Origin of the sequence: Mesorhizobium sp. LHD-90 (genome assembly GCF_030929505.1) — a bacterium.
Classification (GTDB): domain Bacteria; phylum Pseudomonadota; class Alphaproteobacteria; order Rhizobiales; family Rhizobiaceae; genus Kumtagia.
In genome coordinates, this window is sequence record NZ_JAVFVV010000015.1 from 1 (window position 1) to 55,405 (window position 55,405).

The 55,405-nt window shown below is 64.5% G+C and carries 54 protein-coding genes and 2 pseudogenes (1 of these 56 cut by a window edge); 24 read left to right on the plus strand and 32 right to left on the minus strand.

Features of this window, described 5'->3' with window-relative positions; all coding sequences use genetic code 11:
- Positions 1–169: 169 nt before the first annotated feature.
- The 3 genes from RB623_RS20375 to RB623_RS20385 all read right to left on the minus strand — a co-directional run bounded on the left by RB623_RS20375 (position 170) and on the right by RB623_RS20385 (position 2,430).
- The gene (locus tag RB623_RS20375; protein ID WP_308058789.1) at positions 170–565 is read right to left on the minus strand and encodes a hypothetical protein; all 396 of its coding nucleotides are present in this window, start codon (positions 563–565) and stop codon (positions 170–172) included.
- Positions 566–734: 169 nt separating this feature from the next.
- On the minus strand, positions 735–1,181 hold the full coding sequence (locus tag RB623_RS20380) for a YcgN family cysteine cluster protein (protein ID WP_308058790.1): 447 nt from the start codon (positions 1,179–1,181) through the stop codon (positions 735–737).
- 175 nt (positions 1,182–1,356) lie between these two features.
- On the minus strand, positions 1,357–2,430 hold the full coding sequence (locus RB623_RS20385) for a hypothetical protein (RefSeq protein ID WP_308058791.1): 1,074 nt from the start codon (positions 2,428–2,430) through the stop codon (positions 1,357–1,359).
- Between RB623_RS20385 and RB623_RS20390 the strand changes: the two genes are divergently transcribed.
- Positions 2,410–3,783 carry an OmpA family protein gene (locus tag RB623_RS20390; RefSeq protein WP_308058792.1) on the plus strand — a complete coding sequence of 458 codons (1,374 nt, stop codon included), beginning with the start codon at positions 2,410–2,412 and terminating at the stop codon, positions 3,781–3,783. The genes RB623_RS20385 and RB623_RS20390 overlap by 21 nt on opposite strands.
- Positions 3,784–3,843: 60 nt before the next feature.
- On the opposite strand, the gene RB623_RS20395 is transcribed toward RB623_RS20390, so the two are convergent.
- Positions 3,844–4,713, minus strand: coding sequence for an NAD(P)-dependent oxidoreductase (locus RB623_RS20395; RefSeq protein WP_308058793.1), 870 nt, complete (start codon positions 4,711–4,713; stop codon positions 3,844–3,846).
- Between the two features lie 130 nt (positions 4,714–4,843).
- On the opposite strand from RB623_RS20395, the gene RB623_RS20400 reads away from it, so the two are divergent.
- The 4 genes from RB623_RS20400 (at position 4,844) to RB623_RS20415 (ending at position 8,806) form a co-directional block, all read left to right on the plus strand.
- The gene (locus RB623_RS20400; protein ID WP_308058794.1) at positions 4,844–5,251 is read left to right on the plus strand and encodes a lysozyme inhibitor LprI family protein; all 408 of its coding nucleotides are present in this window, start codon (positions 4,844–4,846) and stop codon (positions 5,249–5,251) included.
- Positions 5,252–6,056: 805 nt separating this feature from the next.
- The gene (locus RB623_RS20405) at positions 6,057–6,803 is read left to right on the plus strand and encodes a DUF899 family protein (protein ID WP_308058795.1); all 747 of its coding nucleotides are present in this window, start codon (positions 6,057–6,059) and stop codon (positions 6,801–6,803) included.
- A 385-nt stretch (positions 6,804–7,188) separates the two neighbouring features.
- Positions 7,189–7,581, plus strand: coding sequence for a RidA family protein (locus RB623_RS20410; RefSeq protein ID WP_308058796.1), 393 nt, complete (start codon positions 7,189–7,191; stop codon positions 7,579–7,581).
- 193 nt (positions 7,582–7,774) lie between these two features.
- On the plus strand, positions 7,775–8,806 hold the full coding sequence (locus RB623_RS20415) for a hypothetical protein (RefSeq protein ID WP_308058797.1): 1,032 nt from the start codon (positions 7,775–7,777) through the stop codon (positions 8,804–8,806).
- Here RB623_RS20415 and RB623_RS20420 read toward each other — a convergent pair.
- The 3 genes from RB623_RS20420 to RB623_RS20430 all read right to left on the minus strand — a co-directional run bounded on the left by RB623_RS20420 (position 8,801) and on the right by RB623_RS20430 (position 9,851).
- Positions 8,801–9,001, minus strand: coding sequence for a hypothetical protein (locus RB623_RS20420; protein WP_308058798.1), 201 nt, complete (start codon positions 8,999–9,001; stop codon positions 8,801–8,803). The genes RB623_RS20415 and RB623_RS20420 overlap by 6 nt on opposite strands.
- Positions 9,002–9,076: 75 nt before the next feature.
- Positions 9,077–9,511, minus strand: a complete 435-nt coding sequence (locus RB623_RS20425) for a hypothetical protein (protein ID WP_308058799.1) — start codon at positions 9,509–9,511, stop codon at positions 9,077–9,079.
- 25 nt (positions 9,512–9,536) lie between these two features.
- Positions 9,537–9,851: a hypothetical protein gene (locus RB623_RS20430; RefSeq protein ID WP_308058800.1), complete on the minus strand. Its 315-nt coding sequence runs from the start codon at positions 9,849–9,851 to the stop codon at positions 9,537–9,539.
- A 157-nt stretch (positions 9,852–10,008) separates the two neighbouring features.
- Between RB623_RS20430 and RB623_RS20435 the strand changes: the two genes are divergently transcribed.
- Positions 10,009–10,467 carry a GFA family protein gene (locus RB623_RS20435; protein WP_308058801.1) on the plus strand — a complete coding sequence of 153 codons (459 nt, stop codon included), beginning with the start codon at positions 10,009–10,011 and terminating at the stop codon, positions 10,465–10,467.
- Between the two features lie 6 nt (positions 10,468–10,473).
- Here RB623_RS20435 and carB read toward each other — a convergent pair whose 3' ends face one another.
- Entirely contained in the window at positions 10,474–13,953 is a 3,480-nt protein-coding gene (gene carB, locus RB623_RS20440; protein ID WP_308058802.1) for a carbamoyl-phosphate synthase large subunit, read from the minus strand.
- Between the two features lie 243 nt (positions 13,954–14,196).
- Between carB and RB623_RS20445 the strand changes: the two genes are divergently transcribed.
- Together RB623_RS20445 and RB623_RS20450 are read left to right on the plus strand one after the other, a co-directional pair.
- Entirely contained in the window at positions 14,197–14,766 is a 570-nt protein-coding gene (locus tag RB623_RS20445) for a hypothetical protein (protein WP_308058803.1), read from the plus strand.
- 67 nt (positions 14,767–14,833) lie between these two features.
- Complete coding sequence (locus RB623_RS20450; RefSeq protein WP_308058804.1) at positions 14,834–15,745, plus strand: DUF1186 domain-containing protein; 912 nt, start codon at positions 14,834–14,836, stop codon at positions 15,743–15,745.
- Positions 15,746–15,751: 6 nt separating this feature from the next.
- Here the strand turns inward: RB623_RS20450 and RB623_RS20455 are convergent, their stop codons facing one another.
- From RB623_RS20455 to RB623_RS20465, 3 genes are all read right to left on the minus strand, one after another.
- Positions 15,752–16,486 (minus strand): SH3 domain-containing protein, encoded by a 735-nt coding sequence (locus RB623_RS20455; protein ID WP_308058805.1) that lies wholly within the window; start codon positions 16,484–16,486, stop codon positions 15,752–15,754.
- A gap of 160 nt (positions 16,487–16,646) precedes the next feature.
- Positions 16,647–17,264 carry a methyltransferase domain-containing protein gene (locus tag RB623_RS20460; protein ID WP_308058806.1) on the minus strand — a complete coding sequence of 206 codons (618 nt, stop codon included), beginning with the start codon at positions 17,262–17,264 and terminating at the stop codon, positions 16,647–16,649.
- Between the two features lie 165 nt (positions 17,265–17,429).
- Complete coding sequence (locus tag RB623_RS20465; RefSeq protein ID WP_374121721.1) at positions 17,430–18,446, minus strand: NADP-dependent oxidoreductase; 1,017 nt, start codon at positions 18,444–18,446, stop codon at positions 17,430–17,432.
- Between the two features lie 119 nt (positions 18,447–18,565).
- Here RB623_RS20465 and RB623_RS20470 point away from each other — a divergent pair, with 119 nt between their 5' ends.
- A complete protein-coding gene (locus tag RB623_RS20470) occupies positions 18,566–19,165 on the plus strand; it encodes a TetR/AcrR family transcriptional regulator (RefSeq protein WP_308058809.1) in 600 nt (199 codons plus the stop codon).
- Between the two features lie 66 nt (positions 19,166–19,231).
- Here the strand turns inward: RB623_RS20470 and RB623_RS20475 are convergent, their stop codons facing one another.
- From RB623_RS20475 to RB623_RS20485, 3 genes and pseudogenes are all read right to left on the minus strand, one after another.
- Positions 19,232–19,834, minus strand: a complete 603-nt coding sequence (locus RB623_RS20475; RefSeq protein ID WP_308058952.1) for a metallophosphoesterase — start codon at positions 19,832–19,834, stop codon at positions 19,232–19,234.
- Between the two features lie 16 nt (positions 19,835–19,850).
- A pseudogene (locus RB623_RS20480) lies at positions 19,851–19,922 on the minus strand (hypothetical protein); the annotation flags it as partial.
- On the minus strand, positions 19,919–20,311 hold the full coding sequence (locus RB623_RS20485; RefSeq protein WP_308058811.1) for a helix-turn-helix domain-containing protein: 393 nt from the start codon (positions 20,309–20,311) through the stop codon (positions 19,919–19,921). The pseudogene RB623_RS20480 and the gene RB623_RS20485, both read right to left, overlap by 4 nt.
- A 144-nt stretch (positions 20,312–20,455) precedes the next feature.
- Here RB623_RS20485 and RB623_RS20490 point away from each other — a divergent pair, with 144 nt between their 5' ends.
- From RB623_RS20490 to RB623_RS20500, 3 genes are all read left to right on the plus strand, one after another.
- A complete protein-coding gene (locus RB623_RS20490) occupies positions 20,456–21,625 on the plus strand; it encodes an MFS transporter (RefSeq protein WP_308058812.1) in 1,170 nt (389 codons plus the stop codon).
- A 359-nt stretch (positions 21,626–21,984) separates the two neighbouring features.
- Positions 21,985–24,618 (plus strand): EAL domain-containing protein, encoded by a 2,634-nt coding sequence (locus RB623_RS20495; RefSeq protein ID WP_308058814.1) that lies wholly within the window; start codon positions 21,985–21,987, stop codon positions 24,616–24,618.
- Between the two features lie 134 nt (positions 24,619–24,752).
- Positions 24,753–25,676: a neutral zinc metallopeptidase gene (locus tag RB623_RS20500; RefSeq protein WP_308058815.1), complete on the plus strand. Its 924-nt coding sequence runs from the start codon at positions 24,753–24,755 to the stop codon at positions 25,674–25,676.
- A 57-nt stretch (positions 25,677–25,733) separates the two neighbouring features.
- On the opposite strand, the gene carA is transcribed toward RB623_RS20500, so the two are convergent.
- The gene (carA, locus tag RB623_RS20505; RefSeq protein WP_308058816.1) at positions 25,734–26,939 is read right to left on the minus strand and encodes a glutamine-hydrolyzing carbamoyl-phosphate synthase small subunit; all 1,206 of its coding nucleotides are present in this window, start codon (positions 26,937–26,939) and stop codon (positions 25,734–25,736) included.
- A 272-nt stretch (positions 26,940–27,211) separates the two neighbouring features.
- Here carA and RB623_RS20510 point away from each other — a divergent pair, with 272 nt between their 5' ends.
- Positions 27,212–27,661 (plus strand): GatB/YqeY domain-containing protein, encoded by a 450-nt coding sequence (locus RB623_RS20510; protein WP_308058817.1) that lies wholly within the window; start codon positions 27,212–27,214, stop codon positions 27,659–27,661.
- A 517-nt stretch (positions 27,662–28,178) separates the two neighbouring features.
- Here RB623_RS20510 and RB623_RS20515 read toward each other — a convergent pair.
- Both RB623_RS20515 and RB623_RS20520 read right to left on the minus strand, forming a co-directional pair.
- Positions 28,179–28,883 carry a carbonic anhydrase family protein gene (locus RB623_RS20515; protein WP_308058818.1) on the minus strand — a complete coding sequence of 235 codons (705 nt, stop codon included), beginning with the start codon at positions 28,881–28,883 and terminating at the stop codon, positions 28,179–28,181.
- Positions 28,884–28,991: 108 nt separating this feature from the next.
- Entirely contained in the window at positions 28,992–30,656 is a 1,665-nt protein-coding gene (locus tag RB623_RS20520; protein ID WP_308058820.1) for a Na/Pi cotransporter family protein, read from the minus strand.
- Between the two features lie 260 nt (positions 30,657–30,916).
- Between RB623_RS20520 and RB623_RS20525 the strand changes: the two genes are divergently transcribed.
- The gene (locus RB623_RS20525) at positions 30,917–31,399 is read left to right on the plus strand and encodes an RcnB family protein (RefSeq protein WP_308058948.1); all 483 of its coding nucleotides are present in this window, start codon (positions 30,917–30,919) and stop codon (positions 31,397–31,399) included.
- Here the strand turns inward: RB623_RS20525 and RB623_RS20530 are convergent.
- The 3 genes from RB623_RS20530 to RB623_RS20540 all read right to left on the minus strand — a co-directional run bounded on the left by RB623_RS20530 (position 31,326) and on the right by RB623_RS20540 (position 36,254).
- Complete coding sequence (locus RB623_RS20530) at positions 31,326–32,510, minus strand: MFS transporter (RefSeq protein ID WP_308058821.1); 1,185 nt, start codon at positions 32,508–32,510, stop codon at positions 31,326–31,328. The genes RB623_RS20525 and RB623_RS20530 overlap by 74 nt on opposite strands.
- 213 nt (positions 32,511–32,723) lie before the next feature.
- Positions 32,724–34,304 (minus strand): peptide ABC transporter substrate-binding protein, encoded by a 1,581-nt coding sequence (locus RB623_RS20535; protein WP_308058822.1) that lies wholly within the window; start codon positions 34,302–34,304, stop codon positions 32,724–32,726.
- Between the two features lie 72 nt (positions 34,305–34,376).
- On the minus strand, positions 34,377–36,254 hold the full coding sequence (locus tag RB623_RS20540; RefSeq protein WP_308058823.1) for an adenylate/guanylate cyclase domain-containing protein: 1,878 nt from the start codon (positions 36,252–36,254) through the stop codon (positions 34,377–34,379).
- A 247-nt stretch (positions 36,255–36,501) separates the two neighbouring features.
- Between RB623_RS20540 and dnaG the strand changes: the two genes are divergently transcribed.
- Positions 36,502–38,433 carry a DNA primase gene (gene dnaG / locus RB623_RS20545; RefSeq protein WP_308058824.1) on the plus strand — a complete coding sequence of 644 codons (1,932 nt, stop codon included), beginning with the start codon at positions 36,502–36,504 and terminating at the stop codon, positions 38,431–38,433.
- A 49-nt stretch (positions 38,434–38,482) separates the two neighbouring features.
- On the opposite strand, the gene RB623_RS20550 is transcribed toward dnaG, so the two are convergent.
- Positions 38,483–39,571, minus strand: coding sequence for a citrate synthase/methylcitrate synthase (locus RB623_RS20550; RefSeq protein ID WP_308058825.1), 1,089 nt, complete (start codon positions 39,569–39,571; stop codon positions 38,483–38,485).
- 76 nt (positions 39,572–39,647) lie between these two features.
- On the opposite strand from RB623_RS20550, the gene RB623_RS20555 reads away from it, so the two are divergent.
- Entirely contained in the window at positions 39,648–40,862 is a 1,215-nt protein-coding gene (locus RB623_RS20555) for a citrate synthase family protein (protein WP_308058826.1), read from the plus strand.
- Between the two features lie 38 nt (positions 40,863–40,900).
- Here the strand turns inward: RB623_RS20555 and RB623_RS20560 are convergent, their stop codons facing one another.
- The 3 genes from RB623_RS20560 to RB623_RS20570 all read right to left on the minus strand — a co-directional run bounded on the left by RB623_RS20560 (position 40,901) and on the right by RB623_RS20570 (position 44,833).
- Complete coding sequence (locus RB623_RS20560) at positions 40,901–41,812, minus strand: hypothetical protein (protein WP_308058827.1); 912 nt, start codon at positions 41,810–41,812, stop codon at positions 40,901–40,903.
- Positions 41,813–42,141: 329 nt separating this feature from the next.
- A complete protein-coding gene (gene rpoD, locus RB623_RS20565; protein WP_308058828.1) occupies positions 42,142–44,178 on the minus strand; it encodes an RNA polymerase sigma factor RpoD in 2,037 nt (678 codons plus the stop codon).
- 247 nt (positions 44,179–44,425) lie between these two features.
- On the minus strand, positions 44,426–44,833 hold the full coding sequence (locus RB623_RS20570; RefSeq protein ID WP_308058829.1) for a hypothetical protein: 408 nt from the start codon (positions 44,831–44,833) through the stop codon (positions 44,426–44,428).
- Here RB623_RS20570 and RB623_RS20575 point away from each other — a divergent pair.
- The gene (locus tag RB623_RS20575) at positions 44,826–45,641 is read left to right on the plus strand and encodes a DUF1194 domain-containing protein (RefSeq protein WP_308058830.1); all 816 of its coding nucleotides are present in this window, start codon (positions 44,826–44,828) and stop codon (positions 45,639–45,641) included. The two genes, RB623_RS20570 and RB623_RS20575, sit on opposite strands and share 8 nt — an antisense overlap.
- A gap of 125 nt (positions 45,642–45,766) precedes the next feature.
- The gene (locus RB623_RS20580; protein WP_308058831.1) at positions 45,767–46,060 is read left to right on the plus strand and encodes a GYD domain-containing protein; all 294 of its coding nucleotides are present in this window, start codon (positions 45,767–45,769) and stop codon (positions 46,058–46,060) included.
- Between the two features lie 22 nt (positions 46,061–46,082).
- Here RB623_RS20580 and RB623_RS20585 read toward each other — a convergent pair whose 3' ends face one another.
- Entirely contained in the window at positions 46,083–46,550 is a 468-nt protein-coding gene (locus RB623_RS20585) for a DUF305 domain-containing protein (protein ID WP_308058832.1), read from the minus strand.
- A 146-nt stretch (positions 46,551–46,696) separates the two neighbouring features.
- Here RB623_RS20585 and RB623_RS20590 point away from each other — a divergent pair, with 146 nt between their 5' ends.
- Together RB623_RS20590 and RB623_RS20595 are read left to right on the plus strand one after the other, a co-directional pair.
- Positions 46,697–47,308 (plus strand): LysE family translocator, encoded by a 612-nt coding sequence (locus RB623_RS20590; protein WP_308058833.1) that lies wholly within the window; start codon positions 46,697–46,699, stop codon positions 47,306–47,308.
- A gap of 10 nt (positions 47,309–47,318) precedes the next feature.
- The gene (locus RB623_RS20595; RefSeq protein WP_308058834.1) at positions 47,319–47,957 is read left to right on the plus strand and encodes a Uma2 family endonuclease; all 639 of its coding nucleotides are present in this window, start codon (positions 47,319–47,321) and stop codon (positions 47,955–47,957) included.
- 30 nt (positions 47,958–47,987) lie between these two features.
- Here RB623_RS20595 and RB623_RS20600 read toward each other — a convergent pair whose 3' ends face one another.
- On the minus strand, positions 47,988–48,521 hold the full coding sequence (locus tag RB623_RS20600) for a hypothetical protein (protein ID WP_308058835.1): 534 nt from the start codon (positions 48,519–48,521) through the stop codon (positions 47,988–47,990).
- 99 nt (positions 48,522–48,620) lie between these two features.
- Here RB623_RS20600 and RB623_RS20605 point away from each other — a divergent pair.
- Positions 48,621–49,003 (plus strand): annotated as a pseudogene (locus RB623_RS20605) (secondary thiamine-phosphate synthase enzyme YjbQ).
- A gap of 79 nt (positions 49,004–49,082) precedes the next feature.
- Complete coding sequence (locus RB623_RS20610) at positions 49,083–49,376, plus strand: HlyU family transcriptional regulator (RefSeq protein ID WP_308058836.1); 294 nt, start codon at positions 49,083–49,085, stop codon at positions 49,374–49,376.
- Positions 49,377–49,422: 46 nt separating this feature from the next.
- Here RB623_RS20610 and RB623_RS20615 read toward each other — a convergent pair whose 3' ends face one another.
- Positions 49,423–50,025: a helix-turn-helix domain-containing protein gene (locus RB623_RS20615; protein WP_308058837.1), complete on the minus strand. Its 603-nt coding sequence runs from the start codon at positions 50,023–50,025 to the stop codon at positions 49,423–49,425.
- A gap of 69 nt (positions 50,026–50,094) precedes the next feature.
- Between RB623_RS20615 and RB623_RS20620 the strand changes: the two genes are divergently transcribed.
- Complete coding sequence (locus RB623_RS20620) at positions 50,095–50,520, plus strand: VOC family protein (RefSeq protein ID WP_308058838.1); 426 nt, start codon at positions 50,095–50,097, stop codon at positions 50,518–50,520.
- A 1,114-nt stretch (positions 50,521–51,634) separates the two neighbouring features.
- Here the strand turns inward: RB623_RS20620 and RB623_RS20625 are convergent.
- Entirely contained in the window at positions 51,635–52,513 is an 879-nt protein-coding gene (locus RB623_RS20625) for a lytic transglycosylase domain-containing protein (RefSeq protein WP_308058839.1), read from the minus strand.
- A 157-nt stretch (positions 52,514–52,670) separates the two neighbouring features.
- Positions 52,671–52,985, minus strand: coding sequence for a hypothetical protein (locus tag RB623_RS20630; RefSeq protein ID WP_308058840.1), 315 nt, complete (start codon positions 52,983–52,985; stop codon positions 52,671–52,673).
- A gap of 308 nt (positions 52,986–53,293) precedes the next feature.
- Between RB623_RS20630 and RB623_RS20635 the strand changes: the two genes are divergently transcribed.
- Positions 53,294–53,503 carry a cold-shock protein gene (locus RB623_RS20635; protein ID WP_308058841.1) on the plus strand — a complete coding sequence of 70 codons (210 nt, stop codon included), beginning with the start codon at positions 53,294–53,296 and terminating at the stop codon, positions 53,501–53,503.
- Between the two features lie 85 nt (positions 53,504–53,588).
- Here RB623_RS20635 and RB623_RS20640 read toward each other — a convergent pair whose 3' ends face one another.
- The 3 genes from RB623_RS20640 to RB623_RS20650 all read right to left on the minus strand — a co-directional run.
- A complete protein-coding gene (locus tag RB623_RS20640) occupies positions 53,589–54,200 on the minus strand; it encodes a glutathione S-transferase family protein (RefSeq protein ID WP_308058842.1) in 612 nt (203 codons plus the stop codon).
- Positions 54,201–54,321: 121 nt separating this feature from the next.
- On the minus strand, positions 54,322–55,146 hold the full coding sequence (locus RB623_RS20645) for an EAL domain-containing protein (protein WP_308058843.1): 825 nt from the start codon (positions 55,144–55,146) through the stop codon (positions 54,322–54,324).
- Positions 55,147–55,154: 8 nt separating this feature from the next.
- Positions 55,155–55,405 carry the final stretch of an EAL domain-containing protein gene (locus RB623_RS20650; RefSeq protein WP_308058844.1) on the minus strand. The gene runs 658 nt beyond the window's last position, so the window shows 251 of its 909 coding nt (coding positions 659–909); its start codon lies off the right edge, out of view; it ends in the stop codon at positions 55,155–55,157.

Genomic DNA, 55,405 nt, shown 5'->3' on the forward strand with positions numbered 1-55,405 from the left:
CGGCCACGCAACCGACCGGCACCCTCCAGCCAAAACATCCCGACGACGAAATCTCCAGCGTACTCAAACGCGTAAAACAAAACCCCGCCAAAAATGACGGGGTTTGTCAGCAGTCTGAGGCCCGGAAGGTTTCCCTCCCGGGCCTTTTTCGCAGCGCGGCCGGTCCGGGTCAGCGAATGACCGGGCAGCCCGGCACACGGGCGAAGGTCAACACGAAGCGCTCGCCGTAGCGGCGGCCGGCGACGTCGATGGTGCGGCGGCCGACGTCAATCACATGCGCCCGCCGAAGCCCGAGACGACGGGCCTTTTCGACTGCACGGTTCGGCGTGCATCCGCGCCGCTCCCAACGATCGCGCTCCCAGCGGCCGCGGTCCCAGCGGTCGCGATCCCAGCGCTGGCCGACATGGCGGGGGCCGTCCTCGCCAACATAGACACCGACACGCGTGTCATTCCTGCCGCCGAAATTGAGGTAGAGCCCGTCGGCCTGCGCGGTTGCGGCCATGCCGGTGAGCGCGGTCAGCCCGACGGCGGCCGAGAGCGCGGCGGTCCTGATCAGCTTGAACATTGTCTTCTCCTTGCGATTGTTCGATGCAACTCGCCGAAGCGATGGGCGAACAATCGCACGGGCAGGCTGAACCGAACCGGAACCGGCTGTTCAGCAGGCGTTCATGGAGGAGGCCATCGGTCCCTCGCGCAAGGGGCGCTCTTGGGCGGAAAACCGCAAAAGCGGCAGTTCAGGGTTCAGCCTCGACCATATGCTCGAAATAGTCGTCGTCCTCGGCAAGGTCGCTGTCGAAGGCAGTGATGCGGCCGCGAATCGAAACGCCGGCCTCGTGCACCGTCTCGCGGCTGCCGCTGACCAGGTGATGCCACCAATAGAGGTCGTGGCCCTCGGCGACCAGCCGGTAGGCGCAGGTCGAGGGAAGCCAGTCAATCGTGCGCACGGTCTGCGGGGTCAGGCGTACGCAATCCGGCACAAGCGCTTTGCGATTGTCGTAATCCTTGCAGCGGCAGGTGCCGGGATCGAGCAGACGGCAGGCGACGGTCGTCCAGTAGATTTCAGCGGTATCTTCGTCCTCGAGCTTGGACAGGCAGCACTTGCCGCAGCCGTCGCACAGCGATTCCCACTGCTCAGAGGTCATCGCCTCGAGCGTCAGCCGCTTCCAGAAAGGTCTCTCCATGCGGCGGCATTTGGGCCGCAACCGCACCGTCGTCAAGCGCCTGCCGCCGCGGCACATCGTTCAGCATGCGTTCATTCGGCGGCTGATACCCGCTTTCGCCCAAATTCCCTGCCAAGAATCTTCGGAACGATGATCGTCTGAAGGTGTTTCCGTGGCGGGGACGCCTGGAGGTTTGTTAATGAAGTTCTATTCCACCATGCTTGCCGGGACCGCACTGGCGCTTTGCATCGCCGGCACGGCGGTGGCCGCTCCGCAGTCCCTTTCCAGATCGGATTTGGGTCGGGGCGGGCCGGACGCGCTGATCCTCGCGCAAGCCGAGGACGAAGCCGGCGGCCAGCCCCAGGCGGAGGAAGAACAGCTCAAGCGCAAGAAGCGCGACGCGGAACGCGAGCGGCCCGATCGCGAAAAGGTCCGGTCTGCCGAGGAAAGAGTTCAGCGCAAGAAGCGCGACGCCGAAGAACCGGCACGCGCGGCCGACGAACCGTCGCAGGCTGAGGAACAGCCGCGCAAAAAGCGCCGCACCGAGGCCGCCGCAGGAGATGAACCGTCCCCGGGGGATCAGCAGCCCCGCAAAAAGCGCCGCGCCGAACAGGAGCAGCCAGCCCGCGCCCAGGCTCCGGCAGGGGATGAACCGTCCGAGGGCGAGGAACAGCCTCGCAAGAAACGACGCGCCGAACGAGAGCAGCCGGCCCGCGCCCAGGCTCCGGCAGGGGATGAACCGTCCGAGGGCGAGGAACAGCCTCGCAAGAAACGCAGGGCCGAGCGAGAGCAGCCGGCCCGCGCCCAGGCTCCCGCAGGGGATGACCCGTCCGAGGGCGAGGAACAGCCTCGCAAGAAACGACGCGCCGAACGAGAGCAGCCGGCCCGCGCCCAGGCTCCCGCAGGGGATGCCCCGTCCGAGGGTGAGGAACAGCCTCGCAAGAAACGACGCGCCGAGCGAGAGCAGCCTGCCCGCGCCCAGGCTCCCGCAGGGGATGCCCCGTCCGAGGGTGAGGAACAGCCTCGCAAGAAACGCAGGGCCGAGCGAGAGCAGCCGACCCGCGCCGAAACGTCTGCGCCGGACCAGCCAGCCGACGCAGAAGAGCAGCCACGCAAGAAGCGCACGGCCGAAGGCGACCGGACCGGCCGGGAAAAAGCCCGTTCCGCCGAAGAGCGGACCAGGGCAAGGCAGGATGAGCGCAAGAAGCGCGCCGCAGAGCAGGAAGAGCCTGGCCAGGCAGAGGCGCCCTTGACCGAAGAACCCGGGCAATCCGAGGAACAACCGCGCAAGAAACGCCGCACTGACCAGCCTGAACCGGATCAGGCCGAGGTCCCGACCACGGAAGAGCCCGCGAAGACCGAAGACCAGCCGCGCAAGCGACCCGACGAGCGCAGGCGACCAGCGGACGCCGAGCAGCCCGCCGAGGCCGAGGAGCCGGCTCGCGCCGAAGGCGAGAAGCCTCCGCGGGCATCCGAGGAGAATGCCCGGACCGACGAGCGGGATCGGCGCAAGAACCGCAAACCACGCGACGGCGGCAGGGCGCCGGTCCTCGACAGCGCGAAGGACGAGCCGGCGGCGGATGCCGACCGGCCTGCCGCACCTGCCGAAGCTGCGGCGGCGCCCCCCGCTGACGACCGCGCCGCGCAGGCCGAACGGATTGACCGCCGGAAGATTTCTCGGGCCGACAGCGAACGGGGCGAGCGGATCGATCGAGAGCGGGCGCGGGAGCGCCGCCGGGACCGCCCCGAAGGAGCGGACATAGTGCGCGAACTCGGCGACCGTGTCGTCATCCAGCTCGGCGACCAGATCATGGTCGAGGACAAGGATCGCGGCCGCCGCATCCGCCGCGAGGCGCGTGACGTCTATTACGAGGAGCTGCCACGCGGCCGCCAGCGCGAGATCGTCGAGCGGCGTGACGGCACGCGCATCGTAACCATCCGCGACCGCTATGGCGACGTCATCCGCCGCTCGCGCATCGAGCCGGACGGCAACGAGATCATCCTGGCCTATGTCGACGAGGATGTCTTCGAACGCGACGACTATGATGGACGCTGGTATGATCCCGGCAGGGACCTGCCGCCGCTTCGCCTGACCATCCCCGAAGAGGAGTACATCCTGGACGCCGAAGAGGCGGCCGACGTCGACACGTACTACACGTTCCTGGACCAGCCGCCGGTGGAAAAGATCCAGCGCTACTATTCGGTCGATGAAGTCAAGCGTTCGGCGCGTATCCGCGATACGGTCAGGCGTGTCGATCTCGACACCATCACCTTCGGTTTCGGTTCGGCCGAGATCGCCGAGGACGAGGTCGAAAAGCTGGATAGTGTCGCGCAGGCCATGGAGAAACTGCTGAAGCAGAATCCCGCCGAGACTTTTCTCATCGAGGGCCACACCGACGCGGTCGGCTCCGAAGTGGCCAATCTGGCGCTGTCGGACCGGCGTGCCGAGGCGGTGGCGCAGGCGCTGACCGACGTGTTCGAGATCCCACCGGAGAATCTGGAGGCGCAAGGGTACGGCGAGGAATATCTTAAGGTGAACACCGACCGGCCGGAGCGCGAGAACCGCCGCGTCTCCATCCGCCGCATCACCCCTCTGGTGGCGCCGGTGGCGTCGGCCGAGTAAGTCCCTGCCCGTCCCGCCATCCGGCCGGGCGGGCAGATCCTCCTGTGCCCGCCGAGCCGGTCATCCGAAGGTCCGCGCCACCTTTGTCGGCACACGCGCAAACACCTCGTCGGGCACGAAGAAGTCGCCCGCAAGCTGCCCCGCGGCACCCGGCGCATACTTCGAAAAATCGGTGACGCCCTCGGCGCGCAACACCTCCTCGTCGATGAAAAAATTGCCGGTCGTCTCGCGTGACGGCCGGTTGAAGATGGCGTAGGCCGCGTCGGCCACGATCTCCGGCGAGCGGCTGATCGCAGCGAGCTGCTCGCCGCCGAGCAGGTTGCGCACGGCGGCCGTGTCGATCGCCGTCAGCGGCCACAGCGAATTGACGGCGATGCCGGCCGGGGCGAACTCGGCCGCCATGCCCAGCGTGCACATCGACATGCCGAACTTCGCCATCGTGTAGGCGACGTGGCCCTTGAACCACTTCGCCTTCATGTCGAGCGGCGGCGCCAGGTTCAAAATGTGAGGATTTTTGACCAACTTCAGGTGCGGAATGCACATTTTGGAGACGAGGAAGGTGCCGCGCGTGTTGATCTGATGCATCAGGTCGAAACGCTTCATGTCGGTCTCCAGCGTGCCGGTGAGCTGGATGGCGCTGGCATTGTTGACGCAGATGTCGATGCCGCCGAATGTCTCCACGGTTTTTGCCACCGCCTCGGCGACCTGACCTTCGTCGCGGATATCGCACAGCACGGCAAGCGCCCTGCCCCCGGCGGCCTCGATCTCGGCGGCTGCCGTGTGGATCGTACCCGGCAGTTTCGGATGCGGCGTGTCGGTCTTGGCGGCGATGGTGACGTTGGCCCCGTCGCGCGCGGCGCGCAGCGCGATCGAAAGCCCGATGCCGCGCGACCCGCCGGAAATGAACAGCGTCTTGCCCTTCAGCGACATTTTTTCTCTCCTCCTCGCGCCGCGTCTGCGACCCCGTTGTGACGGCGAAAGCTGGCGGCGGCAAGAGGCGAAGGGGGTTGCGCTGGGGAAGCGGCTTGGCCAGAGTGGTCGCACAACCGGAGATTTTGCCATGCGCCTTGCCTTCGCCGCCCTCGCCGCGGCCTTGCTCCTCCCCGCCGGCCCGGTGCTGGCCGACGAATGCGCCGATCCGCAGGACCAGGCAAGCCTGAACATCTGCGCCGGCAAGAAATTCGAGGCGGCCGACCGCAAGCTCAACGAGGCCTACAAAAAGATCGAGGCGCGGCTGAAGGACAATCCCGAGTCGCGCAAAATGCTGGTGGCGGCCGAGCGCGCCTGGGTCGCCTTCCGCGACGCCGAATGCGCCTTCCAGGGCGGGCCGATCGACCAGGCCGGCACCATCCGCCCGCTGGTCGTCGCCGATTGCAGGACCGGGCTGACCGAGGCGCGGCTGAAGGATTTTCAGGGCTACCTCAATTGCGAGGAGGGCGACATGAGCTGCCCGGTGCCGGCGCAGTAACCCCTCCCCCTTGAGGGGAGGGTCCGGCCGAAGGCCGGGGGAGGGGTCATAGCGGGCGCGCTCCAACGCAAAGCAACGTTGGCGTTTGGCCGCAGCGACCCCTCCCGGCCGCTTCGCGGCCACCCTCCCCTCAAGGGGGAGGGGAAGTCGGCACACTTCCCCCTCACCACGCTGCGGAAATCCGCCCTGGCCATTGAGAAGTTCGGGAAGACGGGCGGCCGTTCGATCGCTCATCTAGTAAATAATCTGCGACCTTGCGGCCGCCCGTCCGGCGCGTGCTTTTGCCGTCCCGTTCCGCTACGATCAACCATCGCCTTACGGCTTTCACCTGCGATCAAGTTGCGTACTGGCAGACATACTCCAGGTTGTGTATGTGGGAACTCTTGGGACAGCCCCCGGCCTTCGCGGCCACGTTAGCCGCTCTCTCCGGGACGCCGGTTCCTCCCCGCAAACCACCGTCATGATCGGCGTCCCCGCGGGAGAAACTGCCGACGAGTATGCGCGTGGTTTTGGGGAGGGGGATGAAAGTTTTCCTCGACGGCGTTTTTTCGCTTCGGGCAGGAAAGCGGACCCAGCGAACACAAGGGCTTGGCCGGGTTGCCGCAAAAAAATATCGCCTTTTGAGACAAATCCCTTCCCCGTTTTTGCGCAGGAAATCCGGGGACGGTTTACGCAATTCCGGCCCCCGCACTGCCGTCACGGCAGGGCTTGAACCCGGAATTGCGTAAACCGTCCCCGGATCTCCTTGAACGAAACGCCGCGTTCGGCGTTGCCATGGGCACGGGGGACGAGAAAGGACGAGACGATGGGCACGACATTTCCCAACGAATCCGCCGACTACCGTTTTGCGCGCGACCGGCTGCTGGAGGCCGAGATCGGCCTGCGCCGCGCCATGGAGGCGGTCTCGCAGGCGCGCCGCCAGTTGCCGCCGGGCGGCAAGGTCTTGGAGGATTATGTGTTCGACGGGCTCGACACCGAGGGCCAGCCGGCAACGATCCGGTTCTCGGAACTGTTCGCGCCGGACAAAGACACGCTGATCGTCTACAACATGATGTTTCCCCGCCATGCCGGCGACGACCGCGCCGGCGCGAACGAGGGCGAGACGGCAGAATTGCCGCGCGACGAACAGCCCTGCCCGTCCTGCACCGCGCTGCTCGACCAGTTCGACGGCGCCGTCGCCCATCTTGAAGCCGCCGGCTTCAATTTCGCGGTGATCGCAAAGACCACGCCGGAGCGGCTGGCCGCCCTTGCGCGCGACCGCGGCTGGAAAAACATGCGGCTCGTCTCCGCCGCGCAGAACGGCTTCAACCGCGACTACCATGCCGAGAACGAGGACGGGCAGCAGGTGCCGATGGTCTCCGTGTTCCAGCGCGGGCCGGACGGCGTCCGCCATTTCTGGAGCTCCGAGATGATCCTGGTGCCCGCCGACCCCGGCCAGGACCCGCGCGCCGCCGGCACGCTGGAGCCGCTGTGGAACCTTATGGACCTGACGCCCGGCGGCCGCCCGGATTTTTATGAGCAGATGCAGTATGACGGGAAGGCAGCGGAGTAGACTGGCGCGAATAAGCCCACTCTTGCCGGGAGCCCCTCACTCGAAACGAGCCCCTCACTTGCGATTTCTAACACTTAGCTTCCGCTGACGGGCTGCGCCCTGCTCCAGCTAAGATGTTGAAATCGCTTTCTCTCCCGCAAGGGGGAGAGATAGAGGGCGCTCCGCCGTTTCCGCCGGTCTCCAACCTTGGCGATTGATGGCGAGATCGCGGCAGTTCCTATCTCCCCCCTTGCGGGGGAGAATGGATTTTCACGATCTTAGCGGAGCGCCGAGCCCGAGGGCGAGGAGGAAGCGACGCTAAGTCGTAGAAAATCCAAGAGAGGGGCTGACTTGATCATCAAATGCTCCCTTTCAATGCTAATCTCCCCCAGGGGAGAATCGCACCATGAAAAAAGAAATCGTCGAAGTGCCGGTGCTGTCGCAGATGATGCGCGAGTTGGGCATTCCCTGTTCGTCGGTGACCAAGGCCAACGGTTTTGTATTCGTGTCGGGCACCCCGCCGATCGACATGACGACCGGAAAGATCGTGCGCGGCGACATCGAGACCCAGACCGAGGCGTCGCTGAACGCCGTAAAACTCTGCCTGGAGGCGGCGGGCACAAGTTTCGACAATGTGGTGATGGTGCGCATCTACGCCGCCAATGCGGGGTTCTATCAAGCCATCAACCGCGTCTACATCCGGCATTTTCCCGACAATTTCCCCTCGCGCACATTCGTGCCGGTATCGGGCTGGTTCATGGAGTTCGATATCGAGATTGAAGTGCAGGCGGTAGGGTAAAGTGCGGTACACAACGCGCGGCCAGATCGAAATCATCGACACTGTGAGATGTAGGTGAACCAAGGCCCACATACGCAAGCTCGAACGCTGGGCATCGAAGCTTCTTGAATAAGCTGGATAGCGGAATCGGAAGATTGAAAAAACAACTCTTGCATCATAGGCTCTATCGATCTGAGTGGGGGAGACGGACGTCATGAAATTAGTACACAATTCTGCTTGCATGTTCACGGTGCTACTCCTAGCTTCGCCAGTGTGCGCGCAAGAAATGCAAAAATCTTGCAGCGAAGAACAGCAAGGAGTAATAGATTCAAAAAACGGAACGGAAAACTATTATAGTGGATCAATAAACTTTGAGTCAAAGGTTGTGGAATATAACGGAATTTCAAAAAAATATATATGGTGCATAGAAAACAATGTAAACAACTATTTGATAAATATCGAATGGGGAGATCAAGCAAATCCCAAAAAATACTTTGACGGCATCGTCCCTCCGGGAAAGATTAGACCTCGAATTCGGACTCACACCAGCGGCACGGATTCAGGCGACCGAACTTTGAAATTCAGAACCAACATGGATTCGTGGCATTCCTTGGACGTAGAAACAATATTTTATAAGAAGCTTGGATTTAGTCTAGATAAGGATATGACATACGTGCAACTTAACCGACCGGAACTTGCTCCCTATCTTAACTCCGAAGGCAATGTCGATATTGAGCGACTCGAAAGCGACAGAGAATATCTGTCCGGGTTCTTAAAGGCTGGAGGAGAAATTGTTTATGTGTCAGGAGGAGTTTTCGACCTGCCAGCTAACGAAAAGGTTGCTAGGCTTTTGAAGAACGGAGAATACGAAAAGTATAACCCGGAAGACTTTTTTGCGATAGACCTCAACGTCCTTTCACGCCTTGCAATGATAGAAGGAAATGAACAAGTTTCAACCTTCATGACAGCAGAGTATGCGTCCGACGATGACCTGAAAAAAGCAGCGTCAGCTTTCAGTTCAAATCCTCTAATCGTTGAGGTCAGCGCCGGCAGTCAAGTAAACAAATATCTCGACGTTCCTGTCGGCGGTTATTTTATGGAAGCGAAGGAAAAAACCTTCGTGCCATTTGCAACAAATACAAATGCAAAAGATATTGAGATACTTCCGGCATCGCTGTCTTTCAAGGATAAGGACGGAGGCTCCTTCGGGTCGCTTACTACAAATATTATAGTTCCGGACTCATGAGGGTTTCTGTTGATCAAATGCCGCAAAGGCTGTCGTTAAAGCACCTACGACTGCTCCAAATATAACTTTTCCTACTTCTGCGCCAAAGGTGAATAATCCTTCGTGTCCGGCATAGACACTAAAAAACAAAATGCCAACATCTATTAGCAGTACACCTAAAAGGCCGACTAACACTATTATTCGTGCCGTACTCATAGTCCACCGCCCAAACCCAGTACAGCTACTCCGCTAGCCCCTCTGGCCTTGCATCCGAGAAGGAGCAACCCAACCTCACTCCCACACCAGCTCCGCCGCAAACTCCGGATCGGCCTTCGCCTCGCCGGCCTTGGCGCAGGCGGCGCTGACGTCGTCGGCCATCGCCCCAAGTTCGCCACCGACCAGGATGCCGTAGATCACCAGCAGATGCTGGTCGTGGTAGTCTTTCTGCGCGTCGGTCATCTTTGCGGCGTCGACCGGCGCCAGCTTTTCGAACGCCTTGTCCATCTTTGCGGAGTCGAGCGTAAAACCTTCGCAGGCGGCGGCGATGGCCGCCTGGTAGGCGACCAGTTGCAGCGTGGTGGTCTGCTCCGGCGTCAGCGCGTTTTCCAGAAGGTCGACGGCGTGCAGGCGCACGAAGCTGGGCGCGTCGTCGTCGTCGGCCAGAGCGGGCTGGACGCAAAACAGCGCGGCGGCGAGGCCAAGGGCCGGAAGAAGCGAAAATCGCATGGAAGAAAATCCTCTGTCGGCCGGATCAGAATACGCGGTTGGTCCATTTCGCCGAGAAACGGCCGGCATTGTCGTAGCAGGCGACCTGGCGGGGATAGCAGATGATGCCTGCCGCCGGGGAAAACGGCGCAGCCGGCCGGTAGGCGGGCGGCGGCGGGACGTACTGGTCCTTGTAGTAATAATCGCGCGAGGCGGCGGACGCGGCAATGCCGCCGATCGCCAGCCCGGTGATGAGGGCGGCCGTGTCGCCGGAGTTCCATCTTTTTTTTGCGAGGCCGGGTGTTGCAGCCGTCGCGGCAAGCGCGCCCGCCAAGACCAGTTTTATCAACGTCCCGCGCATCGGCGCCCCCGCATGGTGTGAAGATTTTTGCGAGACTATGCCGAGCGCGCGGCGGCTGGCAAGACGTTACGTCAGGCTGTGCACACCGGCGATGCGGCAGCGCTTGCGCGCGTGCCGCGGATGCGGTTTTGTCTACGCGCAACAGGAGGCCGTGAAGATGGTACCCAAACTGCCGCTGAAGGGATCGTGCCGCTGCGGCCGGGTCGAGATCCGCGTGACGAAACCGCCGATCGCCACCGCCGCTTGCCATTGCCGCGGCTGCCAGAAGATGGCCTCGTCCGCCTATTCGCTGACCGCCATGGTGCCTGCGGACGGGTTCGAGGTGGTCAAGGGCGAGCCGGCGGTCGGCGGCATGCATGCGCCGGAGTTGCAACACTATTTCTGCGGCCACTGCATGACGTGGATGTTCACGCGGCCCGCCGGCATGGATTTTGTCAATGTGCGCCCGACCATGCTCGACGACACGTCCTGGTTCCGCCCGTTCCTGGAGACTTTTACCAGCACGAAACTGCCCTTTGCGCAGACCGGCGCGGCGAGGAGTTTTGCCGAGTTCCCCGCCATGGAGGAGATCGGCGGGCTGGTGGCGGACTATGCGGCCTGGGCGGCGGGAGATTGAGCGGCCTCAGAAATACGACTGCAGCGGCCTGACCTCGAGGCTGCCGGCCTTGAGCGCGGCGATGGCTTCCGCCACGGCGGTCATGCCGGAGAGCGTGGTGTAATACGGCACCTTCTGCATCAGCGTGGCGCGGCGCAGCGATTTGGAATCCGACACCGCCTTCTGGCCGTCGGTGGTGTTGAAGACGATCTGCACCTGGCGGTTGCGGATGGCGTCCTCGATATGCGGGCGGCCTTCCAGCACCTTGTTGATCTTCTGGGCCTCGACGCCGTTTTCCGACAGGAACCGGGCGGTGCCGGAGGTCGCCAGCACCTTGAAGCCGAGGCCGGCGAGGCGCTTCACCGCCGGCAGCATGCCCGCCTTGTCCTCGTCGCGCACCGACACGAACAGCGTGCCCGAGCGCGGCAGGTCGATATTCGCCCCGAGCTGGCTCTTGGCGAAGGCCATGGCGAAGTCGCGGTCGAGGCCCATGACCTCGCCGGTGGACTTCATCTCCGGCCCGAGCAGGATGTCGACGCCGGGGAAGCGGGCGAAGGGGAACACCGCTTCCTTGACCGCGACGTGGCCGGGGTTTCGGGCGTCGGGCTTTTCGCCGTAATGCGCGAAGGCCGCATCGAGGTTTTCGCCGGCCATGATGCGCGCCGCGATCTTGGCGACCGGCTTTCCGATGGTTTTCGCCACGAACGGCACCGTGCGGCTGGCGCGCGGGTTGACCTCCAGCACGAAGATGGTGCCGTCCTTGACCGCATACTGCACGTTCATCAGCCCGCCGACATTCAGCGCCCGGGCGAGAGCGGCGGTTTGCCGCTCCAGCTCGTCGACGAGCTCGGTGGACAGCGAGTAGACGGGCAGCGAGCAGGCGCTGTCGCCGGAATGGATGCCGGCCTCCTCGATATGCTCCATGATGCCGGAGACATAGGTGTTCTTGCCGTCACACAGGCAGTCGACGTCGACCTCGATGGCGCCCGACAGATAAGTGTCGAACAGCAGCGGGTTCTTGCCCAAAAGCGTGTTGATCTGGCCGGTCTTGTCGTTGGGGTATTTCTGCTTGATGTCCTCGGGCACCAGGCCGGGCACGGTGTCGAGCAGGTAGCTTTGCAGCATGCCCTCGTCATGGATGATCTGCATGGCGCGGCCGCCGAGCACATAAGAGGGGCGCACCACCAGCGGGAAGCCGAGCTCGCCCGCCACCGTGCGCGCCTGCTCGACCGAATAGGCGATGCCGTTCTTCGGCTGCGTAAGGTCAAGCTTACGCAAAAGTTTCTGGAAGCGGTCGCGGTCTTCCGCAAGGTCGATCATGTCCGGCGAGGTGCCGAGGATCGGGATGCCGGCCTTTTCCAGCGCGTCGGCGAGTTTCAGCGGCGTCTGGCCGCCGAACTGGACGATGACGCCGACCAGCTCGCCGGACGCCTGCTCGGCGCGCAGGATCTCGAGCACGTCCTCGGCCGTCAGCGGCTCGAAATACAGGCGGTCGGATGTGTCGTAGTCGGTCGACACCGTCTCCGGATTGCAGTTGACCATGATCGCTTCATAGCCGGCGTCCCGGAGCGCGAATGCGGCATGGCAGCAGCAATAGTCGAACTCGATGCCCTGGCCGATGCGGTTGGGGCCGCCGCCGAGGATGACGACTTTCTTCCGGTCGGAAACCTGCGCCTCGGAGCGCGTCTCGCCGGCGAAGGGGACCTCGTAGGTGGAATACATGTAGGGCGTCGGCGAGGCGAACTCGGCCGCGCAGGTGTCGATGCGCTTGTAGACCGGGTGCACGCCGAGTTTTTCGCGCAATTTGCCGACCTCGGCGATGTCGCGCTTCGCCAGCGAGGCGAGGCGAGCATCGGAAAAGCCCATGCCTTTCAGCATTCGCAGATTGTCGGCATCCTGTGGCAGACCGTGCTCGCGCACGCGCGCTTCCATCCGGATGATGCCGTCGATCTGCTCCAGGAACCACGGGTCGATGCGGCACATCTGATGGACTTCGTCCAGCGAAGCGCCCATGCGGATCGCTTGCGCCACCATGCGCAGCCGGTCGGGCGTCGGCGTGCCAAGCGCGGCACGGATGGCGTTTTTCGCCTCCGGCCCGTCGGTGCCGGGGATCTCGATCTCGTCGAGCCCGGTGAGGCCGGTTTCCAGCCCGCGCAACGCCTTCTGCAACGATTCCTGAAACGTGCGGCCGATCGCCATGACCTCGCCGACCGATTTCATGGCGGTGGTGAGAACCGGCGAGGCGCCGGGGAATTTCTCAAAGGCGAAGCGCGGGATTTTGGTCACGACATAGTCGATCGACGGCTCGAACGAGGCGGGCGTCGCGCCGCCGGTGATGTCGTTGTCCAGCTCGTCCAGCGTGTAGCCGACGGCGAGTTTTGCCGCGATCTTGGCGATCGGGAAGCCGGTCGCCTTGGAGGCCAGCGCCGACGACCGCGACACGCGCGGGTTCATCTCGATGACGACCAGCCGGCCGTCGGCCGGGTTGACGGCGAACTGCACGTTGGAGCCGCCGGTCTCCACCCCGATCTCGCGCAGCACCGCGATCGAGGCGTTGCGCATCATCTGGTATTCCTTGTCGGTCAGCGTCAGCGCCGGCGCGACAGTGATGGAATCGCCAGTATGCACGCCCATCGGGTCGATGTTTTCGATCGAGCAGACGATGATGCAATTGTCCGCGCGGTCGCGGACGACTTCCATCTCGTACTCCTTCCAGCCGAGCACGCTCTCCTCGATCAGCACCTCGGTAGTCGGCGAGGCGTCGAGGCCGGACTGAACGATGTCGAAAAACTCGGCACGGTTGTAGGCGATGCCGCCTCCCGTGCCGCCCATGGTGAAGGACGGGCGGATGATGGCCGGCAGACCGACATGGTCGAGCGCCTGGGCGGCCACCGCCATGCCGTGGCTGATATAGCGCTGCTTGCGGTCACCCTCGCCGAGGTTCCACTGGGTCTCCAGCGCATCGAGCGCGGCGTCGAGGTCTTCCGGATTCTCCGCTTTCAGCGCGGCGCGCTCGGCCTCGTGCGTCTTGCGGTCGGCGTCCTTGACGGCCGACGCATTGGCCAGCATGGACTTCGGTGTCTCCAGGCCGATCTTCGCCATCGCCTCGCGGAACAGAGAGCGGTCCTCCGCCTTGTCGATGGCGTGGGCATCGGCACCGATCATCTCGACGCCGTAACGCTCCAGCACGCCCATGCGGCGCAGCGACAGAGCCGTGTTGAGCGCCGTCTGGCCTCCCATCGTCGGCAGCAGCGCGTCCGGACGCTCCTTGGCGATGATTTTTGCCACCACTTCCGGCGTGATCGGCTCGATATAGGTGGCGTCTGCCAGTTCCGGATCGGTCATGATGGTGGCCGGATTGGAATTGACCAGGATGACGCGAAAACCTTCATCCTTCAGCGCCTTGCAGGCCTGGGTGCCGGAATAGTCGAATTCGCAGGCCTGGCCGATGACGATGGGGCCGGCCCCGATGATCAGGATCGACTTGATGTCGGTGCGTTTCGGCATGTGTCTCGGGTCCGTCCGGGCTGCGTGCGCGAAAAACCCGGCGGGCGGCTCCAGCCGGGCGGCAGCACGATTTTCATGTCAGGCTAGGCGGGCCTTATAGGCGAGAGTTTTTGCCGATGTAACCCCGAAAATGCGCGCGCGCGCCGGCCTTGCCGCGCGCCTCCACCTTTGCGATGATCGCCGCGGGAGGACGGAACGCCGATGCGGCGTGCGACAGCTTTCGCGATCGCGCTCGCCGCCGCGATGTCGGCGGGCAAGCCGGCTGATGCGTGGCTGCTCTATCCCGACCGCGAAGACCCGCAAAGATGGATCGTCGAGGTCGAAAAGCCCTATGGCGACGTCGTGCCGCTCCGCTTGCTGCCCTTGGCGATAGATCGCGCTGCCGGGCGGCCGGGCAGGCAGCCGCCCCTCACCTTTCGCTGGCGCTATGACCGCGAGGCCGAAGGCAGCGCCTTTTTCATTCTCGACGAGAGTGGACGCGGCAGTCTCCAGTTCGAGTTCCTCGCTCGCGAGCCGATCGACGGTCAAAGGCTCGGCGCGGCCGCTGTGCTGATGAAAGCCGACGGCGCGCCGTTGCAGACGGTTTTCGCGCTGTCCGACGCAATGGACGTTGCGAGCGGAGCGCAACGTCAGCGCATCCCCCTGATCGGTCGCTGGGCAGACGGAAGCCAAGAGGTCGATGCCATCGCGTTCTTCAGCATGCGCTATTACCCGCAGCAGGAGCTCGGCGAGGAGGAGGTCTGGGCGGCGATGCGCCGGGCGGTCGGGAATTTTGCGCACTGGCGAGGGACGGCGCAGCGGCGGTTGCCTTGAAATGACAGGGTGGTTGGCGTGTAGTCTCGAACATGCTGAATACCGATCTTGTTTCGTGGAGTCGCTCATGGATCTTGCAGACGTCATTCGTGATTTTGCCCACTCGGAGCGCGTGCCGGTTGCCGCCATTCGCGCCGCGACCGCAGCGCCGGAAAGTTTCGTCCCATACGCCATTGGCGTGCTGAACCGCATCGCGACTGCGCAGGCAACCGAGGACGAATGCCAGGCAGCTTCCGTGCTCGTCCACGTACTTGGCGAGATCGGCGACCGTCGCGCCTTCGAGCCGCTGATGAAACTGTTGGCCTTGTCCGATGACGACCTGGAGGCGCTGCTGGGCGACAGTGTGACTGAGTCGGTCGACCGCATCCTCATTCGCCTCGTCCGGAACGACGATGCCGCGCGCTTGCTGGAAGCGTTCGAAAACAAGGAGTTCGATGGTTTCGTTCGCGACTCGTTTCTGAGCACATGGGCTTTCCTGGTGCTGACCGACCAAATTCCTCGAAACGACGCACGAGCCTATCTCCAGTCTTTCCCAACGCGCTCGGGATTGGAGATCGGCGACTATGGATGGGTCACCTGGGTCGACACCGTCTCGGTACTCGGCCTTGAAGAATTGTCGGCTCAAGTCGAGAAGGTATTCGACGATGGCAATATCCCTGACGAATTGATCGGGGGACCCGCGATCTCGCTGGACGACTATCGGAGTCAACTGAAAAACGCGCTGACCGACGAGGACGCATGGAAGCGACTGCGAAAATTCCAGCCGCTTGACGACGCTGTCAAGGAACTCTCCGGCTGGTACGGTTATTCGGAACGCTATATTCGCGAAAGGCGCAAACTTGACCACAAGACAGAAAGGCTGGCGCCCCGAATACCATCCTCATTCGTCAGCGCCGTGAATGAATTTCGCGATATCGGCCGCAACGACCCCTGCCCGTGTGGAAGCGGCAAGAAGTTCAAAAAATGCTGTTTGCAGTAAGGGCTCCTACCCCCCGAACGGCAGCGCATCCGGTATCTCGAACCGTTCGGCCTTGCCGATGCGGATCATGTTGAGGTCGGCCTCGCGGGTATAGGTGAGCGGGTCAGTTGAATCGGAGTTGTCGGCGCGGCCGTTGGTGAACAGGATGACGCGCTCGCCGCCGTCCGGCCAGGTGACGGTGATCGTGGCCTCACCGTCCACGCCGCGCTTCACGGCGGCCGAACAATGGGTCATCGGCTGGCCGTAATAGCGGGCGCAGGGGATGTCGCCGATCGCGTCGAAGCCGGCAGGCGGAGTTGCGGCTTGCGTGCCGGCGTCCGGTGGCGTGGCAGCGGCTGCCGTGCCGCCGGCCGGTGGCTCGGGCAAGCCCTCGATGGCCTCGCCGTAGAGATAGCGAGCGGCGACCCAACCCCTCACTTTTGCGTCTTCGAAGGATTCGACGTCACACCAGTTGGCGCCGTTGTTTTCCTTGCAGCCATGGTTGCGCAGCAGCGCGCCGTTGGGCAGGCGGCCGACCAGCTTGCCCCCGGCCGAGGGCGTCGCGCGCACATTCAGGAGATCGTTATAGGCGACGCCTTCCACAACGAAGGCCTCGGCGTTGGGGTCGAAGGGCGGCAGCGCAACTGGCGCCGGCGGAGCGACAGGTTCGGTCTCGTCGGTGGATTCGGTCTGGGCGAACGAAACGCCCGCCGACAGCAGCAGCAAAAGACCGGCGAGGGCCGAAAGAAGTCCGGAGCGCATGGCAGTCCCGTTGCGAAGCGGCGACAGGTTTGGCCATGACACCAATTTAAGTCAACTCTTCGGCACTGCCGCGTGAACATCGCGCCACGGTGTGCCGACGACACGGCCGATCGTCGGGCCGGCCGCGCCATGCACCCTCAAGTGAAAGGAAGCGCCCACTTCAAGCCGCTTGGCGTTCGAAAATCGCGGCGGCGGCATCGTCCATGCGGCTGATCCGGTAGACGGTGGCCGGGGGGATGTTGCGCAACGCCCAGCCGGTGCGCGTTGCCTGCAGCCCGTTCCTGCCGAGGATGGCGGGCGGAACCGGGCAGCGCGGCCCATAGGTGAACTGATAGAGTGCGCCGCCGGGTTTCAGCACGGCGAATACTCCGGCGAGGATTGCCTCGACCTTGTCCAGCGGCATGGAGAGCAGCGGCAGCCCGCTCACCGCCACGCCAACCGAGCCCGGCTCAAACAGGCCGGCTTGCGCCAGCCGGGCGGCATCGAGCGAAATCACGCGCGCCTGCGGAAAGCGCAGCGCGAGCAGTTTTGCGAATTCCGACCCGAACTCGATCAAGGTGAGGTCGCTCTCCGGCACGCCGCGCGCCAGCAGGGCGCGGGTGAACACGCCGGTGCCCGGACCGAGTTCCAGCACCGGCCCGTCCCGCGGTGAAATCTCCTGGGTGATCAGCCGCGCCAGCACCGGCCCCGATGGCGCTACGGCGGCAACGCGCATCGGCGCCGAAACCCAGGAACGGAAGAAGCGGACAAAGTCGGATTGAACGCAATTGCCGGTCATGAAATCCCTCAAATCGAAGCCCCCCGGCTTGACGCTGCGGAACGAGCCTCGAATCCGTGGCCGGATTAGGGCGAAAAAACACGCCCCGACGAAGAAATCGGAGCGTGACATTAATGCTGGTTCGGGATTTCGGCTTTGTGACAGCCCGGGGCGAGAGTTGGCGGCTCAGCCGTCGGTGAGCTTGACCAGCATCTTGCCGGTGTTGTCGCCGGAAAACAGGCCGATGAACGCTTTTGGAGCGTTTTCGAGGCCCTCGACCACGGTGTCGCGCGACTTGATCCGACCCTCGGCGAGCCAGCCCAGCATTTCATGCGTGAACGACGGCGTCAGATCGGGATGGTCGAGGATGATATAGCCCTGCATCCTGATGCGCTTGCCGATCAGCGCGGCCAGGTTGCGTGGGCCGGGTGGCGGAACTTCGTCATTGTACTGCGCGATCATCCCGCCGATGGCGAAGCGGGCGAATTTGTTGGCGACCGCCAGCGCGGCGTCGAGATGGTCGCCGCCGACATTGTCGAAATAGACGTCGATGCCTTGCGGCGCTGCCTCGGCCAGAGCCCTGGTGAGGTCGCCGGCGGTGCGGTAGTTGATGACGGCGTCGGCGCCGAGCTCGTCTCGCACCCATCGCGCCTTGTCCTCAGTACCGACCGAGCCGATGACGCGCGCGCCCTTGATCTTGGCGATCTGCACCGCCATCGAGCCGACGGCGCCGGCGGCGGCCGAGACGAACACCGTATCGCCTTCTCTCAGCCCGGCGATGTGGGTTAGCCCGGCATGAGCCGTCTGTCCGGGCACGCCGAGCGGGCCAAGCCAGGCCTGGAGCGGCGCGGCGGGATCGATTTTTGCCACCGTGGCGGCGTCTATCACCGCACGGTCGCGCCAGCCGGAAAAATGGGTGACCATGTCGCCAGGCTTGAAACCTGGCGCGGCGGATTGCTCGACCACGCCTACTGCAGCGCCCTCGAGCGGCTGGCCCACCTGGAACGGCGCGATATAGCTGGGGCGGTCGACCATGCGGCCGCGCATATAGGGATCGACCGACATCCACAGCGAGCGGACGAGAAGCTGGCCGTCGGCGGGAGCGGACAAGCGGCGCTCTACCAGTTCGAAATTCTCCGGTCCCGGCAGGCCGGCCGGACGACTCTTCAGATGGATTTCGCGGGCTGCAATGGTCACGGAAATCTCCTATATAGGAACTTAAGGACAGTAACTTACGATAAGTAAGTTACTATTGGTAATATGCAGCGCGACGGATGATGTCAAGCCGAAGGCTGGACGAGGTGTGGGCCACGCAGGCTGGGATGACTGGAGCAGCGACCAAAAAACTGCCGAGGGCGGAGCGGCGCGAGCAACTGCTCGAGACCGCGCAGGCGATCATGAGCGAGCAAGGTACCGACGCGCTTACGCTCGGCCATCTTGCCGAACGCGCCGGCGTCAGCAAGCCGATCGCCTACGAGCATTTCGGCACCCGCGCCGGGCTGCTGATCGCGATCTGCAGCGCCTATGACAAACGGCAGATGCAGGCGCAGCGCGAGGCGCTTGCCGCGGGCGGCGAGACGTTGGAGGACGTCGCCTCGATCTTTGCCTCGTCCTATGTGAGCTGCGTGCTTGATATGGGCCCGGCGATGGGAGCCGCCTTCGCCGCGCTCTCGGCCACCGAAGAAACGGCCGATTTCAGGCAATCGCTGCGGCGCGGCTATGTCGATCGCTACCGGGAAGGTTTTGGACGCTTCGTGAAACTGCCGCCGAACGATGCGGCCGTGCTGCTCGGTTGTCTCGGCGCGGCCGAGGCGCTGGCGCAGGACGCCGCGGCGGGCCGGATCGCCCGCGAAGATGCGGTGGAGGCGCTGGCTGGCATGTTCACGGCAACGTTGAAGCGTTATCCGGCCACGACCCGGTGATTTTCAGACCAGAAGAGCCGGACGCGCAGATGGGCCCGAACAACTAAGACGGGCTCGGTGACCGGATCAAGCCGACCCCGCAATAAAACCGGTGCGCAGGCCTTCCTCCCATTCGACGCGGCCGGCTTCGGCGGCGCGGCGGGACGCCGCTTCATGGTCGTAGCCGACGGCGATCGCCTGGAAAGAAAAACTCTCGCCGTCTGCATCGACGATGCCGTAGCGGGCGTGCGGCGAGCCCTGCTCGGAACGATGCGCCGGCTCGGTAGGGTCATAATAAGCCGGGCAGCCGACGCTGCCCGGATTGAAGACGATCGGGCCACCGGGCAGTTCGACCAGTTCGGGGCGATGGCTGTGGCCGGCAAGCAGCAGCCGGACAGCGGGATCGAGATTTTTCAGCCGCCGCGCGATGGTCGCCACAGGCGCACGCACGAGGCCTCCATCGACGATGTTTTCGGTCAGGTATTTTTCGTCATGATCCGGCCGGGCGTGGAAGGCGAGGATCGAGGGAGCCGGCCTCACTTGCATTGGCAAGGCAGCGAGCCAGTCGCGTTGCGCCGGCGACAGCCGGTCGTGGGCGAAACGGTCGGACGGCCCCATCCGGTCGAGCGGATCGAGCGGCACACGGCGGACCGGAAACGCAATCGCCGAGATTGACGGTGAGGTCGGCACCACCGCGCCGGGCAAGATCCGCGAGCACCGACTCGAGAGCGAGCAGATTGCCGTGGATGTCGGCGATGACCGCGATCCGCATCTTCATCCCACCGGTCCCGGCGAGGCCGCGCCCTCGCGTTCCAGTTGGCGCAGTTCCGCCCTGGCGGCCTCGTGCATGTCGAAGGCAATGCCGGTCGCGCTGGCCAGGATCGAATCGAGCAGGCCGGGGAAGCGCTGGTCGAGGTCGGCGCGGCGCAGCGAGATCAGCCGGTTGGTGCCGCGCACCTCCGTCCGCGTGATGCCGGCTTCCCGCAGCTTGGCGAGGTGGTAGCTGACATTGGTCTTGGAGCCGAGGTCGAGGAAGCGGCTGCAGTTGATCTCAAAACCCTCGTTGCGGGCGAGGTAGCCGACGATCGACAGGCGCGTCTGGTCGCCGAGCACGGAAAGCACGGTCGCCAGTTCGATCTGTTCGGTCGATGGATGAAAGAGCGACATTGCCGGCAGAATTCCCATGGGTATCCGACGCCGCCGGTCTCCTGACACGTGCTGGCGGGAGACTTGCGCGACGACTGCCCGGCACATTGACATAGCCGCCAACCGGGTTCAATAGTTCAACGATTGTTGAACCAAGGGTTTCCCATGGACAGACGTCTTCTCTGGCTGGCCGTCGGCGCCTTCGCCACGAGCACGGTTGCCTTCGTCTTCGCCGGCCTGCTGCCGCTGATCTCGGCGTCGGCGGGCATTTCGGTCTCGGACGCCGGGCATCTCGTCACCACCTATTCGCTGGCCTATGCTATCGGCACGCCGATCCTGTCGACACTGGCAGGCGCCGCCGACCGCCGGCGGGTGATCGCGCTGGCGCTGCTGATCTTCATGACCGGCAACGCACTGGCCGCCGCAAGCGATTCCTTCGCCACGCTGCTCGGCGCCCAGGTGATCATGGGCATGTCGGCCGGTCTGTTCGCCGCAACCGCGCAGGCAACGGCGGTCGCCTTGGCCGGACCGGAGCACCGCGCCAGGGCGGTTGCCACGGTGCTGGGCGGCACCACTTTCGCCGTCGCGCTCGGCGCGCCGCTCGCCTCGCTGGTCGGCAACCTCGCGGGCTGGCGCTCCGCCTATCTGGTCGTTGCCGCGCTTGCCCTGATCTGCCTCCTCGTCTTGTGGACGCAACTGCCGCGCGGCATTCCCGGCTTGAAACTGTCGCTGTCGGAACGCTTCGCCGCGATCAGCCGCCCCGGCATCCTGCCGTCGCTTCTGGTGACGCTGCTCTACCTGACCGGCGGCTTCATCATCGTCGCCTATATGGCGCCCCTGGCGCTGAGCGCCGGCCTGTCCGTCGCTGTGCTGCCGGCCATGCTGCTCGCCTTCGGCATCGGCGCGGTCGCCGGCAACTATGCCAGTGGCGTGCTCGCCGACCGACTGGGGCCCTCGCGCATGATCGTCATGGCATTGCTGGCTTCGGCGGCGATCTGCGCGGCGATCTCGGCGATCCTCGAATTCCTGCCGTCTTCCGTTGCCGGCCCGTTGCTGATCGGCATCATGCTTCCCTGGGGATTCATCGGCTGGACCTTCCCGCCGGCGCAGGCGAGCCGGCTGGTCGGCCATGCGCCGGAACTCGCCAATCTCACTTTGCCCCTGAACGTCTCGGCCATGTATTTCGGCATCGCTGCGGGCAGCTTCATCGGCGGCCGTTTGCTGGAAGTCGCGCCTGCGTCGGAACTCGGCATCGCCGCGGCGCCCTTCCCGCTCGTCGCGCTGGCCGTGACGCTGCTGACCTGCCGCCGCCGCGCCGGAGTTCCAGCCGTCTGATACTGCAGGCCGCGGCAACGCCGCAAAGACCCTGCCGGATTCCGAGAAGTACACACCGGGCGGACCAAAAGCTTGCCTTTCGGTCTGCCGCGGCGGGAATACATACGGCAAGGTCAGTAAAGGGCCAGCGCCCTAGCAGAGAAGTCCGTAACAGACTGGCCGAACCGGCGTTTTTCGCACAACCATCTGCAACTTACGTAGAATTTCCACTGCTACCGTGAAGTTCGGCTAGGCCCCGCCGGTCTCATTTTGCCGGACAAGGAAAGTCCTGCTTAAGCTTTGGGTGTCATCTTGCCTGGCGTGCCAGTTGCCAAGAGTGACCTGCCTTGAGGAGATTGAGCCTCGCCCGGGCCCGGCGGATGTTGTTCTCGCCGAGCACCTTGCCGGCCGCGGTCGCGGCCGGGGTCATTGCCTTGCTCGGCATTTTCGCCGACCATCAGAACATCATCCTCCACCAGCAGGCGGCACGCGCCGAGGTTCTCGCCAAAATCAACGTCATCCGCGCCAAGCTTGAGGGCGGAATCAACGGCAACGTGCAACTGGCGCGAGGCCTCGCCGCCATGATCGAGGCGGAGCCCGATCTCGGTGAACAGCGCTTTCAGCAACTGGCAAACCGCCTCTTCTCGGCGGACAACCAGCTCCGCAACGTCGCCGTTGCGCCCAACTTCGTCGTGACGATGGTCTACCCCCTTGAGGCCAACAAAGCGGCGATCGGGCTCGACTATCTGAAGAACGAGCGGCAGGCGGCCTCCGCATTGCGTGCCCGCGATACCGGCGAAATGGTCCTGACCGGGCCTGTCGACCTCGTGCAGGGCGGCAAGGGACTGATCGGCCGCTTTCCCGTGTTCACCGGCGACGACGCCAACCGCAAATTCTGGGGACTGGTGTCCGTCGTGGTCGATGTCGACCGCCTCTATCGCGACAGCGGCCTTCTGGCGGACAAGGAAATAGAGATCGCGCTGGTCGGCCAGGACTCGCCGGAGGAGAAGAGCGTGCAGTTCTTCGGGCCGCCCGGGCTCCTTGCCGAGCAGCCCGTCACGGTCGCCGTGTCGTTGCCTTCCGGAGCCTCCTGGCAGATCGCGGCCGTCCCGGCGGAAGGCTGGAACGTCACGCCGGACAACGCCTGGTGGCTGCGGGCCCTGATCGCCGCCGCGATTGCGCTGGTGGCCATACCAATTGCCTTCGCGGCACGTTTCTACGCCGACAGACAGAAGAACTATCTCGCGCTGCATCGCCGCGAAGCCCAACTGAGAAAACTGTCGCAGCGGCTCGAACTGGCGCTCGATGCCTCCCGTATCGGCGTGTGGGAGCATGACCTCGGCACCGACGAAGTCATCTGGGACGACCGCCTCTACGAAATCTACGGCGCTCAGCGAAAGCAGAAGCGACGAACCTATCAGGATTGGGTCGGCGCCATCCACCCTGACGACCTGGAGATGGCCGAGAACGACTTCAACACCGCGGTAGAGGAGAACCGCCCCTATTCTTCGAAGTATCGCATCATTCGGCCCGACGGGCAGATCCGTCACATCCGGACCCATGCAACGATCTTCCGCGACCCGGATGACACGCCGAAGATGATCGGCGCCGAATGGGACGTGACCGCCGACGTGGCGCTCAACAAGGACCTCGAGAGGGCAAAGATCCTGGCAGAGATCAGAGCCACGGAACTCGAGACGGTAAAGGCCCGCATCGAGCACAATGCACTGCACGACTCCCTCACCGGGCTGCCGAACCGCCGTTATCTGGACGAGGAATTGACGAGGCTCGCCGCCCCGAACCGGCACGACGACAAAGACATCGCCCTGCTGCATATCGATCTCGACCGCTTCAAGCAGATCAACGACACGCTGGGCCACGCCGCCGGCGACGCGATGCTGGTGCATGCGGCCCAGGTGCTCAGGCAGAATGTGCGCAAGGGCGATTTCGTCGCGCGCATCGGCGGCGACGAATTCGTGGTCGTCTGCCTGGTGCAGCCCGGCCAGAATCACATCGAGGATATCGCCCAGCGCATTATCCGCTACATGCGGCGTCCCGTTGCCTACGAGGGTCACCAGTGCCGTATCGGGGTGAGCATCGGCATTGCCACCGAGACCAGGGACAAGGCGGATCCGGCGCAAATGCTGGTCAATGCCGACATCGCCCTCTATCGGGCAAAGAGCCGAGGCCGCAACCGCTACGAGTTCTTCACCACCGCCCTGCAGGCCGAGATCATACGAAACAAGCACCTTGCCGACGAGATTCTCGGCGGGCTGGAACGCAACGAGTTCGTCGCCTACTACCAGCCGCAGTTCCACGCCGACACGCTGGAAATCGCCGGAGTCGAGGCGCTGGTCCGCTGGGCGCATCCGACCGAAGGGCTGCTTACGCCCGACGCCTTCCTCAAGACCGCCGACGAACTCAACGTCGTCTCCACCATCGACCGGATCGTGCTCGAGCAGACGCTCGCCAATTTCGAGCGGTGGAACCGGACGAGCCTGCTGGTGCCGCGCGTCTCGGTCAACGTCTCTGCCCGCCGGCTACGCGACGAGGAACTGATCCAAAGCCTGAGGCGCCTCGACATCCGCCCCGGCATCCTGTCCTTCGAACTGCTGGAGTCGATCTTCCTCGACGACACCGACGAGATCGTCGCCTGGAACGTCGACCGCATCAAGGAATTCGGCATCGACATCGAGATCGACGATTTCGGCACCGGCTACGCCTCGATCGTCAGTCTGCTCAAGTTGCAGCCGCGCAGGCTCAAGATCGACCGGCAGCTCATCCTGCCCATCGTCAAGTCCGTCAGGCAGCGGCAACTGGTCGAATCGATCATCGAGATCGGCAAGACGCTGGGCATCGACGTCGTCGCCGAGGGCGTCGAGACGATGGAGCATGCCCGGATCCTCAAGAAGCTCGGCTGCGACAAGCTGCAGGGCCATGCCTTCGGCCCTGCCATAGGCGCTCCGGCGCTGGAGGATTTCATCCGCAGCGAACGCTGGCGCACGGCGTCCTGAGCGGCCCCCCGTTCAGGAGGGCGGACCGCCGCCTGGATGCATTGAAAAGCTGTGACTTACGGCAACGCTTCGGCTAGTTTCCGGTTTAACGGAGGTGGACAAGCATCCGCCCAGCCAACGCAGGGAGCAAGCATATGCTTTGGAAAGGCCGCAGGCAGAGCCAGAATGTCGAGGATGCCCGCGGCGGCGGGCTCGGCGGCCAGCAGGGCGGGCCGTTCGGCCGGCCGGGCGGCGGAGGCATGCGCATCCCGATCGGGCGCGGCGGCGCCGGTGGCGGCTTGTCGACCATCATCATCCTGGTCGTCCTGTTCTTCGCGCTCAGGGCCTGCGGCATCGACCCGCTCGAACTTCTATCGCAGGGCGAACAGCAGGTTCCGGGCGGCGGCGGCCAGATCACCCAGCAACAGGGCACACCCGCCAGCGACGAGATGACCCAGTTCGTCTCCACTATCCTGGCCGAGACGGAGGAAACCTGGAACGGCATCTTCAAGGCCGAGGGGGGCCAATACGAGGAACCGAAGCTGGTGCTGTTTTCGGGCGGCATCGCCTCGGCTTGCGGCTATGCCTCGTCGGCATCCGGCCCGTTCTATTGCCCCGGTGACCGGAAGGTCTATCTGGACACCGCCTTCTTCGACCAGCTTTCGCGCCAGTTCGGCGCGTCCGGCGACTTCGCCGAGGCCTATGTGATCGCCCACGAGGTTGGACATCACGTCCAGAACCTGATCGGCGTGCTGCCGAAATTCAACCAGATGCGGCAGCAGATGCCGGAGGCGGAGGCCAACCAGATGTCGATGCGCGTCGAGTTGCAGGCCGACTGCTTTGCCGGCGTGTGGGGCCATTTCACCGATCAGAAGGGCATCCTGGAACGCGGCGATCTCGAGGAAGCGCTGAACGCCGCCACGCAGATCGGCGACGACACCTTGCAGCGCCGCACCCAGGGCTACGTCGTGCCGGAGAGCTTCAACCACGGCACCAGCGCGCAGCGCCAGAAGTGGTTCGCAGCCGGTTTCAAGAGCGGAAAATTGTCGGACTGCGACACGTTCAACAATCCGATCTGAGGTTTCGCGACGCCCGGCGGCCGCCGGGATCGCCGGAGCGGCGATCCCGGTCTGGCGTCAGGCCCGCTCGGGCAGCGCCGGCTCGCCCTTGCGGGCGCGGATCAGGTTGACGAAGCGCCGGAACAGGTAGTGCGAATCCTGCGGGCCGGGCGAGGCTTCCGGATGGTGCTGCACCGAAAACACCGGCTTGCCGGCAAGCGATATGCCGCAATTCGAGCCGTCGAACAGCGACACATGCGTCTCCTCGACACCAGCGGGCAGGCTTGCCGAATCCACGGCAAAGCCATGGTTCATCGAGACGATCTCGACCTTGCCGGTGGTATGGTCCTTCACCGGATGGTTGGCGCCGTGATGGCCCTGGTGCATCTTGACTGTTGTGCCCCCGACAGCCAGCGCCAGCATCTGGTGGCCGAGGCAGATGCCGAACACCGGGATGTCGGTGTCGAGCAGGCCGCGGATCACCGGCACGGCGTATTCGCCGGTGGCCGCCGGGTCGCCGGGACCGTTGGAGAGGAAGATGCCGTCGGGCTGCAGCGCCATGATGTCTTCCGCACTGGTCTGGGCCGGCACCACCGTGACCTTGCCGCCCAGCCCGGCGATGAGGCGAAGGATGTTGCGCTTGACGCCATAGTCGATGGCGACGACGTGGAACGTCGGCGCGTCCTGCCGGCCAAACCCCTCGTTCCACACCCACGGCTCCTCGGTCCACACCGAAGACTGGCCGGAGGTGACGTCCTTCGCCAGGTCGAGGCCGACAAGGCCGGACCAGGCAGCAGCCTGCCGCTTGAGATCGTCGATGTCGAAGCGGCCGTCCGGCGCATGGGCGATTACGGCGTTGGGCATGCCCTTCTCGCGGATCAGCGCGGTCAGGGCGCGGGTGTCGATGCCGCTCATGGCGACGATGCCGCGCCGCTTCAGCCAGCGGTCGAGGCTTTCGGCTGCGCGATAGTTGGAAGGATTGGTGACGTCGGCCTTGAAGACGGCGCCTACGGCCCCGGCGCGCGCGGCCGGGTTCAAATCCTCGATGTCCTCCCCGTTGACGCCGATATTGCCGATATGCGGGAAGGTGAAGGCGACGATCTGGCGGGCGTAGGATGGATCGGTGAGGATCTCCTGGTAGCCGGTGAGCGCCGTGTTGAAGCAGACTTCCGCCACCGCGCTGCCGGTCGCGCCAAGCCCTCGCCCGCGGATCACGGTGCCGTCGGCCAGCACAAGGGCAGCGGTCAGCAGTTCGGCTCCCCAGGGGGCGGTCGAGGCGGTCATGGCGGGCTCCGTCAAAAAGTCCGGCGCTTGCAAACAAGCGCGCGGAAAGCCATATAACGCAACGAAGCACGGCCTGCCGCGCAAATCGCCGGACCCGTGACGTCATGTTGCAATCTATGCAAGGCACGCACATAGGCGATGCCTCCCGGCGGGTCAACAATCGCGGCCCGGCCCGACACCATTTATCTTTCGTCAGGAAATGGTCGGCACGGCTGGATTTTGCGTGGCCGGGCGGCTAGCGCTAATGTCCGCCTGCGAAAAGGAGAACCGAAATGCGCACGGCCATCGCCGAAGCCCTGAAAACCTCTCTCAAGGCCCAGGACAAGCGCCGCACCTCGACCCTGCGGCTGATCAACGCCGCGATCCAGGACCGCGACATCGCCAACCGTGGCGCCGGCAAGGACCCGGTCAACGACGAGGAGATCCTGCAGATCCTGGCCAAGATGGTGAAGCAGCGCGAGGAGTCGGCGGCCGCCTTCGAGCAGGGCAACCGGCTGGAGCTGGCCGAGCAGGAGCGCCAGGAGATCGAAATCATCCGCGAGTTCCTGCCGAAGCAGCTCGGCGAGGAAGAGGTCAAGCGCGCCTGCCGCCAGGTGGTCGACGAGGTCGGGGCCGAGGGCCTGCGCGACATGGGCCGCTGCATGAACGCGCTCAAGGAGAAGTATCCGGGCAAGATGGACTTCGGCAAGGCCAGCGGCATCGTCAAGTCGATGCTGCAGTAGGCCGGCTTCCCTCTCTGTAACGGGGCACATGACCCTGTTCCGGACAGGTGACGGTTTCAGGTATCTCGGTTCGGAAGACGAAGAGGAACTGTTCAACCCACTGCGGCTCGACTGCTTCTTGCCCGCTCGCGTCGACAGAGTGCTGGCCCGGGCAGTTCGCCCGGGCCCGCATTTCAAACTGTGCTGGCGGAGACGAGAATTAGAGCGTGTCGCGCCCAATCGGGTTCATTCTGTTTCTCGTTTGGCGAGGCGATCCACGAGGAGGATGGCGCGGGTCGTGCTGGTGGCACGGCCAAGTCCATCCGACGAAGTGGGCACTGACGTGAGACCCTGACTTTCCTCCAGATTTGGGCAGAGTCCGTCGGTCATGGAGACGGACGTTGCGACCCTCGCGGTTCACTGAGCAACAGACTATCGGGTTGCTCAAGGAGCAGGAGTCGCCCCGGCTCGCTCAACTCCACTTCGTTCCATTGGCTCGTCGACCCTCCCCTCAAGTGGAGGGTAAAGTCGGCATGCCTCACGCCAGGAAAGTCACCTTGCCCGTCGCAAGGTCGTGCATGGCGCCGGCGATGCGCAACTCGCCTGCCTCGACAAGAGCGGCCAGCACTTCGCTGCGCTCGGTGAGTTGCGCGACGGCGCGACGCACGTTTTCTTCCGCGACCGCCTGCACGAAGTCATGATTGGCGGAGGTGCGTTCAGCATCGGTCTTCACCGCATCCGCGGCCGGTCGGATGTTGGCCAGCATCGCGGTGAGATTGCCGAGCTTCACGTCGTCCACCGCGCCCTTGATGGCGCCACAGGAAGAGTGGCCGAGCACGACGATGGCCCGGGCGCCCGCCACCTTGGTGGCGAATTCGAAGCTGCCAAGAATGTCGGTGTCGACGAAATTGCCGGCGATGCGGGCGCAGAACACGTCGCCGATGCGCTGGTCGAAGACCAGTTCCGGCGGCACGCGCGAATCGATGCAGCCGAGGATCGCCGCGAACGGCGCCTGCGCATGCGCCGTCTCCTTGACCTGCGCCATCAGATCGCAATTGATCGTGGCGCCGGAAACAAAACGCTGGTTGCCGGCCTTCAGCCGCTCGATCGCCTCGGCCGGGCTGACCGCATTCCGCCGCTCTGGCGTGAACACCGCGCAGTCGGGAGCGGCGGCGAAGGCGTTCGAGGCAACAATTGTGGCTGCGAGCGGCAGGCAGCCGCAGAAGAGACGGCGTGTGAGCATTGATCCCCCAACCATGCCCGGAGTCCGCATGATGCGGGCTCACCCGTCATTCCATTAACAGACCATGATTAAGCGTCCGTTCGAGCGCCAGATAGGATTGTATGGATATTACACCGTTCTGAGCCGCGAGCCGCCGAGCATGCCCTGCTCCTCCAGCACCGGATAGACCATGGAAGCGAGCAGCGAGTTGATCTGCTTCAGGTCGCGGATCGTGTCGAGATGGATAGAGCTGGTCTCTACGCTCTTGGCGGTGCCCTCGCGCAGCCGCTCGAAATGGCTCTGGCTGGACTGTTTTTCCAGTGCTCGCAGCCTGTCTTTTTCCTGGACGAGCTGCCGCGCCGTCTCCGGATCGCGCGACACCAGCACGTTGAAGGCAAGCCGCGCATTGGTAAGCACCGAATGGTGGAAGGCGGTGAGCTCGCGCCAGCCCTCGTCGGTGAAGGTCAGGCCGCGGTCCAGCTTCTTCTGCACATGCGCCAGCATGTTGCGCACGATGATGTCGCCGACCTGCTCCAGCTTCACGCAGGCGCCGAGCAGCTCCTGATAGCGCAGCGCCTCGCTGTCCGAGAGCTGGTTGAGCGGCACCCGGGAGAGGTAGAGCTTTATCGCTGCGTGCTTGCGGTCGACGCGGTCGTCGAGTGCGGCAAGCTCGTCGATCTTGTCCTGGTCGGCATGCTCGTAGAGTTCGATGATCCGCGACAGCATGATCTCGACGGTCTCGCACACCTTCACCACCTCGCGCGTCGCATTGGCGAGCGCCAGGCTGGGCTGGCCAAGGGCGGTTTCGTCCAAAGCCGACAGCTCGGCTTCCGCCAGCGCCTTGCCCTGCGCCGGCTTGCCGCCCATGGCCACGATTGCCTCGGACGCCCGGTAGACCAGGCCGGCGAGCGGAATGCCGGCAACAAGAATGATGCAGTTAAACAGGATGTGGGCGTGGATGATCTGGTCGCCGACGGTCGAGCCAAGGAAAGCCACCGGCGGCTTCAACGCCAGGAACAGCGCCAGCATGACGATGGAGCCTGCGCCGCGCATCAAAAGGTTGCCGACCGGCACCACCCTCACGCCGGGCGCGGCGCCGCGCGTCAGCAGCGGGGCGATGACCGAACTGCCGAGGTTGACGCCGAGCACCAGCACGATGCCGAGTTCGGGCGGGATGAACCCCCTGCCCGCCAGCGTGACCAGTAGCAGAACGGCGGCAATGCTGGAATGGAACAGCCAGGTCATGACCGCGGCCAGCAGGAAGGCGGTGACCGGATCGCCGGCGAGATAGGTGACGACGACCGGCAGCAATTGGCTCTGGCGCAGCGGCTCGGACGCCTCGCCGATCATTTCAAGCGACAGGATGAGCAGGCCGACGCCGACCAGGATGCGGCCGATCTGGCGCCAGTCGCGGCGCTCGGTGGCCATGAACATCACCGTGCCGGCGGCGATGCAGATCGGCACCAACAGGCTGAGATCAAAGGACAAAAGCTTGACGACCAGCGCCGAACCGATCTCCGCGCCACGCACCGCGAGCTGGCCGGACATGCCGCTGACGATGCCGGCGCCGGCGAAGGAACCGACCAGCAGGGTGACGGCGGTTGAGCTCTGCAAGGCGATGGACAGGCCCGCGCCGGTCAGCACCGCGAGCACCGGATTGCGCATGGTGCCACGCAATTTCTGCTTCAAGACGTCGCCATAGGCACGCTCGACGCCGGTGCGCACCATGCGCGTGGCGAACAAGAGCAGCGCGATGGCGCCGGCCAGATGGATGAGAACGACGGAGCCGCTCACCGGAATGCAGCCAGGTCGAACGGCCGCGCGGCGCGAAAACGCCGGCGGCGGGCAGAGAGGAATCGAGCGGCTGGCGCGATCATGACGCTTTCATCAATAGATTAGCCGGATAATAAAATCCAGCATCTCCGCATACCCGTCAGGAGCCGACATGGCGTGTCGGAAACAGTGTTGCGGGGGCAACGGCGGAGCCGGAAGTCGGTTCCTTCAAGGTGGCGGTCGACAAGGTCGAGCGGACCCGGTGGGTGCGCGGAAACCGCGTGCCGGACTGGAGCAGACGTCATGTGGTTCGCGATTGCAAACGCTATGGACTCCACCGTCCCGCCTATGGCCAACGCTGCATCAGGGTCGACAACGACTATCTGCTGATCGGCGTCGCCACCGGCGTCATCGCCGGCCCGGTCGCTGCGAACGGATCTAACGAAATCAATGATTTAGAGAATGTGGTCCGCAAGGATCGCCTTCGTCGCGGTCATGCCGCGAACTTGCGTGAAGTCCGTAAGGTCGAGCTATTTCAAGGACTTATCGAAACGTTTGCGGTCAAGCACGCTGAATCGCTTCAAAAGAGCTCCGCAAATGCGGGTCGCCATGCGCTTTTCGGGCAACTGGCGCTCATCGTGCATCCGATTTCCTTCACGCGAAGATGCCCCCTACCCTGCAGGACTTTACTCACGCCGTCACGGCGCGGGCCGGCGGGGTCAGCCCGCTGCGCTGTTCGGCCAAGTGAGAGCAGAGCGCGATGAACGCGGCGACCAGCATCGTAAAAATCCCCAGCACCGGCAGGGTGCGGTAGCCGAAACCGCCGGTGAGCATCATGGCGCCGACGAAGGCGGCGAGCGCGATGCCGACATTGAAGCCCGACGGGATCAGCGACGAGGCGAGGTTGGGCGCGTCCGCCGTCCAGGCGAGGATGCGCGTCTGGATCGGCGTGCCGATGCAAAAGTTGATGGCGCCCCAGATGGTGACGATGACGACCATCGGCAGCGGGTGCGGGCTGGAAAAATACATCGCCGCCATCACGCAGGACTGTACCGCCGTCAGCACGATGATCGACGGCATCAGCTTCCAGTCGGCCAGCTTTCCGCCGAGGAAAACGCCGGCGGTGGCGCCGACGCCGTTGAGCAGCAGCACCAGCGGGATGTAGGCCGGGTCGAGGCCGGTGACCTCGCGCAGCATCGGGGCGATGTAGGTGAAGGGCACGAACTGGCACATCATCAGCATCAGCATGACGATCAGCGAGGTCCACACCTGCTGGCGGCCGAGCACGCGAACCTCCTTCATCAGCCCGGCCGGACGGGCTGACGCGCCGGCGGCGCGGGGCAGAAGCGCTATCATGGCGACCAGCGAGACAATGCCGAGCAGGAACATCGCCCAGAAGGTTGCGCGCCAGCCGAAAACATTGCCTATGGCGCTGCCGGCCGGCACGCCGACGATGTTGGAGACGGTCAGCCCGGCCAGCACCAGCGCCACCGCCATGCCGCGCTGGTCCTCGCGCACCAGGCCGGTGGCCACCACCATGGCGACGCCGAAATAGACGCCGTGGGCGACCGCCACCAAGACACGGATCAGCAGCATCGAGGCAAAATCCGGCGCCAGCGCGCAGGCGAGTTGACCGCCGATGAAGACGAGCGCCAGCCAGATCAGCAGCGTCTTTCGCGAGACTTTCGCGGTGGCGATCGTCATCAAGGGCCCGCCGATGGCGACGCCCAGAGCATAGCCCGACACGAGATAACCCGCTGTCGGCACCGACACGTCGAGGCCCGCCGCCACCTGTGGCAGCACGCCGGCGATGACGAATTCGGTGGTGCCGAAGGCGAAGGCGGCGATGAACAGGGCAATCAGCGGGAGCGGCATCGGGCGAACCTGTGGCGGGACTGGCGTCCAACCACGGCGCGGGGCGGCAGGCAATCCAGAATTTGGCGATGCGGGTTTAGATTTTCTTCAAGCAGCCGCCGGGAGCGGTTTCACCGTCTTGTGGATCGCAGGGATTGGCATCCGAAATGTTCAGGACCGCCACCCGGCAACCACAACCGGTTCGAAACCGCCAACTGTCGATGTCCCGTGCTGTTACTCGATGCTGATGAACCGCGAGGGGTGAATGTTCATGACATTGTCCTGCCAGCCTTTGACCTTGGGCGAGACGATGTTGTGGGTGCTGAGGAAAAGCAGGGGCATCAGCCCATGCTGCTCGACGAGCCGCTTTTCCGCCTGGGCCAGCAGTTTCATGCGTTGCTCGGGATTGGCTCCGGCCCCGGCGGCCGCGTCCATCAGGCGCTCGAACTCGGCATCGTCGTAGCGCCCGCTATTCATGCCGTTCGCTCGTCTTGCAAGTCCCAGGAACGACTCCGGGTCCTTGTAGTCGGCGATCCAGCCGCCACGCGCGTAATCGAAATCGCCGCCGCCATCGAGATAGCCGTAATGCGTCTTGGCGTCCGTGTTGAACAAGGACACGTCCACGCCGAGAGGCCGCAATTGCTCCTGGATCGCGATGCCGACATTGGCGTTGTTTTCGGACGTGTCGTACCGGAGTTCCAGTTTCAGCGGATTGCCGGGACCGTAGCCAAGGTCACGCAGGATGCGCGCGGCCTCCTCCTCGCGATCGATCTGCGCCATGTCGGCATAGTCGGCCCTGTAGGGCTCATAGAGCCCCACGCCCGCGGGCACCATGCCATAGGCCGGAAACATGACGCCAGCCAATACCTTGTTGGCGATGAACTCGCGATCGAGAGCCATGGATATGGCCCGGCGCAGACGCACGTCGCTCCACGGCTCTTTCCGGAGGTTGATGTGATAGTAGTAGATCCCGAGATAAGGGGATGTGCGTATCTGATCGCCGAAGCTGCGCCGGAGTTCGGCGAGTTGTTCGATCGGCAGTTCGTCATTCGAGTGAAGCTCGCCGGCCTGGAACCGCTTGATCGCGGTCGAGCGGTCCTGCGTCGGATAATAGACCACGGCATCAAGCTTGACGGCGGCGGCATCGTGAAAGACCGGATTCCTGACGATCCGGATATGGTCGTCCGGGACACGCTCGGCCAGCACGAACGCACCGTTCGAAACGAGATTGCCTGGCTTCGTCCAGTCGGCGCCAAGGCGTTCGATCGAGGCCCGATGCACCGGCGACGTAGCCTGGTGCGTCAGCATCTCGAGAAAGTAGAGGGTCGGCGCCTCGAGCGTGATCTCGAGCGTCCTGGCGTCGATAGCCCGAACGCCAAGCGTCTCGGGTCTCATCCTGCCGGCGTTGATGGCCTCCGCGTTCTTCACGACATAAAGCATGGAGGCATATTCGGCGGCGGTTGCCGGGTCTTCCAGCCGTCGAAATGAATAGACAAAATCGTCGGCCGTCACCGGATCGCCATTGGACCATGCCGCATCGCGGCGAAGGGTGAAGGTATAGATCGTATCGTCGCCGGATTTCCGCCAGCTCTCGGCGACGCCGGGAATGATGTCGGCCCTGGCGTCCGATGCGACGAGACCTTCGAAGAGATCGCTCAGAATGTTGGCTTCATAGGTGGTCGACGACTTCCCCGGATCGAGCGTTTCCGGCTCGGCCGTGTTGCCGCGGCGGTAGACCATCTCGGCTGACGCATTGCCGGCGAACACGCCCAGTATCAGCAGCACCTTAGCCAGTAGAAGCAGCGTTCTCGGCATCGCCTGCCTCCGTTTTCCGAGCGCACCATTTTCGTGCGTTTCGGCGCTCAGCGTTGTCTGCGTGCCCGGCGCCTATGGCGAAGTGGGTCCGGCCGGCAGCCCGAACCGCGCCAGCAGCGCCTGGAAGCGCGGGTGATCGTGGATATTCTGGAAATCGCTGTCGAGCAGCCAGATCGCCGTCACGCCGGTCGCCTTGGTTGCCCATCTATCGAGCAGATCCAGCGCCTGCTCGCTCTCGCCCAGAACGGCATAGGCGCAGGCGGCGTTGTACAGTGTCAGCGGATCGTCGGGCGCCATGGTCAGGGCGCGCGAAAGCCATTCGAGTGCCCGCTTCCTGTCGCCGAGGCTGGCAAGCGTGCCAGCACCGAACGTCGCCGCCAAAGACACTTCCGGGTTGGTGGCCAGCGCTCGCTCGGCCTGTTCGAGGCCCTTCAAATCAGCTCGTCTGGCATCCTCGTGGCGCCCGAGTTCCTTGTAGGTCTGCGCCAGCATGATCCATTCCCGGTAGTCTTCGGGCGAAACCGCGATACTCCGCTCCTGCATGCGCGCCGCTGTTGCAAGGTCGCCGCGATCGCGCGCCGCCATGCCGTAGAAGTAACTCACCTCATAGTTGCCGGGATCGAGTTCGATCGCACGCTCGAATTCGGCGACCGCTTCCGGATAGCGATCCAGATAGTGCAAAGCCATACCGTAGGAAGCATGCGCCTCCGCCAGACCGGGGTCGATCTCGAGCGCCTTCAGGCTGGGGAGATGGATATCCTCCACGCTCGTGCCGTCATGCTGGTTGTTGTACAAGAACCAGGCGCAGTCGGCGAGACCGGCATAGGCGCGCGCGTAGCCCGGGTCCAGTTCGATAGCCTTGCCGAACATGCGCTGCGCCAGAATGACATGCTGCTGCGTGTGCAAGTGAAACAGATGGCGGGCCTGAAGGTAATAATCGTAGGCTTCGAAATTCCGTGTCGGCACCGTTTCGATCGCCTTCGCTTCCCGCGGCAGCAATTTCACCTTCAGTTGTTCGACAATCGCCCTGGTGATTTCGTCCTGCAGGGCGAAGATATCGGTCAGGTTGCGATCGTAGCGGTCGGCCCACAGATGGGTGCCTCCCTTCGCCTCGATTAGCTGCGCGGTGATGCGAACGCGCTGGCCGGCCTTGCGGACGCTGCCTTCAAGCACATAGGCGACGTTGAATCGCCGGGCTACTTCCTGCACGTCCGAATGCCTGCCCTTATAGGTGAATGTCGAATTGCGGGCGATCACCGACAGAGCGGAGATTTTGGCGAGGTCGGTGATGATGTCTTCCGTAATGCCGTCGGCAAAATACTCCTGATCGGCATCGCCGCTCAGGTTGGCGAAGGGAAGCACGGCTATGGACCGGTTCGGCGCCGGCGCGGCTTCGGGAAGCGGAGATGCAACCGCGCTGCCTCCGGTCGCGGACGCATCCAGCACCAGGTCAAAGACACCGACCTGCTGCTCGATGTTCTTCAGGTTCTGCGGCCCTCTGTCCTCGAAACTGAGGGCAAGCCTGTTGCCGATGTGGTCGCGAACCGTCGCCGAGACGGCAACGCCGCCCGGACGCGCGATGCTCTCGATACGCGCAGCGACGTTCACCCCGTCACCGAAAACGTCGCCTTCAACCGCGATGACGTCGCCAAGATTGACGCCGATGCGGAATTCGATGCGCCGTGCCGGCGGAACATCGGCGTTGCGCAGGCGCATTTCGCGCTGGATGTCGGCAGCGCAGGTGACTGCGTTCACGACGCTGGGGAATTCCACCAGGATGCCGTCGCCCGTCGATTTGACGATGCGACCATGGTGTTCGGCTACCTTTCTGTCGATGAGTTCGCCGCGGTGGGACGTCAGGGCGGCAAGCGTCGCGGCCTCGTCAACGCCCATCAGGCGGCTGAAGCCGACCACGTCAGCAGCCAGGATGGCGGCCAGGCGACGTTCCATGCACGCTTCCAAAGGTCTGCAACCATCCGCATGCTACCATCATCGCCGCGGGCAAACGAGCACCACGCGAATCCGAACCCAACTTTTGAAAGACCTTCATCACAGGATCGGCAAGCGGGCCTTTCGCCCAAACCGGAATCGAAACCCGCAACCCGACGACCCTGTGAATCGCGGGCACTCACGCCAGCAAGCCTTCGCAGCGGCAGCCGATCGCGCCTATATAGGCGGATAACCGACTGCGAGCCCCATGCGTTTTCCGCCCTCCTTTCTCGACGAGATCCGCGACCGCGTGCCGATTTCCTCGGTCATCGGTCCGCGCGTGTCGTGGGACCGCCGAAAAACCAACGCGGCGCGCGGCGACCATTGGGCCTGCTGCCCGTTCCACGGCGAAAAGTCGCCGTCCTTCCACTGCGAGGACAAGAAGGGCCGCTACCACTGTTTCGGCTGCGGCGTTTCGGGGGACCATTTCCGGTTCCTGACCGAGCTAGACGGGTTGGGTTTTCCGGAAGCGGTGGAGCGCATCGCCGACATGGCCGGCGTGCCGATGCCGGCGCGCGACGAACAGGCCGAACAGCGCGAAAAGCAGCGCGCCAGCCTGCATGACGTGATGGAGCTGGCGACAGGCTTCTTCCAGCAGCAATTGCAGGCCGCCGCCGGCGCGAAGGCCCGCGCCTATCTGCGCGACCGCGGCCTGACGCCGGCCACCCAGCAGAAATTCCGGCTGGGTTTTTCGCTCGACAGCCGCAACGCGCTGAAGGAGTTTCTGGCCGGCAAGGGCGTGGCGAAAGAGCAGATCGAGGCCTGCGGGCTGGTGCGCCACGGCGACGACATCCCGGTCTCCTACGACTGGTTTCGCGACCGCATCATGTTCCCGATCGAGGATCGGAAGGGCCGGGTGATCGCCTTCGGCGGCCGCGCCATGTCGCCAGAGGTGGCGGCCAAATACATGAACTCGCCCGATACCGAGCTTTTTCACAAGGGCGAGGTTCTCTACAATTTCGCCCGCGCGCGAAAAGGCATGGGCAGGGACGGCACGGTGATCGCCGTCGAAGGCTACATGGACGTGATCGCGCTGGACCAGGCCGGCTTCGAAAACGCCGTGGCGCCGCTCGGCACGGCGCTGACCGAAAACCAGATGGAACTGCTGTGGAAGATGGCGCCGGAGCCGGTGCTGTGTTTTGACGGCGACCAGGCTGGCTTGCGCGCCGCGTGGCGCGCCGCCGACATGATCCTGCCCTCGGTACAACCAGGCCGCACCGCGCGCTTCGCGCTGCTGCCGGAAGGAAAAGACCCCGACGACCTGGTGCGCGAGGAGGGGCCGGAAGCGTTTCGCGCCGTGCTGGCGGACGCCCGCCCGCTTTCCGACCTTTTGTGGATGCGCGAGACCGCCGGCGGGGTGTTCGATACGCCGGAGCGCCGCGCCGAACTCGAAAAGACGCTACGCGAGCTGACGTCGAAGATTCGCGACGAAAGCGTGCGTTTCCATTACCAGCAGGACATGCGCGACCGCGTGCAGGCTTTTTTTGGCGCACCGCGCGGACGGCCGCAGGGCCGTCCGGACCAACGCAGCGACCGCGGTTTTTCACGCGGCGGCAGCGGGAGGACGGGACAGGCGTCGGGCCGGCTGGCCGTGTCGGACAGCCTCGCCCGCTCGGCCATGGTCAAGCGCGCCGGCGGCGTGATGCCGCTGCGCGAGACCGCGCTGCTGGTGACACTGGTCAACCACCCGCAACTGATCGACGAACATTTCGACCATGTCGAGACGCTCGACCTGACCAATACCGACCTGCGCCAGCTCCTCGCGGCGATCGTCGATGCGGTGGCGCATGGGCAGGCCGGCGACCGCGACAGCCTGCGCAAGGCGCTCGGCGCCTCCGGCATGGACGATATCTGGGAGCGCGCCGTGCTGCTGGTGCGCCGGGCGCGGCAGTGGACGGCACTGGAGGATGCCGCAGTCGAAGACGCGCGCGAGGCCTTCGCCCAGGCGCTGCACCTGCAGCGCAGCGCGCGCACCTTGCACAAGGAGTTGAAGCTCGCCGAGGCTGCCCTCGCCACCGAGCCGACCGACGAGAACTACCGGCACCTCATCGAGATCCAGGCGCAGTTCAAGGACCTGCAGGCGACGGAAGCGCTGATCGAGGGTTTTGGCGTCCTGTCGGGCCGCGCCGACAGGAGCTGAGGCCACGGGCCAAGACCCCCGCCCTGACCGGCGCCGCCCTCCCCACTCCCTATGCCGGCATCGGGCCGACATAGACCGAGTTCGGGCGCAGCAGGCGGCCGGTGCGCTGCTGCTCGATCGCATGCGCGGTCCAGCCGGCCGCGCGCGCGGCGGCGAAGACAGGCGTGAACGCATCGCGCGGTATCTTCAGCGCGTCGAGCAGGATCGCCGTGTAGAACTCGACATTGGTGTCCAGCCGGCGCCCGGGCTTTGCCCTGGCCAGCGCCTGCCGCGCATAGTCCTCGACCTCGGCCGCCAATCCTAGATCGGCCTTGGACACGCCGAGTGTGTCGACTGCCGCCTTCAGCACGTCGGCGCGCGGGTCGCGCACCTTGTAGATGCGGTGGCCGAACCCCATCAGCCGGTCGCCGCGCGCCAGGGCCGCGTCCACCCACGGAGCGATGTTGCCGCTGGCGCCAATGGCGTCCAGCATGTCCAGCACCGGGCCCGGCGCCCCGCCATGCAGCGGGCCGCTCAGCGCGCAATAGGCCGCGGTGACCGCCATGAACGGGTTGGCCTGGGTGGAGGCCACCACGCGCGCGGCAAAGGTCGAGGCGTTCATGCCGTGGTCGCTCACCGTCACCAGATAGGCGTCGAGCGCCTTTGCCTCGGCCTCGGAGGCCGGCTCGCCGCGCAGCATTTTCAAGAGGTCCGCCGACGTGCCGAGAGTGACGTCCGGCGCGACCGGGGCGTCCCCCGCCGCCTGGCGCACCAGAGCCGCGGCCAGCACCGGCAGCGCGCCCACCAGCGTCGCTTCGGGCGTCAGCCCCTGCTGCGGGCCGATGGCAGCGACCGCGGCGCGGAAGGCGTCGACAATCGGCATCCCGCGCGTTGCCGGCAAAATGTCCGGAAGGCGGCGGAAGGCGGCGAGCCGCGCCTGGCCGAGGGCGGCGCGGACGTCGGCCTCGGCCACGTCCTTGCCGCCGGCGGCCGACCACAGCCGCGCCACGACACCCTCGAAGCCGGTTTCCGACGCCAGCTCACCGACGCGGTGCCCGGTGATCACCAGTTCGCCGGCCTCGCCGTCGACATGCGAAAGCGCCGTCACCGCCGCCGCGACGCCGTCGAGCCCGGCCGTGGATGTCTGATGGATGGTCATGGTCTCTTCTCCTTGCTGCGATGCAACAAGGTGCAGGGGCTTTTAATATTGATCAATCTTGATTAACTTGATCAATATGAAGAAATCCGGCGAAACGCTTTATCTCTCGGCCCGGGAAGCGGCCTCCGAACTGTCGATCTCGGCCGCCACCCTCTACGCCTATGTCAGCCGCGGCATGATCCGGTCAGAACCGTCCGCCGACTCGCGGGCTCGGCGCTACCGGGCGGACGACGTGCGCGCCCTGCGCAACCGGCGGCTGCCGGGCGGTTCCGGCAAGGGCGGCGAGCCCGATCCGCCGGTGCTGGACTCGGCCATCTGCACCATCACCGACCAGGGCTCGATCTATCGCGGCGTCCACGCGGTGGCGCTGTCGGAGCGCGCCACGCTGGAGCAGACGGCGACGCTGTTGTGGGACGTCGGCGGCGACAACCCGTTTTCAGCCGCCAACCTGCCGGTGGTCAGCCCCGCCATGCGCGCCGTCGCCGGGGCGACGGCCAACGAGCAGGGAATGTCGCGCGCAGCCGCGATCCTGGCGCTGGCCGGCGACGCCGATCCGCGCGCCTTCAACCGCTCGCGCGACGGCCGTGCCCAGGTCGGCGCGCGTGTCATGCGCCTCGTCTGCGCCGGCATCCTGGGGGCAGAACCGTCGGCCGCGCCGCTGCACCGGCAGGTGGCGGAATGCTGGACGCCGGGTGACGAGGCGGCGGCCGAGCTGTTCCGCCGCGCCCTGGTGCTGCTTGCCGACCACGAGCTCAACGCCTCGACCTATGCCGTGCGCTGCGCCGCCTCGACCGGGCTCAACCTCTACGACGCCACCGTTGCAGGGCTGGTGGCGCTGAAAGGCCCGCGCCATGGCGGCGCCGGGCCGCTCGCCGCCCACATGGTCGCCGACCTCGCCGAGGGCGACGTTTCGGCAAAGGTCCGCGAGCGCATCGCGCTGGGTGACCGCATTCCCGGCTTCGGCCACACCATCTACAAGAATGGCGACCCGCGCGCCGACAGCCTGCTGGCGGCGCTCGCCGAGGCCGGCGCCGATCCGCGCCTTGCCGTCGAGGTGCCGGCCCGCATCACCGACGCGACCGGGCTGCATCCCAACATCGACTTCGCGCTTGCCGTGATGATGCGCATGTTCGGCCTGCCGATCGGCCATGAGAGCGGGCTGTTCGCCATCGCCCGCTCGGCCGGCTGGGTGGCGCATGCGATCGAGCAATTGGCGTCCGAAGTGCTGATCCGCCCGCGCGCCCGCTACATCGGGCCGGCGCCAGGGCGCGGGGTGAGCGAAAGGCTGTAGATCTGCGGGCTGCAACAGGCTGCGGGAAAGGCTGATCCCTACGGCTTGGCCGGCGCCGGAGCGACGATATTGGCGCCGACCCAGTAACCATAGTCGCCCTTCTTGAGCGGCGAGCCGTTCTGATAGCCCTGGTCGGCGATCACCATGCCGGTGATGGTGGTGCCGGACTTGACGTAATGCAGGAAGATGAAGGAGTGGCCGCCGCTTTCCGACGCCTTGCCGTCGCGCACGCGCGGATAGTCGGCGGCGTCGCCCCAGGCCTGGATCACCGCGCCCGGCTTCAGCTTGCCGGCCCAGATGTCGACCCCTTCCACCAGCGTGCCCCAGCCCTTGTAGGCGATCGCGCCGGCCGCACCCTTGCCGCGGTATTTTTCGGGCAGGTCGAACCAGGCTTTTCCGACGCCGATATAGGAGGACCACAGGATGACGAACGGATCGGTGAGCGACTTCTTGTCTTCCCAGTTCACCTTGGGCAGCGCCGGACCGCCGGTCTGGCGCGACGCTTCCTCCACCCGGGCGTAGCAGGTGCGGTGGCACTTTCCGCCGGGCTCCTTGTTCTTCGAAAGATTGTAGTTCTCCACCATCCGCTCGCCGATACGGTTGGCATAGTCCTTGGTGGAGTCGCCGAAGCTCGGGATGAACACCACCCCGCGGTTGGTCTTGGCATCATGGACGACGCCCTCGAAGGTGTAGCTGCCGCGGCCCGGGCTCAGCACCGTGCAGCCGATGACGTGGGCGAGATACCAGTTGATCTTCTTCGACTCGGTCGTGAGGAAATTGTAGGTGAGGAGATCACTCGCCTCGAGCGAATGATCCTTGGCGATGCCGGCCAGGTTATCCTTTTTGCCGCCCTTGTTCAGCGGATAGGGTTTTGGATAGCGGTAGAGCGTATCGTTGGAAGCCAACGGCGGCCACGGCGCATGCGGTTTGGGTTCGGATTCGATGCTCATCCTGGCGCTCCTCCGGCCGACGCGGAGGCTGAAATGTTGAGAGTTCCTCATCATCCCAGTCGCGGTCAGGCTCGCGCGGCTTTTCGAGGTCCCATTATAGACCGGCAGGTATGGCAAGACCATTAGAAATGTTAAAAGTGCAACTTACAATGATTTAACTTACACATCTTGCTTGACAATCTTGGATGTGGTGGATGAACCGGGGGGCGTGTTTGCTACCCGTTGCGTACTCCGCGGACGCAAAGGCTCTCGCCACGCCTTCCCGCCGCAATGGAAATTGCCCGACCGCCGCCCAACAAAAAAGCCCGGCGAACCGGGCTTTTTGCCAATCAGCTATCCAGGAAGCTCCTCAGCTTCCTTGAGCGGCTCGGATGCTTCAGCTTGCGCAGCGCCTTCGCCTCGATCTGGCGGATGCGTTCGCGCGTCACCGAGAACTGCTGGCCGACTTCCTCCAGCGTGTGGTCGGTGTTCATGCCGATGCCGAAGCGCATGCGCAGCACGCGCTCCTCGCGCGGCGTGAGCGAGGCGAGCACGCGCGTCGTCGTCTCGCGCAGGTTCGCCTGGATAGCGGCGTCGATCGGCAGGATCGCCATCTTGTCCTCGATGAAGTCGCCGAGATGCGAATCCTCCTCGTCGCCGACCGGCGTTTCGAGCGAGATCGGCTCCTTGGCGATCTTCAGCACCTTGCGCACCTTTTCGAGCGGCATGGCGAGCTTCTCGGCCAGTTCCTCCGGCGTCGGCTCGCGGCCGATCTCGTGCAGCATCTGGCGCGAGGTGCGCACGATCTTGTTGATCGTCTCGATCATGTGCACCGGGATGCGGATGGTGCGCGCCTGGTCGGCGATCGAGCGGGTGATCGCCTGCCGGATCCACCAGGTCGCGTAGGTCGAGAACTTGTAGCCGCGGCGGTACTCGAACTTGTCCACCGCCTTCATCAGGCCGATATTGCCTTCCTGAATCAAATCGAGGAACTGCAGGCCGCGATTGGTGTATTTCTTGGCGATGGAGATGACGAGGCGAAGGTTCGCCTCCACCATTTCCTTCTTGGCGATCGCCGCCTCGCGCTCGCCCTTCTGCACCTGGTTGACGATCTTGCGGAACTCGAGGATCGAGATCGCCGTCTCGGTGGCCAGCGCCTGGATTTCCGAGCGCAGCGAACCCACGGTTGACACCTCGTTGCGGCCGAATTCCTTCCAGCCGCGCGTCGTCAGCGTCGAGACACGGCTGACCCAGTTGGTGTCGAGCTCGTTGCCCTGGTACTCCCGCAAAAACTCTTCGCGGCGTACGCCGTAGCTTTCGGCCAGCCGCAGAAGCTTGCCCTCGTTCTGCACCAGCCGCTTGTTGATGTCGTAGAGCTGCTCGACCAGCGCCTCGATGCGGGCGTTGTTGAGCGACAGCGACTTCACCGCCTTGATGAGCTGGTCCTTCAGCTCCTTCAGCCGCTTGTCCTGCACCGGCGACAGCACCGCGCCGTCGGACAGCCGGCTTTCGACCTGCTGGTCCTGCAGCTTGCGCAGTTCCGCATAGGTATCGGCGATGACGTCCAGCGTCTCCATCACCTGCGGGCGCAGCTCTGCCTCCATGGCGGCGAGCGACAGCGAGGCCTCGTCGTCGTCCTCGTCGTCGTCCTCCATGGCGCGGCTCTCGCCGCCGACATTGGTGATGTCGTCGTCCTCGCGCGATGCGCGGCGCGGCGGATTGCGGTCTTCCGGCGTCTTCGGGCGCTCAAGCTCTTCCTGACGCTCGAGCGTCGGCGCCTGCTTGGCCTCGGGGCCGGCATAGGTCGCCTCGAGATCGATGATCTCGCGCAGCAGGCCCTTGCCCTCGTTGAGGTCGTCGCGCCAGATGATGATGGCCTGGAAGGTCAGCGGGCTCTCGCACAGGCCGGCGATCATGGTCTCGCGGCCTGCCTCGATGCGCTTGGCGATCGCGATCTCGCCTTCGCGCGACAGAAGCTCCACCGAGCCCATCTCGCGCAGATACATGCGCACGGGGTCGTCGGTGCGGTCGGTCGGCTCCTTCTTGGCTGTCGTGGTCGCCACGGCCGTGCCGGTCTGCTCGGCCAGTTCGTTGGCGTCCTCCTCGGCGTCGGCGCCGGCGTCGGCAGCTTCCTGCTCCTCGCCGGTCTCGTCATCCTCGACGACGTTGATGCCCATGTCGGAGAGCATCGCATTGATGTCCTCGATGCGGTCGGGATCCGTCTCCTCCGAGGGAAGCACGGCATTCAACTCGTCGAGGGTCACATAGCCGCGCTTCTTGGCGGCCTTGATCATCTTCTTGACAGCGTCGTCGGAAAGGTCGAGCAGGGGACCGTCGGTCGTGCCCTCGCGTTCGGTCTCGACTTCTTCCTTTTCCTTTGTCGCCATTCCTTGCCTACTCCAAAAGGGCACTGTCGCGCGGCGGATCTCGAATCCTCAGGGCCGGCCGCCCCGGAAAATCAAAACACCGCTAGTCTCGGCCGCAGCCAGTCCTGTCCAGGTTTCGGTCAACCACTCTATCTGGAGCGACGTTGCGCGCCGTCCAGTGTTCGGTCCAATCGTTTCCGCGATTGCTGAGGTTCATCCTATGGATCAACGCCTCGAATCGTCCTGATTCCGCCAAAAGGCCGGAAGGTCAAGCGCCTCTCGCATGATTCGCGTTAAAAAAGCGAATCAATTGCGACTCTTTACCCATTGTCCTCACATCCCGCCGGCGCGGCCCGACAGGATGCCGAAACCCTCGATCGTGACCTCCGTCGCCCGAAGGACACCGGAACCGAACCGGGATTTCGATGAGGCGCCGATGGTTCCCGGCCTCTTCGGCCGCGGCAACCGTGTCGGCCGGTTTCGCTTGCTTATGTAAGATGCGTATGCCGCGCTGCAAGTGCGGCCGACTGTCATGGCAGCCATAGACGGCGGCCGGCCATTGCCGGCCGGGCCGGTCGGCAATGCTTCTACCAATCGGCAATTGCATCGGCACGCGGCTGTGACACTTTGCGTGCATGGTGCGGCTGCCGATCACGATCTGTCTGATCATGTCCATGCTGGCGTTCCGGGCACACGCCCAGGAGCGGGAGCCGGTGGACGTCGAACTGGTGCTGGGCGCCGACATCTCGGCCTCCATGACGCAGGACGAGCTGAAGATCCAGCGCGAGGGCTACGCGACCGCGCTGACCGACCCGGCGGTGCTGAACGCCATCCGCTCCGGCGCCCATGGCAGGATCGCCGTCACCTATTTCGAATGGGCGGGCGTGACTTCGCAGTCCGTCATGGTGCCGTGGACGGTGATCGCCGGCGAGGAAGACGCCGAGGCGATAGCCCGAAAGATCGCCGTGCCTCCAACCTGGCAGTCGCGGCGCACGTCGATTTCCGGCGCGATGATTTTCGCCGCCGGCCTGTTGGAGACAAGCCCCTACAAGGGCATCAAGCGCGTCATCGACCTTTCCGGCGACGGCGCCAACAACGAGGGGCCGCCGCTGCCAGAGACGCGCGACGACATTGTCGCCCAGGGCATCACCATCAACGGCCTGCCGGTGATGACTGCCGACGCCGCGCCGCAGCCCTACGACGTGCCGAACCTCGACGACTATTTCAGCGAATGCGTGATCGGGGGCCCTGGCGCCTTCGTCATGCCGGTGCATGAATGGGAGCAGTTTCCCGAAGCGATCCGCCGCAAGCTGCTGCTCGAGCTGGCTATCCGGCCGAAGGATTTCGGGCGCCGCCCGCCGGTCACGCTGATCCAGGCGAAACCTGCCTACGATTGCCTCATCGGCGAGAAACTATGGCGGCTGGACGGTCGCAAGCACTTCTTCAATCCGGAGAACGACTACCGGCGACGCGGAACACCGTGACGCTCCCGTTGCCAGACGCTTGCCTGCAAACGCCAGCAGGATCATAGTCATCTGGTGGCAGGAGGCGAGAAATGGGCGCCGGACATACTTTCCTGCTGCGTCGCGGCGCCTGAGGGAGGTGCGACGTGACCACTTACGTGCTTCTGATCAACTGGACGGACCAGGGCGTGAGAACCGTGCGCGAGTCGCCGAAGCGGCTCGACGCCGCCAAGAAGGAGCTCGCCGACATGGGCGGCTCGTTCAAGGAATTCTTTCTCACCATGGGCGACTGCGACATGGTCGGCATCTGCGACGCGCCGGACGACGCGGTGATGGCGCGTTTCGCGCTGAAAATCGGCATGGCCGGCAACGTGCGCACGCGAACACTGAAGGCTTTTCCGGAAAGCGCCTACCGCGAGATCGTCAACTCGCTGGGGTGACCGGGATCTGAGCGCCGGTCGGTCAGCCGTCCTGCCCGCGCTCCAGCCGTTTCAGGATGATCTTCATCCGGTCGATCTCGGACTGCTGTCCGGGAACGATGCCATTGCACAGGTCCTGGATCTCGGGATCGCCGACAGCGGCTTCCCGGCACATGAGGATCGCGCCCGAATGATGCGAAATCATCGATTTCAGGAACTGAACGTCCCCGATGGCCGTCTGCTGCCGGATCATCGCCCAGCTCGCGCCGAAAACGAGAATGTTCGCGGCGGCAATGGCGATGTTGGCCGAGCGGCTGGAATACATCGCCCGCATCACGATGAGTTCGATGACGACCATCGGGCAAACCATCAGCGCCGCCATGTAGAACTGGTTGAGATTGGGATAGACGTCGTCGAGGCGGTCCACCATCGCGTACATGAGCACGTACATCGCCACGAAGGATAGAACCGCCATCACGAGGAGGCGAAGGTAATTGTGCCGGCCGGTCATGCCGGCCCAATCGAACTGGCGGCGAAAGGTTCCGCATGGACTTTCGGACGATGGCGGCTTGCGACAACGGATGGCGGTTGCGCGTGCCCGTTTGACGGCGCGGCGCGGCGCGTATCTACTGCGGCCCAATCACGCCGGGGACTGCCATGTCCATCGAATTCCTGCTGACCACTTTGATCATCGTCGCCTCGCCGGGCACAGGCGTGGTCTATACGCTGGCCGCCGGCCTGTCGCGCGGCGGGCGCGCCAGCGTGCTTGCGGCCTTCGCCTGCACGCTGGGCATCGTGCCGCACCTGGTCGCGGCACTGACCGGGCTGGCGGCGCTGCTGCATACAAGCGCGCTCGCCTTCGAGATCGTCAAATATCTGGGCGTCGGCTATCTGCTGTGGATGGCGTGGCAGAGCCTGCGCGTGCACGGGGCGCTGAAGATCGAGGAAAGGCCCGACCGCCGCAGCGCCCGGCAGGTGATCGTCGACGGCATATTGCTCAACCTGCTCAATCCGAAACTGTCGATCTTCTTCGTCGCCTTCCTGCCACAGTTCATCGCGCCCACCGAACCCAACGTGCTCATGCGCATGCTGGCGCTTTCGGGCGTGTTCATGCTCGCCACCTTCCTCATCTTCTCGGCCTACGGGCTGTGCGCGGCGGCGGTGCGCGAAAAGGTCGTCGGCAGCCGCCGGGTGATGACCTGGATGCGCCGCACTTTTGCTGCGGCTTTTGTCATGCTTGGAGCCAAGCTGGCGCTGACCGAGCGGTGAGGAGCGTCGCGTGAAGGTGAAGCATGCTAAGCTTCCGATCATGAATGCGCGCATCCAGATCGGCGATCCCAGCCCGGTGACGACACAGGCCGCGGAAGGCCTGCCGCGCCGGAAGTGGACCGTGGCCGAGATCGACGCGATGGTGCGGGCCGGCATTATCGATGAGCACGAACATTTCGAACTCATCGACGGTGACGCGGTCCCGCTGGCCCCAAGGAGTCTCCAGCACGAAATCGTCCGGATGGAACTCAATGAGCATCTTCAGCGTGCGATCACCGATGCGTTCCGGGCCGCACCCACTACGACTTTGAGGCTCGACGAATATTCCTTCCTCGAACCGGACTTCTGCTTTTTCGCCCGAACGGTGACGTTCGAGCAGTTGCGCGGCCATCACGTAGAACTCGCCATCGAGATCGCCGACACCAGCCTGCGCTACGACCTCGGCCGCAAGATTGGCATCTATGCCGCTTTCGGCATCCCGGAAGTCTGGGTGATCAATGCCAACACGCTGGTGACGCATGTCCATCGCAGCCTCGGCGCCGAAGGTTTTCGCACCGTGTTCGAGGCCGGACCGGCCGACGAGATCACGTCTGTGCACGTACCTACACTCAGAATGTGCCTATCGGAGTTGGACATGACGCCGTTCTGACGACGACCGGAGCGGCAAAACTGCCGGTGATCATGTACGAAGCACAGCAGCGATGATGCGAGCCTTATTCTCGTGGGTGCCATTGGTCCGCGAACTTGGATGACAAACTTCCAAAGCCCGAACGCCATGACGTCGACATGCCGCCGCAGCAGTATCGCCCAGCGCGATCACCTTTCGACCGATCGTTTCATATCTCGTCACGGCATCGAACGATTGATCGACGTGCCGCTGACCTATCGAAGCCGAACGCGTCATCGGCAAGAGATGAAATGCCTGGGTGACGTAGATGTCCTTTCTGGCCAGCCCGGCATATGACAAGGCTAGGTCCATAACATTGTTAAAGGGAATTCCGAGTAGATAACCGAGTTTATGAAGGATTCCCGAATTCGCTATGACCGACGGGGCGTCAAGCCAGTTGTAGGCGACCAAACAAGGTCCGTCAGAAGAATTGGAAGAAATCTGATAAGGACTCACCCAGTCCCCGTCGAAACCAACGTCAGCTAAAGTTCTATATCCGTTTATTGTAAAAGAGCGGCGCTTCTCGACAATTTCGAGGTATCTCATAGCTATTTTCTCCAAAGAAACTCGTGTCCAGCACCGTGTTACGCGCGTATTTGCGCGTCAAGAGAGAAAATCCAGTAAGTACTGACGGAGTTTTGCACAATGCATCAGACCATCAACACCGTTTCGACGCGCGGCCCCGGTCTCTACGAGGCGTGGAGACCGGGCTGCTGACGCTGTTCGTGCGCCACACATCGTGCTCGCTGCTGGTGCAGGAAAACGCCGATCCGGACGTGCGGCGCGACCTCGACGCCTTCTTCAAGCGCCTCGTGCCGCCCGCCGACGACCCGTCGATGGATTTTCTGGTCCACCGGCTGGAGGGGCCGGATGACATGCCGGCACATATCAAGGCGGCGCTGACCACCGTCTCGCTCTCCATACCCGTGATGCGTGGAAAGCTGGCGCTCGGCACCTGGCAGGGCATCTACCTGTTCGAGCACCGCGCCAGCCCGCATCGCCGCGAGGTGGTGCTGCATCTCGCCTGACGGCCTGCGCCGCGCGGCCGGCTTCTCGACGGCGGCATCCCGATTGGCTACGGTGCCGGCAAATCGAGAGGATCGAAGAATGTCTTTCCTGAAACGACTTTTCGGCGGTGGCGGCAGCGACGGCGGCCCGGACGAAGGCAAGCCGGTCGGCAGCGCGCTCGTCCACAACGGCTTCACCATCCGCGCCACGCCCTACAAGGCCGAGGGGCAGTTCCAGACATGCGGCGTCATCACCAAGGAGATCGACGGCGTCGTGAAGGAGCACCGCTTCGTGCGCGCCGACCGCTTTTCTTCGCAGGACGAGGCCGCCGACATGGCGCTGAAGAAGGGCCAGCAGATCGTCAACGAGCAGGGCGACCGCATGTTTTCGTGACGCCGTCGCGCTGGCGCCTCGGCGATAGCGCCATGCCGGCGCCGCCTCACCCGGCAAGCGCCGCCACCCCGTCGATGAGCATCGCCAGGGCGGCGCGATAGGCATCGGCGTCGCCGCCGGCCTCGATCGCCAGCGCCGCCCGGTCGTAGGCCGACGACAAGAGGTGCGTGGCGGCGTCGACCGGCAGATCACGCGGCAGGTCGCCGGAGCGCACGGCGAACAGGATGCCGGCGCGCAGCGAGCGCGCCGCATGGCGGTCGTCGATCTCGTCCATGCCGGCGCGGCCGAGCACCGCCGGCCCGTCGAGCAGCAAGAGCCGCGTGCGGCCGGGCAGCGTCATGGCGTCCAGATAGGCCTCCCCGCCTTTGACCAGCGCCTCGCGCGCCGGCATGTCGTCCGGCGCGACGCGGTCGATCTCCTCGGCCACGGCGCGCGCCTCGGCCTCGGCGACGGCGGAAAACAGCGCCTTCTTGTCCTCGAAATGATGATAGAGCGCGCCGCGCGTCACCCCCGCAGCCGCGACGATGTCGGGCGTGGCGGTCTCCGCATAGCCCTTTTCGATGAAAAGTCTTCGCGCCGCCTCGATCAGCACGGCGCGCGTGGATTCGCTGCGCTCGCGGTTGCTGCGGCGTTCATTTTTCTCTTGCATACATGCAGCCTGTATGTTAATTGACAGAAACATACAGACAGTATGTTTAAAGGCGGAGAAAGGGAAGCCATGAAAACGACCAGCTATTATCCCGTGCTGATGACCGACGACGTTGCCGGCACCGCCGCCTTCTACAAGCAGCATTTCGGTTTCCAGGCCCTGTTCGAGAACGACTGGTACGTGCATCTGCAATCGACCGGGGACAAGCGCGTCAATCTCGGTATCGTCCAGTGGGATCACGAGACGGTGCCGCCGGCCGGACGGGCCAAGACGCAAGGGCTGCTCATCAACTTCGAGGTGCGCGATCCCGATGCCGTCTATGCGCGGGTCCAGGCGGCCGGCCTGCCGATCCTGAGGACGCTGCGCGACGAGGAGTTCGGCCAGCGCCACTTCATCACCGCCGACCCCAACGGCGTCATGATCGACGTGATCAAGCCGATCCCACCCAGCGGGGAATTCGTGGCGCAGTATGCCGAGGGCGCGGCGGGAAACTGAGGTCGCCGCCTCGACGGCCGCCCGCAGCTTGGCATCTGCCTGCTGCGCCGGCAACGCGCCGGCGCCGCCCGCGACGGCGGCGCGGCGCATCCGCCATCGCGTCGCGGGGCGGCAGCACATCCCAGGTCCAGCGCAGGCGCTCATTGCTTGTATTCCCGTCGCGCATGGAAAATCCTTTCGGGTTCGGAGCGTGTTTCTGCCCTCCGCTGTCGCTCCCTGCCCTTCGGGCGTTCAATGCCTTTGAAAGGTCCACTGGACCTTTCAATTCGCCCGATGGGCGAACCGGCATTTCACCGTTCGTCGTTAGAAAAGCGTTCGCAGGCTCACCGCTTGGCTTTTCTTGGCCTTCGGCCAACACTCCTCACCGCCACGCCCTGCCGTTTGCAGTCTGGCCATTGATGAAGAGTGGGAAGCGGGGCGCAGGGCCGAGCCTCTCAAAGTTTAGATACGTGGCGCGAACCTTGCGCCCCGCCGGCGTTCTTGCCCGACCGCTGATACCGCTCACTCGTTCCGGAGCGTGTCGTCGCGATCTGGGGCCCGGGTCTCAAAGCTCTCGCCAAGCCGCGCACCGTTACGCGGCCACCCCGGCGCCGTCGCTCTCCCCTGATACCCGGTGCGCACCAGGTTTCCCGCGAGAGCGATGAGCGCATTATGCGGGAGCCTGAAGCGGGAGGGATAAATCTGCCGAAAAAATTGAACCGGACCATTTTTCTCGGCCAGCGGGACGAAGGATTTCAATACCTTATCACGGAAGTCCGAATCGGATTGTTAAGAAATTGCGGACGTCCTGTCCCCGTTTTTGCAACCTCGGCGATTGGCGAAACCAACAACGATTGGGTCTCTGCCCGTAAACGGCGGGGGGAGCGCATATGGATCCTATCCGCTACGGTCCGGCTTCGCCGGCTGGCGGGACTGCATGAGGCGCTCGATCGCGCTGTCGCCGCCGCTTATGGCTGGCCGGAGGTCCCGCGTCGCCTTCAGCGAGAAGCTGAGGCACCCAGTATCATCCCACGATGGCAGCCATATGCGCTTCCCCCGCCGTTTACGGGAAAAGATGTCCGGCAGGACAGTGAGGGGCAGCGCCGAGCGGAGCTTTACCCCGCCCGCCAAAAACTCACATCGATGCGCCGGCGCGCCGCCGCACGCGGTCCTTGCCCAGCCCAGTCTCGTCGAGCAGGCCTTTTCGCTTGGCGTGGTAATAATAGCCGGTCTGGTAGAGACGGTCGGCGCGGTTATGGTTGCCGTCGGCGACCATATAGGCGCCGCGCAGGTATTTGACCGCGTATTTGAGGTTGGTCTCGGCGTCGAACAGGCCCTTTGCCGGGCCCTGGTAGCCCATGCCGCGCGCCGTGGCGTGTTTTATCTGCATCAGCCCGTAGTGGCCGCGATTGAAGGCGGCCGGATTGAAATTGCTCTCGCGCTTGACCACGCGGCGCACGAGGTCGACCGGCACTTCGTAGACGGCAGCGTATTTGGCGATGAGCTGGTCGAGCTTGTTCGGGCTGTCGGGTTTTATGTAGGAGGCCAGCGTCACCGGCGTATTCGCTTCACCCGACGAGGCGAAGGCGGCCGGCTTGGGCGCGTCCGGGAAAGCGGTCAGGGCCGCCTTGTCGCCTGCCGTGCCACGTTTCGCCACGGCGGCGACCGCCACGGGCTTTTCCGCCGGCTTTTGAGCGGCCGCCGCTGCCGACATACCTGCGGCCTCGCCCGGTTTCGCCGCGACGACAGCGGTCGAGGCCTGTGCAGCCTCCGCCGGTTTCACAGCCGCTTGCGCAGCGTCCGCCGCTCCGCTCAGCGATTGAGGCTGGACGTAGCTGGCGACGGAAACCTCGCCCGACGGGCTCGGCAGCACCGAAACGGTTTGCGGCAGGACATGGTCGGTCGGCGCCATGTTGAAGCTGGCGGAGGTGTCGGCTCCGGTCGAGGTGCAGCCCGCCACGGCGACGGGCGCGAGTGCTGCAACCAGCACGAGAAATCGAGAAATGTCGGGCAAGACGGCCGCTGCTTCCTGTTGTCCCCTCCAGCCGCTTTACAAAACTTTAATGTTCGGGGCAATCCACAGTGGACGTGTCGCCCGCCGACGCTGCTTCAGCCGCGGGCTTCTCATCCGCTTGCCGGGCGCCCGGCAAGCGGATGAAGCGAAGCGGACCTCACCTGCCGAGGATGAAAACATCGTCGTCGAGATCGTAGTATTCGCATTCCAGCACGTCGCAATAGCGGGTGTCGGCGGTGGGGATGGAGCGGAACTCGGGCCGCGTGCTGGCCTCGCAGAAACGGCCGTCGCTGACATAGCGCCCATAGAGCGGGACACCGCTGCGCGAGCGGTAGCGCATGATCACCGCCCCTTCCCGGTCGATGCGCGCCTGCGCCTCGGCGCAGCTCATGCCCATCGAATTGTAACGCGAGATGGCGAAGGCGTCGCCGGCGGCAAGCGTCAGGGCGGCCGCCACAAGCACGGTTTTCATCGAAAACTCCGTCTGTTGACTGCGACCGGCCTCGCGGCCGGCCCTTTCACTGTCTAGCTAACGAGATACGGACGATATCCGCTTCCCGCTTCGCTGGATATTTTCACTTTTGCATCACGGGCGCGTGAGCCGCCAGCCCGATCACCCCTTGTCTCCGGTTGCGAAGCATTTTATACGCGAGCAATTGAATTTTCGGTCGATCGGTAGCTCGCGACATCCTCGCGTCCGCTGACGTTCATCTGCAAATTTCGATAGGGCCCGCCGGGCGCCGCAGTCCGGTCAGAAACGTAGCGACTTCAGGAGACAAGATGGCTACCGGTACCGTCAAATGGTTCAACACCACCAAGGGCTATGGCTTCATTCAGCCGGACGCCGGTGGCGCGGACGTGTTCGTTCACATCTCGGCGGTCGAGCGCGCCGGCATGACGAGCCTCGTCGAGGGCCAGAAGGTCAGCTTCGAGATCGAGCAGGACCGCCGCACCGGCAAGTCCGCCGCCGGCAAGCTGGCCAAGGTCTGATCGACAGCTTTTGCTGGAACCAGGAAAGGCGGGATTTTTTCCCGCCTTTTTCTTTTTAGGAAGGGCTGCAACCGGCGGCCGCCGTCTATCCAACCCATCGAATGGGCACGTGGCCCGGATCGGCGGCGACCCGCGCCAGCCAGGCCGTGACCGCCGGCCAGGCGGACAGGTCGAATCCCCCCGCTTCCGCGTCATGCGTATAGGCATAGAGCGCGATGTCGGCGACGCTGAGTTCGGCGCCGGCGAGAAACGCCGTTCTCGCAAGCTGCTCCTCCATCACCTGCAATGCCTTCTTGCCGCCGGCAAGCGTGGCGGCCAGCCGCTCCGGCGTGGCGTCGGCGGCCCGGTGAGGCATGGTCAGCAGCGCGCGGCGCACGGCGATATAGGGCTCGTGACTGTACTGCTCGAAGAACAGCCATTGGTAAGCGAGCGCGCGGTTGTAGGCGTCGGCCGGCAGGAAGCGCGTGCCCTCCGCGAGATGCAGCAGCATGGCGTTGGATTCGGCGAGCACGCGGCCGTCGTCGAACTCCAGCAGCGGAACCCTGCCGTTGGGGTTCTTCGCCAGGAACAGCGCCGAGGTGGTGCCGTCCGCGCCGGACGACGTCTCGACATGCCGGAACGGCACGCCGAGTTTCGCCAGCAGCAGGCGCGGCTTGTAGCAGTTGCCGCTGTTGGTCATGCCGTAGATGGTGATCATCGCTTTATCCGCCCTCGTCGGCAGGAGAAGACCTGCTTTGTGGCAATACTGTCCAACGATTTATGCTTGAGCATCGATCAGCTCGGTTGATCGGTCCGGCTGGCCGCTCCGGCTCGGGGCGTCAGGCAGACAGCGGCACCACGTTCGAATGCGCGCCGATCAGCTTCGCGAAGGCGCGCGGAGAATCGTCGAAATCGGTCCCGGCGAGAGCCGGCGCGGCCAGATAGTCGCCCGCCAGCCGGTCGGCCCCGGCGGCAACGGCGGCGCGCAGTTGGGCGGCGTCCTCGATGCCCTCGATCTGCACCAGCGCGCCGCGCTGCCTGAGCGTCGACACCAGCAGGCGCAAGACGCGCAGAAGGTCGACGGCGCCGACGATGCGGCGTGTCCAGGCCGGCGGAATGCGCACCAGCGCCGGCGCCGTGGCAGGTCCCCCCGCGCCGCAAGAATTGCTCGCCGCCGCGAGGTCGAGCGCGAAGGAACAGCCCTTTGCTTCCAGCCCGCGGGTCAGCAGACCGAAGGCGCCGGCGCCGGCAAACTCGCTCAGGTCGAGACAGACCCTTGTCTGCGCGATGCCCGCCGCCTCGGCTTCCGCAAGCAGCGCGTCCGCTTCCAGGCAAGGCTCCTCGGTGTCGGCCGACAGTTCGAGCAGCAGGTCGAACGCCGGGTCCTCGCAGCCGACATGGTCGAGATTGCGGATGGCGAGCCGGCGCCCCACCCAGCAAAGCCAGGTCCGCTCGTCCGCATCCATCCAGGAAAAGGCGTCGGCGGCAGGCCGCCCCCCCTGCTCTATCGTGACCTCGGCCGACAGCGCCACCGGCGCCAGCATCTCGCCGCGCCGGGCAAAGATCGGCCGGTAGAGCGTCTTCAGCCGGTACGGCTCGACGATGCCGAAGGAAAGGCCGGTCTCGTCGACCGCGATCGCCTCCCCGGCGGGCGGGCGGTGCATGCGCGAACTCATACGATCTTGCGCCCGAAGGTCTTGGCCGGCGGGCGGCTTTGCGGCGGGGGTTCCGGCTGATCGACCTCGGCGGCCCTGGGGCGAACGAAGGACGTGCCCGGCATGGGAAGCGCCACCGTCGGGAACGCGGCAAAACTCGTCGGCGCCAGTTCCGGCCGCGCAAGCACGTAGCCCTGCACCATCGAGGCGCCCGACCGCTCCGCCAGTTCCAGTTGCCAGTTCTCCTCGATGCCTTCGAAGACGGTGA

What these genes read in the sequence shown, in the direction of transcription:
- RB623_RS20375 (WP_308058789.1), bottom strand. Translation starts at nt 565, where the DNA reads ATGTTCAAGCTGATCAGGACCGCCGCGCTCTCGGCCGCCGTCGGGCTG.
- RB623_RS20380 (WP_308058790.1), bottom strand. Translation starts at nt 1,181, where the DNA reads ATGGAGAGACCTTTCTGGAAGCGGCTGACGCTCGAGGCGATGACCTCT.
- RB623_RS20395 (WP_308058793.1), bottom strand. Translation starts at nt 4,713, where the DNA reads ATGTCGCTGAAGGGCAAGACGCTGTTCATTTCCGGCGGGTCGCGCGGC.
- RB623_RS20400 (WP_308058794.1), top strand. Translation starts at nt 4,844, where the DNA reads ATGCGCCTTGCCTTCGCCGCCCTCGCCGCGGCCTTGCTCCTCCCCGCC.
- RB623_RS20405 (WP_308058795.1), top strand. Translation starts at nt 6,057, where the DNA reads ATGGGCACGACATTTCCCAACGAATCCGCCGACTACCGTTTTGCGCGC.
- RB623_RS20410 (WP_308058796.1), top strand. Translation starts at nt 7,189, where the DNA reads ATGAAAAAAGAAATCGTCGAAGTGCCGGTGCTGTCGCAGATGATGCGC.
- RB623_RS20415 (WP_308058797.1), top strand. Translation starts at nt 7,775, where the DNA reads ATGAAATTAGTACACAATTCTGCTTGCATGTTCACGGTGCTACTCCTA.
- RB623_RS20420 (WP_308058798.1), bottom strand. Translation starts at nt 9,001, where the DNA reads ATGAGTACGGCACGAATAATAGTGTTAGTCGGCCTTTTAGGTGTACTG.
- RB623_RS20425 (WP_308058799.1), bottom strand. Translation starts at nt 9,511, where the DNA reads ATGCGATTTTCGCTTCTTCCGGCCCTTGGCCTCGCCGCCGCGCTGTTT.
- RB623_RS20430 (WP_308058800.1), bottom strand. Translation starts at nt 9,851, where the DNA reads ATGCGCGGGACGTTGATAAAACTGGTCTTGGCGGGCGCGCTTGCCGCG.
- RB623_RS20435 (WP_308058801.1), top strand. Translation starts at nt 10,009, where the DNA reads ATGGTACCCAAACTGCCGCTGAAGGGATCGTGCCGCTGCGGCCGGGTC.
- carB (WP_308058802.1), bottom strand. Translation starts at nt 13,953, where the DNA reads ATGCCGAAACGCACCGACATCAAGTCGATCCTGATCATCGGGGCCGGC.
- RB623_RS20445 (WP_308058803.1), top strand. Translation starts at nt 14,197, where the DNA reads ATGTCGGCGGGCAAGCCGGCTGATGCGTGGCTGCTCTATCCCGACCGC.
- RB623_RS20450 (WP_308058804.1), top strand. Translation starts at nt 14,834, where the DNA reads ATGGATCTTGCAGACGTCATTCGTGATTTTGCCCACTCGGAGCGCGTG.
- RB623_RS20455 (WP_308058805.1), bottom strand. Translation starts at nt 16,486, where the DNA reads ATGCGCTCCGGACTTCTTTCGGCCCTCGCCGGTCTTTTGCTGCTGCTG.
- RB623_RS20460 (WP_308058806.1), bottom strand. Translation starts at nt 17,264, where the DNA reads ATGACCGGCAATTGCGTTCAATCCGACTTTGTCCGCTTCTTCCGTTCC.
- RB623_RS20470 (WP_308058809.1), top strand. Translation starts at nt 18,566, where the DNA reads ATGACTGGAGCAGCGACCAAAAAACTGCCGAGGGCGGAGCGGCGCGAG.
- RB623_RS20485 (WP_308058811.1), bottom strand. Translation starts at nt 20,311, where the DNA reads ATGTCGCTCTTTCATCCATCGACCGAACAGATCGAACTGGCGACCGTG.
- RB623_RS20490 (WP_308058812.1), top strand. Translation starts at nt 20,456, where the DNA reads ATGGACAGACGTCTTCTCTGGCTGGCCGTCGGCGCCTTCGCCACGAGC.
- RB623_RS20495 (WP_308058814.1), top strand. Translation starts at nt 21,985, where the DNA reads ATGTTGTTCTCGCCGAGCACCTTGCCGGCCGCGGTCGCGGCCGGGGTC.
- RB623_RS20500 (WP_308058815.1), top strand. Translation starts at nt 24,753, where the DNA reads ATGCTTTGGAAAGGCCGCAGGCAGAGCCAGAATGTCGAGGATGCCCGC.
- carA (WP_308058816.1), bottom strand. Translation starts at nt 26,939, where the DNA reads ATGACCGCCTCGACCGCCCCCTGGGGAGCCGAACTGCTGACCGCTGCC.
- RB623_RS20510 (WP_308058817.1), top strand. Translation starts at nt 27,212, where the DNA reads ATGCGCACGGCCATCGCCGAAGCCCTGAAAACCTCTCTCAAGGCCCAG.
- RB623_RS20515 (WP_308058818.1), bottom strand. Translation starts at nt 28,883, where the DNA reads ATGCTCACACGCCGTCTCTTCTGCGGCTGCCTGCCGCTCGCAGCCACA.
- RB623_RS20530 (WP_308058821.1), bottom strand. Translation starts at nt 32,510, where the DNA reads ATGCCGCTCCCGCTGATTGCCCTGTTCATCGCCGCCTTCGCCTTCGGC.
- RB623_RS20535 (WP_308058822.1), bottom strand. Translation starts at nt 34,304, where the DNA reads ATGCCGAGAACGCTGCTTCTACTGGCTAAGGTGCTGCTGATACTGGGC.
- RB623_RS20540 (WP_308058823.1), bottom strand. Translation starts at nt 36,254, where the DNA reads ATGGAACGTCGCCTGGCCGCCATCCTGGCTGCTGACGTGGTCGGCTTC.
- dnaG (WP_308058824.1), top strand. Translation starts at nt 36,502, where the DNA reads ATGCGTTTTCCGCCCTCCTTTCTCGACGAGATCCGCGACCGCGTGCCG.
- RB623_RS20550 (WP_308058825.1), bottom strand. Translation starts at nt 39,571, where the DNA reads ATGACCATCCATCAGACATCCACGGCCGGGCTCGACGGCGTCGCGGCG.
- RB623_RS20555 (WP_308058826.1), top strand. Translation starts at nt 39,648, where the DNA reads ATGAAGAAATCCGGCGAAACGCTTTATCTCTCGGCCCGGGAAGCGGCC.
- RB623_RS20560 (WP_308058827.1), bottom strand. Translation starts at nt 41,812, where the DNA reads ATGAGCATCGAATCCGAACCCAAACCGCATGCGCCGTGGCCGCCGTTG.
- rpoD (WP_308058828.1), bottom strand. Translation starts at nt 44,178, where the DNA reads ATGGCGACAAAGGAAAAGGAAGAAGTCGAGACCGAACGCGAGGGCACG.
- RB623_RS20575 (WP_308058830.1), top strand. Translation starts at nt 44,826, where the DNA reads ATGTCCATGCTGGCGTTCCGGGCACACGCCCAGGAGCGGGAGCCGGTG.
- RB623_RS20570 (WP_308058829.1), bottom strand. Translation starts at nt 44,833, where the DNA reads ATGGACATGATCAGACAGATCGTGATCGGCAGCCGCACCATGCACGCA.
- RB623_RS20585 (WP_308058832.1), bottom strand. Translation starts at nt 46,550, where the DNA reads ATGACCGGCCGGCACAATTACCTTCGCCTCCTCGTGATGGCGGTTCTA.
- RB623_RS20590 (WP_308058833.1), top strand. Translation starts at nt 46,697, where the DNA reads ATGTCCATCGAATTCCTGCTGACCACTTTGATCATCGTCGCCTCGCCG.
- RB623_RS20600 (WP_308058835.1), bottom strand. Translation starts at nt 48,521, where the DNA reads ATGAGATACCTCGAAATTGTCGAGAAGCGCCGCTCTTTTACAATAAAC.
- RB623_RS20610 (WP_308058836.1), top strand. Translation starts at nt 49,083, where the DNA reads ATGTCTTTCCTGAAACGACTTTTCGGCGGTGGCGGCAGCGACGGCGGC.
- RB623_RS20615 (WP_308058837.1), bottom strand. Translation starts at nt 50,025, where the DNA reads ATGCAAGAGAAAAATGAACGCCGCAGCAACCGCGAGCGCAGCGAATCC.
- RB623_RS20620 (WP_308058838.1), top strand. Translation starts at nt 50,095, where the DNA reads ATGAAAACGACCAGCTATTATCCCGTGCTGATGACCGACGACGTTGCC.
- RB623_RS20630 (WP_308058840.1), bottom strand. Translation starts at nt 52,985, where the DNA reads ATGAAAACCGTGCTTGTGGCGGCCGCCCTGACGCTTGCCGCCGGCGAC.
- RB623_RS20635 (WP_308058841.1), top strand. Translation starts at nt 53,294, where the DNA reads ATGGCTACCGGTACCGTCAAATGGTTCAACACCACCAAGGGCTATGGC.
- RB623_RS20640 (WP_308058842.1), bottom strand. Translation starts at nt 54,200, where the DNA reads ATGATCACCATCTACGGCATGACCAACAGCGGCAACTGCTACAAGCCG.
- RB623_RS20645 (WP_308058843.1), bottom strand. Translation starts at nt 55,146, where the DNA reads ATGCACCGCCCGCCCGCCGGGGAGGCGATCGCGGTCGACGAGACCGGC.